Here is a 57,308-nt window from a genome sequence, read left to right as displayed (position 1 = left end):
GGTGGGACCTGCGGATGACGTTGGGGTCGGCGGCAATTGGCGGTGTGGCCCTAACCTTTGCAGTGCTGCCGCGACTGCTTCGCGACACCGATACGGCGCGGGCGACCGAGCGGGCCGGCGATGCGCGGATCCCTACGGAGGCCGTTGACGACTACGTTGCGCGCTCGGCCGAGCACGGCTCGGCCGCCATGAAGAATGCCGAGCCAGACCCGCCACTCGCGAAACACTCCGAGCCTGGCCCGCCCGTCGGGAAGGATGCCGAGTCACGCCCGTCCTTTGCGGAGGACTCGCCGCCAGACTCGTCGGTGGCGAAATCCACCGACCAGCGCGAGCACAACCGAAAAGTGCTGGCCCTGGCCGCGATCGCATTCTCAGTGCTGCTCGCCGAGGGTGTGGCCGGCGACTGGAGCACGCTGCAATTACGCGAACACCTCGGTGCCGACGCGGCCACCGCGGCCTTGGCCTTCGGCGCCTTCTCGGTCACCATGACCGCAGGCCGACTGGCCGCCGACCGGGTGAGCGGCATTTTCGGCCGGGTCGCCGTGGTCCGCTACGGCATGCTGCTCTGCGCACTCGGCCTCGCCCTGATCATGGCATCCCCGTGGATCCCGCTGACCCTGTCCGGCTGGGCACTGATGGGCCTCGGCCTCTCCGGCAGCGTCCCCCAGATCTTCACCGCGGCAGGCAATCTCGGCTCCGACAAGGCCGCGACCGACATGTCCCGCGTTTTCAGTATCGGCTACCTGGGCCTGCTCGCGGGCCCCGCGGTGATCGGCTGGCTCACCGCGGTGATCCCGCTGACCACCGCGATGGCCGTGCCGCTGATCGCAGTGCTGGTGTGCTGCCGCTATGCCGGCGTCGTCGCGCCGGAGCCGACCGACCGGCTACGTCGGTGACACCAGGCACAGCGTGAGCGGGTCCGGCTTCGGGTAGACGATGGCATTGTCGTCGGTGAACGTCGCGCCACACGCCGATTTGTCCGCGCTGCCGCGGACGATGCGACCGATCTTGAAGTCGGCGGTGCTCGTGCAGGCGACCTTGGTGCTGGCGGAGAGAACACCGGTCTCGATGCAGTCGCCTTCCTTCACATTGAGGCGAAGACAGAGCGTGTACCCATTCCGGCCGGTCTGGTAGTAGCTGGCGTATTCCTTGGTAGGGCAGTCTTTGTTGGCGCCGTCGATGCGCTGCGCCACCACATAATTCGCTTCGGCGTCCGAGCAATTCTTGGTGGCGAACTCGGCCTTGTACGTCGATCCCGATAGTTTCGCGCACTCGCCGACGTCGACCTTGTCGCCGTCGGCGGCGAGCACGGTACGAATTCCGAACACGACGAGTCCGGCCACCACGAACACCGTGATGAAGGAGATCACTTTGCTGAGGCCGCTGCGACCGCGCGGGCGCTGCGGCGGTGGGCCGGGCGGAAAACCGGGCTGACCGGACGGCGGAAAACCCGGCGGCGGAAAACCATTGCCGGGCGGTGGGAAACCCTGCGGCGGCGCAAACCCATTGTTGGGTGGGGGAAACCCCTGCGGCGGCGGATAGGCCGGACCGTAGCCCGGCTGCGGCGGCGGATAACCCGGTGCGCCGCCCGGCGCTCCCGGATAACCCGGCGGGCCGCCGTAACCCTGTCCTGGATTTTGATAGTTGGGTGGTGGCGTGGTCATGGATTTCCCCTCCCCAGGGTTCAAGCAATTTCACCGTGTGACGGCGAACGAACTCCCAGAATCTAGCGGATAACGCGAGATCCGGTGCGCCCGGTAACCAGCGCCCAACGCATCACAGATACAGACCGGAATTCATGGGATCTTCCCGGACCGATTGGATCCGGGTGTCACCGTCGCGCAACGCCACCAATTCCGCCAAGGTCGCGCCGTCCGGGCAGGCGGCATCGGCCGGGGTATCGGGATGCCGCTCCTTGGCCAGCCAGGCCGCCGATTCAGCGGGCGACAGCCGGCCGACCTCGAGTTGTGCCAGACACCGGCCCGGCCGGGTGACGGCGGGGTGCAGCCGGGACAGATCCTCGTTGGTGGTGATCGCGACCAGCACGTCCCTGCCCTGGCCGAGCATCCCGTCGGTCAGGTTGAGCAGTCGCGAAAGGCCCTGGCCCGCCGTCTCTTTCGCTTCACCCCGGATCAGCTCGTCGCAGTCCTCCAGCACCAGCATGCGCCAGCGCTTGGTCTCGTCGTCACCGTCGACGCCCGCCGCCACATCCATCAGGTAGCCCGGCTTGCCGAACATCACCTCGGGATCGAGCACGCAGTCGAACTGGCACCACGGTGCCCACGCTCGCGCGAGCGCCCGCAGCGCGGTGGTCTTTCCAGTCCCCGGCGGACCGTGCAGCAGCACCAGACGGCCGCGCACATCGGCTGCGGTCAATGCCATCAGGCGATCCAGCGCCCCCGCGACGTCCCCGGGGTAGTTGCCGCGGATCGCAGACCACTCCGGCGCCGAGATGCTGTGCCCTCGGCGTTGCGGCCCATGGCCGCTCATGTGCCAGAACCCCATCTCGATGGTCTCGCCCACCTCGGGCTGCGCGGCCGCGCCTTTGATCGACTCGGCCAGCACCGCGGCGGCCAGTTCGTCGGTCTCGGCGGTGACCTCGACCATCGCCGACCCACCCGACCAGCGGATCGCGCGCAACGACCACCCCGCCCCGACCACCAGGGCCGCGCTGCTGTCGTCGTCCTGCACCGAGCGCACCACCCGCCCGTGCGCGGGGCGCAGCAGCGCCTCGGGGTTGATCCGCTCGAACCGCGCGATGTGCGCGCAGGGCTGATCGCCGCGCAGGAACGGACTCACCGCGAGGGCATCGATCGCGTCGCGGGAGGAGTATGCGGAGTCGACGGTGACGGCCCACGGCAGCCGCTCGGCGAGATCGGCCGAGGGCTCACTCGGGTCGATCAACCGAAGAGGCTCATTACGTGCGGACACTCCGAGCATGATCGTGGTTACGGAGCCGCCGTGTCCAGCAAATTAAATCGCGGGCGATCATGTCACAGCTTCCGCATGCAGATCGTCATCCGCTCCGGCGTCGAATAGACCAGGGCCCACTCCGCGGTGGTGTCGGTTCCGCACGTCATCCGATCCGTCGTTCCCCGAACGATTTTGCCCACCCGGTGTTTGCCGAGACCGCAGGCCGTTTTCCGGCTGATCGACCCCGGCAGGTCTTCGAAGCACTCCCCTTCGGCGGCGTTGAGGGTCAAGCACAGCCGGTAGCCATCCAACCCGGCGCGCTTGTAGTACGCGTAATCGCCGCTCGGGCAGGCCTCGGAGCCGTTGTCGACCCGCACCGCCACCCGGTAATTGGCCTGCGGGTCAACGCAATCGGCCTTCTCCAGGTCGGCGTCGCTCGTGGTGCCCCATACCTTCGCGCAGTCGCCCGCGGCGATGGTGTCGTCGTCGGGCGCCGATTTCATGCTGACCCAGAAGCCGATGACCAGGCACACCGCGACGCCGACGACGAGCGCGGCGACGGCGCCGATCCGGACCGCGCGCCCCGGCTTCTTGCCCGGCGGCGCCGGAGGGACACCGAGAGCCGTTGCGCCGTAGCCGGGTTGGGTAGGCAGCACATGGCCCTGCGACATTGTGTGGGTTCTCCTCGAATCGTCTCGGCAGAATCTATCCCAGTACCGACGAACGGCCCTCCGCCGGGCTCGGCAGAGGGCCGTTCGGGTGAAACCTTGTGTGCGCGCGGTGGACCGCGGATGCCCGCGGTGAAACTGCCGGTATTACAGCGCTTTCAGTTCCTCGGTGACCGCACCGACGGACTTCTTCGCGTCGCCGAACAGCATGGAGGTGTGGTCGGCGTAGAAGAGCGGATTGTCGATGCCGGCGAAGCCGGAGTTCATCGAGCGCTTGAGCACGATGACGCTCTTGGCCTGGTCGACGTTCAGCACCGGCATGCCGTAGATGGGGCTGCTGGCGTCCTCGCGGGCGGCCGGGTTGGTGACGTCGTTGGCGCCGATGACCAGGGCGACGTCGGTGCGGGAGAACTCACCGTTGATGTCGTCCATCTCCTTGAGCGCGTCGTAGGAGACCTCGGCCTCGGCGAGCAGCACGTTCATGTGACCGGGCATGCGACCCGCGACCGGGTGGATGGCGTACTTGACCTCGACGCCCTTGGCTTCGAGCAGCGCCGCCATCTCCTTGACCGCGTGCTGGGCCTGCGCGACGGCCATGCCGTAGCCGGGCACCACGATGACCTGGTTGGCGTAGGCCATCTGGATCGCGGCGTCGGCGGCCGAGGTGGCCTTGGCCTGCTTGGCCTCGCCGTCGCCGCCCGCACCGGGAGCTGTTCCGCCGCCACCGAATCCGCCCGCCACGATGGCCGGGATGGACCGGTTCATCGCCTTGGCCATCAGGTTGGTGAGGATGGTGCCGGACGCGCCGACGATCATGCCCGCCACGATCATCGCGGTGTTGTTCAGCGCCAAACCCGCTGCGGCGGCCGACAATCCGGTGAGCGCGTTGAGCAACGAGATGACCACGGGCATGTCCGCTCCGCCGATCGGCAGCACGACCGCGAGGCCGAGCACACCGGCCAGCACGAGCACCGCGATCATCCACAGTTGGGAGACACCATCATTGGTGGCGCCGACCCCGATCACCACGGCGGCCGCGACGGCGCCGATCAGCAGCAGCAGGTTCAGCGGCTGCTGCAGCTTGCCGAGCCCGATCGGGCGACCCGGCAGGATCTCCTGCAGCTTGCCGAACGCGATCAGCGAGCCCCAGAACGAGATCGAGCCGATGATCGCGGCGAACAGCGAGCCGACCACGATGTGCACGGTGGGCTCTTCGTCGAAGTGCGAAAACCCTTGGCTGTTGATGAATTCCGACCACGCGATGAGCGCGACCGTGCCACCGCCGACGCCGTTGAACGCGGCGACCAGCTGCGGCATGGCGGTCATCTTGGTGAACTTGGCAGGCGGCACGCCGAGGGCGATACCGACCACCAGACCGGCGATGATCAGGATCCAATTGCTGGTGTGGCGCACCGAGATCAGGGTCGCGACGACGGCGATGAACATGCCGACCGCGGCGATCAGGTTGCCGCGCACCGCGGTCTTCGGCCCGGTCAGGCCCATCAGGCCGTAGATGAACATGCCGAAGGCGATGATGTAGAGCCCGTTGACCAGGTAGGTCACATTGTCGAAGGTATGCATCACTTCTCCGCCTTCACCGGGGCTGCTTTTTTGCCCTTGAACATCCCGAGCATGCGGTCGGTCACCACGAAACCACCGATGACGTTCAGGGTTCCGAAGACGACGGCGACGAACAGGATGATCTGGGTCAGGATCGACGGATCCTGCACGTTACCGAGGGTGACCAGCGCGCCGAGCACGACGATGCCGTGAATGGCGTTGGTACCCGACATGAGTGGGGTGTGCAGGGTGTTCGGAACCTTGGAGATAACGGCGAACCCGACGAACCCGGAAAGCACCAGGATCGCGATGTTCGCGAGAAGTTCGGTGTACATCAGGCTTCCACCTCACGTGTGACGCAGGAATCCGCCAGCACCTGATCACTGAAGTCGGGCGCGAGCTTCCCGTCGACCAGCATCAGTTCCAGCAGTGCCGAAATGTTCTTCGAGTACAGCTCGGAGGCGTGCTCGGGCATGGTGGCGGGCAGGTTCAACGGCGAGGCGATGGTGACCTCGTGCTTGACCACGACCTCGCCGGGTTCGGTGAGCTCGCAGTTGCCGCCGGTCTCCCCGGCCAGGTCGACGATCACGCTGCCGGGCTTCATGCCCTCGACCGCGGCGGCGGTGACCAGGCGCGGCGCGGGACGCCCAGGCACCAGCGCGGTGGTGATCACCACGTCGAAGCCCTTGATGGCGTCTTCCAACGCCTGCTGCTGCTTGGCCTTCTCCTCGTCGGTGAGCTCGCGGGCGTACCCGCCCTCACCGGCGGCGTCGATGCCGAGGTCGAGCCACTGCGCACCGACCGAACGCACCTGATCGGCGACCTCGGGGCGCACGTCGTAGCCGGTGGTGCGGCCGCCGAGACGCTTGGCGGTGGCCAGCGCCTGCAGGCCGGCCACACCGACGCCCAGCACCAGCACGGTCGCCGGCTTCACGGTGCCCGCCGCGGTGGTGAGCATCGGGAAGAAGCGGGTCGACTCCGACGCCGCGAGCAGCACGGCCTTGTAACCTGCGACGTTGGCTTGGGACGACAGCGCGTCCATCACCTGGGCACGCGAGATGCGCGGGATCGCCTCCACCGCGAAGGCTTGCACGCCAGCGGATTTCAGCTTGCCGATCTGGTTCTCCGCGTTGCGCGGGGCCAGGAAGCCGATCAGGGTCTGGCCGTCGGACAGCTTGGCCACCTCGGCGTCGCTGGGCGGGGCGACCTTGACGACCACCTCAGCCGACCACGGATCGCCGATCGTCGCGCCTGCCGCTTCGTAGGCGCTGTCGGGAATGAGCGCGCCGAGCCCGGCACCGGACTCGACCACCACCTGCACACCCTGCTTCAGCAGGGACGGAATGATCTTCGGCACCAATGCGACACGTCGTTCGCCCGCGTTGGACTCGCGAACGACTCCGACACGCGCGCCGCGTGGCGACTCGGCGCCTACGCTCTGCGTTGTCTCCACTATGTCAGTTCCTTCTCGTGCTGAGCTTCAGGCATCAGATGGACGGCCGGACGATGTTACTTCAGAGTAAGGTCGCCCAAATCCTCGCAACTGTACCCGGCGCTTTGTGCAACCCGCTGAGACGCCCGTCACAAGATCATGCCGGATTCCGCCGCTTTGCCGGATTCTCGAATGTGTTGCGGACAACGTGGTCACCTCCCGCGCGTTCGGCTGATCGGATGAGCGCCGGTTCTGATGGTTGTCGCTTCAGGTGATCGCGACAAGAGCGAACCCGCAGGTCCATTACTTACCCGGGGGTTCGACAGCAGGTCAGGACGTGGTCGCGGGCGCGCAGAGTGACGCGCGTCATGGGCGATTCGCCCGCTGGGGTGTTCCCCACCGCTCGTACGCCGTAAGGTCCAGCGTTGTGAACGACTGCGTCTTCTGCCGCATCGTGGCAGGCGAGGCTCCGGCAACGAAGGTGTACGAAGACGACACCCTCTGCGCCTTCCTCGATATCCGGCCCATTGCCCGCGGCCACATGCTGGTGGTGCCGAAGCAGCACGCCGCCGAGCTGGAGGATCTCGACGCCGAGCTTGGCGCCTACGTGTTCCGCGCCGGGCACCGGCTCGCGCTGGCCGTGCGGCGAAGCACCCTCGCCGCCGACGGCGCGAACCTGCTGCTCAACGACGGTACCGCCGCCTTTCAGACCGTCGCGCACGTGCACCTGCACGTGATCCCGCGCAAGCACGGCGACAAGTTCCGCTTCGCGGCCGGGGTGGTGCTACGGCGCCCGCACGACGCGGAGTCCACCGCGGCCGCCATCCAGGCGGGGATCGCGGCGCTCGAGCGCGACGAAAAGCCGGGCCGCAATGGGAAACTGGGGATGGAACGCCCGGAAGAAGGAGCGCAGGAATGAACGACCCGACCCTGGACCGGACCGAGCTGCCCGCCCGGTTGTCCGAGCAGTGGGACGCGATCGCCGCGCTGGTCACCGACCTCGACGAAACCCAGTGGCGCACACCGACATCGCTGCCCGGCTGGAGCGTGTTCGACGTGGTCGCCCATGTCGTCGGCACCGAGTCGTGGCTGCTCGGCGAGCGGCCGCCGCCGCACGACCCGACCACGGTGAAGACCGATGTGCGCACGCTGCCGCACATCCGCAACGAGACCGGCGTGCTCAACGAGATCTGGATCGACCGGCTGCGGCCGCTGTCCGGCCCTCGATTGCTGGCCCAGTTCCGCGAGGTCGTCGACCGCAGGCGCAAGGCTCTTGCCGCCATGGGCGAGCAGGAGTGGCAGGCGCAGACCCAGTCGCCGATCGGGCAGGTCAGCTACGGCCGGTTCATGCGGGTCCGGCTGTTCGACTGCTGGATGCACGAACTCGACATCGCCGACGCGCTCGGCGTGCGGGTCGACGAGGGCGGGCGGCGCGGCGAGCTGGCGTTCACCGAGTTCCTCGGCAGTGTGCCGCGCGTCGTGGTGAAAAAGGGTGGGGCGCCGGATGGTTCGCGGATCACGTTCACGCTGACCGGGCCGCTGGCCCGCACGCTACACATCCAGGTGGCGGGTCGTGCGGGTTATGTGGACGCGTTCGATGAGCCCGCCACGGTCGAGATCGCGCTGCCCTCCGAGGTTTTCGTCCGGCTCGGCGGCGGGCGAACGAGCGCGGACGAGCACCTCGACGCGATCACCATCACCGGTGACGAGGAGCTCGGGCAGCGGCTGGTGCACAACCTCGCCTTCACCATCTGAGATGCGACTCTTCCTGTCCAGCTACCGGTTCGGGGCGCACTACGATCGGCTCGCCGCGCTGGTCGGCGAGCCGGGGCGAGTCGCGTTGATTCCCAACGCCTGTGACGCCTGGCCCGACATGTGGGAGGCGGCGGTCACCAGTGATGTGGTGCCGCTACGCAAGCTGGGCTACCAGCCCGAGACCGTCGACCTACGTGACTTCATCGGCCGCCCCGCGGAGTTGGAGCGCACGCTGACCGCGTTCCCGATGATCTGGGTGCGCGGCGGCAACACCTTCGTGCTGCGTGCCCAATTCGCCCGCAGCGGTGCCGATCTCGTGCTGCCCCGGTTGCTCGCCGCAGACGCGCTGGTATACGCGGGCTACAGCGCGGGCGCCTGCGTGCTGACCCCTGATCTGCACGGGCTGGAGTCCGCGGACGATCCCGCCGAGGTGGTATCGACGTGCGGGATCGAACCACTCTGGGACGGACTGGGTTTGGTCGAACGCCGGATCGTGCCGCACATCGACTCCCCCACCGACCCGGCCGGCCAGGGCGACCTGCTCGCGGAGTTCTATCGCGCGGAAGGCATTCCGCACTGGGCGCTCACCGACGACGACGCGATCGTTGTAGACGGCGAGCGCACCGACGTGCTGATCAGTCGAGCGGCGTCATGAACGACCACAGCCGCTGCTCGAGGTCGCGCGCGCTGTAGTCGCGGTAGCCGTAGAACTGATCGGTGGGCTCGTAGAGGATTTCGGCGCCCGCCGCCTTGGCGTGCCGGAAATGCGCGTCCACGTCCTCGACCACGATCGACATGCCCTCGGTGCACGCGCCGACGGTGAGCGGCGACTGCAGATTGAACTGCTCGGAGACCGCGTGCAGCCAGATCACGCCGTCGCCCGCGGTGACCTCCGCGTGGTGCACGGTGCCGTCCTCGCCCCGGCTGAGCCGGCCGGGCTCCATGCCGAACACGGTGGTCAGGTACTCGTGCGCGGCGGCGATATCGCGGTAGACGAGCGTCGGGATGCGCCGCTGAATCTTGGTGTCGAGCATGGCCATGTCCTCCAATGTGTCCAGCAGCTCCCGTGTTTCGAGGCTGCGGTGGTCGGTGAGTGTGGCCACCATGGTGGTGAGGCGCCGGCGCAGCCGATGGCCGACGGCGAGCCTGCGGTCCAGCTCGGCGACGTGGCGCAGCATCACGCCCGCCAGATCCCAGGCGGGATCGTCGAGGGCGGCCGCCACCTCGTCCAACCGCAGGCCGAGAGTGCGCAGCAGGCCGATCCGGTACAGCCGCTGCACGTCGTCGTTCGAGTACAGCCGGTGCCCGGCACCGCTGCGCCCGGACGGCGCGAGCAGGCCGATCTCGTCGTAGTAGTGCAGGGTGCGCACGGTCAGTCCGGTGACCGTGGCCAGCTCGCCGACCTTGACGTATCCGTTGGTGTTCGCCACACCTACGACGCTAGGACCTCACGGGGCGTGAGGTGCAAGGTCGGATTTCGGGTCGCGGCGGAACACGACCCAGCGCATCGCGCTGTACATGTAGACGGCCTCGCACCCGCCGGCCAGCAGCCTGGCCAGGTGGTATTCCAGGCCCAGCGCGGTGAGTCCGCTGCCGACACCGAGGATGAAGGCGACGTAGTTGATCGCCACCACCACCCCGTAGACGGCGGCCTGCCTGCCGACCGGTGCGTGCGAATGGAAGTTGAAGGTGCGGTTGAGCACGAAGCTGAGCCCGAAGGCGCACACGTAGGCGATGGTGACCGACAGCCACACCGGCAGGCCCCACCAGCCGTGAAAGATGGTGAGCAGTACCAGGTCGACGGCGAAGGTGAAGCTGTTGATCAGCGCGAAGCCGAGGAAGGTCGCGGGGACAAGACTGTTCAAACCCCACGGCAAGCGCGCGACCACCGCTTCACACCATCGGGTGAACCGGTCCGCGAGGGTGTCGGTGGTTCTCGCCAGCTCGTGCACGCGGCCAGCCTGCCAGCGGCAGATGTCCGTCAGATGATCAAACGGCAAACCCGCCAGGTGCTCGGCTCTGCCTCCCGCGCCCGCTAGCGTGGTGCTGTGGACCTGCATGACCTGATCGACGCGCTTTCCGACGGTGCGGTAGTCACCGATCCCGACCTGCTCGGCAGTTACCGGCAGGACTGGGCTCGCGATCCCGACGCGGGCACGCCGCTCGCCGTGGTGCGCGCCACCAGCACCGACGATGTCGCCGCGACACTGCGCTGGGCGCATGCGCGCAAGGTGCCGGTGGTCCCGCGCGGCGCGGGCTCTGGCCTGTCCGGCGGTGCCACGGCAGTCGACGGCGGCCTCGTGCTGAGTACCGAGCGGATGCGCACGATCACCGTCGACCCGGTCACCCGGACCGTGGTGGTGCAGCCCGGACTGTTGAACGCCGAGGTGAAGCGCGCGGTCGCCGAGCACGGGCTCTGGTATCCACCCGACCCCTCGTCGTTCGAGATCTGCTCGATCGGCGGCAACGCCGCGACCAACGCGGGCGGGCTGTGCTGCGTGAAGTACGGGGTGACAACCGATTACGTGCTCGGCATGGAGGTGGTGCTCGCCGACGGCACCGTGGTGCGGCTCGGCGGACCGCGGCTGAAGGATTCGGCCGGGCTGTCGCTGACCAAGCTGTTCGTCGGCAGCGAGGGCACCCTCGGCGTCATCACCGAACTGACACTGCGGCTGCTGCCCGCGCAGCCACCGCAGACCACCGTGGTCGCGACCTTCGCGACCTTGACGGCCGCCATCGACGCGATCCTCGCGATCACCGCCGAATTACGGCCCGCCATGCTGGAATTCATGGATTCGGTCTCGATCAACGCGGTCGAGGACGAACTGCGGATGGGGTTGGATCGCAGCGCCGCGGGCCTGCTGGTCGCCCGCTCGGACGCGCCGGGCGAGTTCGCGAAGCGGGAGGCCGAGATCATGGTCGCCGCGTGCGAGAAAGCCGGTGCGGCCGAGGTTTTCCACACCGAAGATCCCGAGGAAGGCGAAGCCTTCACCGCGGCACGGCGTTTCGCCATCCCAGCGGTGGAGAAGCTGGGCACACTGCTACTCGAGGATGTCGGAGTGCCGCTCCCCCGGCTCGGCGATCTGGTGACCGGTGTCGCCGAGATCGCCGCGCGCAACGACGTGATGGTGTCGGTGATCGCGCATGCCGGGGACGGCAACACCCACCCGCTGATCGTGCACGATCCGGCCGACGCCGCCATGACCGAGCGCGCGCATCGCGCGTTCGGCGAGATCATGGACCTGGCCATCGCGCTCGGCGGCACCATTACCGGCGAGCACGGCGTCGGGCGGCTGAAAAAGGCGTGGCTGCCCGATCAGCTCGGCGCGGACGTGATGGCCCTGACCCACCGCATCAAGGACGCGCTCGACCCGCACGGCATTCTCAATCCAGGCGCAATTCTCTAGTCCATGGAACATTTCCGGCCGCGAAGGAGTTCGACAAGATCATGACCACCAGGCTCGAGCACAATGTCGCCGACACTCGTTTCGAGATCTATCTCGACGACACCCTGGCCGGCTACGCCGACTACGCGCAGCGTGACGACCCGAAGGTCCGCGATTTCCACCACACCATGACCTTCCCCGAATTCCGCGGCCGTGGCGTCGCCGCCCAGGTGGTCGAATACGCGCTGAAAGATTCGCGCGACAACGGTTATTCCGTGATTCCGACCTGCTGGTACGTCGAGAAGTACATCGAGGAGCACCGGGAGTACGCCGACCTGGTCGGCTAGCAGTAGATCGCCTTCCCCGCCGCTCTTTCGGCGGCGAAAAGGCGGTGCCGAGAACGTATCTCGGCACCGCCTTCCCTGTTGTCGAACCGCTCAGCGCAGCAGCGCGCGCGACATCACGAGACGCTGAATCTGGTTGGTGCCCTCGTAGATCTGGGTAATCTTCGCATCGCGCATCATGCGCTCCACCGGGAAATCGGTGGTGTAGCCGGCGCCGCCGAACAGCTGAACGGCGTTGGTGGTCACCTCCATTGCGACATCGGAGGCGAAACACTTGGCAGCCGCGGAGATGAACCCGAGGTTCTTCTCGCCGCGCTCGGCGCGCGCCGCCGAGGTGTAGACCATGAGGCGGGCGGCCTCGATCTTCATCGCCATGTCGGCGAGCATGAACTGGGTGTTCTGGAAGTCGGCGATCGCCTTGCCGAACTGCTTACGGTCCTTGGTGTAGGCGATGGCCGCGTCCAGCGCACCCTGCGCCAGGCCGACGGCCTGCGCGCCGATGGTCGGGCGGGTGTGGTCCAGGGTCTGCAGCGCGGTCTTGAAACCGGTGCCCGGCTCGCCGACGATGCGGTCACCCGGCACCCGGCAGTTCTCGAAATACAGTTCCGCCGTGGGCGATCCCTTGATGCCGAGCTTGTGCTCGAGCGGGCCGACCACGAAACCCTCGTCGTCCTTGTGTACGAGGAACGCCGAAATACCGTTGGCGCCCTTGTCCGCATCGGTCACCGCCATGACGGTGTACCAGGAAGACTTGCCGCCGTTGGTGATCCAGCACTTGGAGCCGTTGAGGATCCAGTCGTCGCCCTCTTGCTTTGCGCGGGTGCGCATGCCCGCCGCGTCGGAACCGGCCTCGCGCTCGGACAGCGCGTAGGAGGCCATCTCGCCGTTGACGATGTCCGGCAACACCTTTTGCTTGAGTTCTTCGGAGCCGTTGAGGATCAGGCCCATGGTGCCGAGCTTGTTCACGGCGGGGATGAGCGAGGAGGAGCCGCAGACGCGGGCGACCTCTTCGATCACGATGCAGGTGGCCACCGAGTCGGCGCCCTGGCCGCCGTAGGCCTCCGGCACGTGCACCGCGTTGAAGCCCGCCGCGTTGAGCGCGGTCAGTGCCTCCTCGGGGAAGCGGGAGTTACCGTCGACGTCCTTGGCGTGCGGAGCGATCTCCTTCTCCGCCAGCCCGCGGATGGCCGCACGCAGTTCGTCGTGGAAGTCCTCGAGCTTGAACAGATCGAAATCGGGGTTTCCCGCCATGGGGCTCACTCCTGGTCGTCGGTACACGTCGGCACTCAGTGCCACACCATTCTGGAGTATACGCCCAGGAACGGCCGCAACGTGCGGATACTTCCTGGCACTCAGTGTCAGATTGGTCGCACTGACCTAGATCAGAGACTACCGAGTTTGCGGGCGACGAGATCGGCGACCTGCCGGGGTGGGGTATCGCGGGGAAACACCGCGACCACCAGCTCATCGGCGGCGGGTCGCCGCGCGCCGCGGGGAATCGCGGCCAGTTCGACGCGCAGATCCGCCGCGCCCGCGTCCGACTCGCCGCGCACCATGCGCCGCAGCAGATAGTTGTGCGTGGCGGTCACCGCGGCGGTGTACTGCACCCGGGCCAGATCGGGCTCCTCGGGCAGCCGGTCGCGCAGGTAGTCGGTGAACAACCGTTCGTACCGGAACACGGTCACGATCTCGCGTTCGCGCAGCGCGGGCACCCGCCGCACCACCTGATACCGCCGCGCCGCGATCTCCCGCCACTGGGTGAACCGCTCGAAGACCTGCACCACCGCCTCGCACACGGTCTCCCACGGGTCGCCCCCGTTCGCGGCGAGAAACTGCGCCGCCTGCGCCAACTGCGACTCGTGATCGGCGAAGATCACGTCCTCTTTCGAGCGGAACTGCCGGAAGAACGTCCGCCGGGAAATCCCCGCCGCCTCCGCGATCTCCTCGACCGTCGTCGCCTCGTACCCCTGCTCCGCGAACAACCGCAACGCCTGATCAACCACGGTCAACCGGAACCGCGTGTTGTCGTCCCCGCTGCGCGGGCGGATGTCACCAGTAGTCACCCGCTCACCGTAGCGAGCCGCGCACGCGGGACGACGTACCCGAGGCGTTTCCGGGTCAGCCCAGGAGTTTGGTGCGCAGCGCCTGGTCTTTTTCGAGGACCATCTTTTCCAGCCCTGCTTGGAACTGCACCATGCGGGCGCGCAGGTCCGGGTCGTGGGCGGCGAGGATGCGGACCGCGAGCAGGCCTGCGTTGCGGGCACCGCCGATGGAGACGGTGGCCACCGGGACACCTGCGGGCATCTGGACGATGGAGAGCAGGGAGTCCATGCCGTCGAGGTACTTGAGGGGGACGGGGACGCCGATGACGGGCAGCGGGGTGGCGGAGGCGACCATGCCGGGCAGATGGGCGGCGCCACCCGCGCCCGCGATGATGACCTGCAGACCGCGGTCGGCGGCTTCGCGGGCGTAGTCGAGCATGCGCTGCGGCGTGCGGTGCGCCGAGACGACGCCGACCTCGAAGCGAATGCCGAACTCCGCCAACGCTTCCGCGGCGGCTTCCATGGTCGGCCAGTCCGAATCGCTGCCCATGATCAGGCCGACCTGCGGGTTACTCATGCGTGCGCCTCACTTCGCTTGTCTGCCGGATCGATTCGCGCGTCATGCTCACTCGTGCGGATCCCATCCGTCGGTCCATACCGCGTGCGACATCCAATGTGCCGCGCGCTCAGCCTTTTCCCGCACCGCGGCGACGTCGTCACCGAGGATGTTGACGTGCCCGATCTTGCGGTCGGGGCGTTCGCCCTTGCCGTACATGTGCACCTTGGCGTCGGGCAGCCGCGCGAACAGATGGTGCAGGCGCTCGTCCATCGACATGGCCGGCGCCTCGGCCGCGCCGAGGATATTGGCCATCACCGTGACGGGGGCCAGCGGGCTGGTGTCGCCGAGCGGGTAATCCAGAACCGCGCGCAGGTGCTGCTCGAACTGACCGGTGCGGGCGCCGTCCATGCCCCAGTGCCCGGAGTTGTGCGGCCGCATCGCCAGCTCGTTCACCAGCAGCTTGCCGTCGTGGGTCTCGAACAGCTCCACCGCCATCGCGCCGACGACGCCGAGCTCCCTGGCCAGGTTCAGCGCCAGCGTCTCCGCGGCGGCGGCCAGGTCGTCGTCGAGGTCGGGCGCAGGCGCGATCACCACGGCGCACTGACCGTTGCGCTGCACGGTCTGCACCACCGGCCAGGTCGCGGCCTGCCCGAACGGCGAGCGGGCCACCATCGCCGAGAGTTCGCGCTTGAGATCCACTTTCGCCTCGGCGAGCAGTTGCACACCGTGCGCGAGCTGCTCGGCCACGATCGCCGCGGCCTCGTCGGCCGACTCCGGCATCCACACGCCGCGACCGTCGTACCCGCCGCGGACCGCCTTGAGCACGATCCGCCAGCCCTGCTCCTCGCCGAACCGCACCGCCTCCTCGACGGTCGTCACCGGCGCGAACGCGGGCACCGGCAGACCGAGCTCGGACAGCTTGACCCGCATGGCCAGCTTGTCCTGCGCGAAGACCAGGGCCCGCGGCGGCGGCTGCACGTTCACGCCCTCGGCGACCAGTGCCTCGAGATGCTCGGTCGGCACGCCCTCGTGGTCGAAGGTCAGCGCGTGCGACCCGACTGCCGCCTTGCGCAGCGCGGCCAGATCGGTGTGACTGCCGAACACGATCTCGGGGCTGACCTGGGCGGCCGGGTCGTCCGGATGTTCGGCGAGCACCCGTAGCCGCTGGCCGAGCGCGATGGCCGCCTGATGCGTCATGCGCGCCAACTGGCCACCGCCGATCATTGTGACGGTGGGCATAGCAGAGGGATCAAAGGACCGGCCGGTACTCACGTCGGACAATATTGTCATAACCGGCGGAAATGCCCTCGCGCGGGAGCCGCGCAACGGTGTCCGGCGGTAGTCCCCAGCGGTTGGACGACCCGAAGCGGGACCACCGGCTAGCGGTACACTCGGCCCCGTGTCATTCGTCGACGACGTGGTGAGCGTCCTTCCCAGGCCTGTCGCAAGGATCGCGCTCCGGCATCGGGAACTGATCAAGTTCGCCATCGTCGGTGCGACAACCTTTGTGATCGATAGCGGCATCTTCTATGCCCTGAAATGGACCGTGCTTTCCGAGAAGCCGGTCACCGCGAAGATAATCTCCGGTGTCATCGCGGTTATCGCGTCCTATATCCTGAATCGCGAATGGTCGTTCCGGAACCGGGGCGGTCGCGAACGGCATCACGAGGCCTTGCTGTTCTTCGGAGTCAGCGGCGTCGGCGTGGTTCTCGCGTTCATTCCGCTGTGGATCTCGAGTTACGTCTTCGATCTGCGCCAGCCCGATGTCAGCTTCACCGTCGAGAACATCGCGGACTTCATCAGCGCGTTCATCATCGGCAACCTGCTGCAGATGGCATTCCGATTCTGGGCGATGCGCCGCTGGGTATTCCCCGACGAGATGAACGAGATCGCCGCCGAATTCGAAGACCTGGTCGAAGAGGAATTCGGCCGCAACTGAGCGGTCCGCTCAGCGCGGCTCGGTAACCACCGCGTTCTGCGTCCGATACGCCGACGAACCGAGGAACACCGCGAACAACGCGGGCCTGCGCCGCTGCAACTCGAGCCGCCCGCCGTCGGCCTCCACCAGCGCCCGCGCCAGTGCCAGCCCCACGCCGGTCGAACCACCCGCGGAGAAGCCCCGGTCGAAAATGTGCGGCGCCAGCTCGTCTCGCACCCCGTCTCCCTCGTCAGCGACCTCCACACACACCAGCGGCTCGCGATCGACGCCGGGCCGGACCGTGCGCACCGACACCGTGCAGGTCCCGCCGCCGTGCATCAACGCATTGTCCACCAGCACCGCGACCGCCTCGCGCAGTCGCGAACCGGTGATCGGCGCCAGCAACGACTCGTCCCCGGTGAGGGTCAACGCCCGGCCCTTCTCGGCGAACGGATGCGTCCACTCGGCGACGACGCCGCGCAGCTCCGCCATCACCGGCACCGGGTCCAGATCGGCGGCGTCCTCGTCGCGGGAGGCCCGGACCAGATCGTCGATCGCCTCGGTGAGCCGGTCGACCTGCGCCATCGCCTCCTCCGCCTCGTGCACCACCTCGGGATCGGCGTGGGTCGACAGCTCGTCCAGCCGCAACCGCACCGCGGTGAGCCGGCTGCGCAACTGATGCGAGACGTCGGCCACCAGGGCATGCTCGCGCTGCAACCGCCCGGCGATCTCGACGGTGGCCGAGTCGAGCACGTCGGAGACCCGGTCGAGTTCGGAGATGCCGTGCCTGCGCGGATCCGGCCGGAAATCGCCCATCGCCAGCCGGGCGGCCCTGGCCGCCACATCGCGCAGCGGATCGGCGACCCGGCGCGCGGTGATCACCGCGACCGAGACCGCGGCGCCGAGCGAGGCCAGCACCGCCAGCGCCACCACGCCGACGGCCTGGCGCTGCCGTGCGTGCATCGGCGCCGAGGGCACCTCCAGGCGCAGCGAGCCCTTGGTGCCCATGGACAGGGACTCGACCAGGGGGTCGGTCACCTGGTCCACGCCGATGTCCGCGCGCGAGGCATTGTCGGTCGGCGCCGGATAGATGATGGTGAGTTTGCCGTCCTGCGGTAGCAGCGGCTCTACCGCGCGGGTGTCGAGCTCGCCGAGCACCATGCCGTCGCCGTGTTCCTGGACGATGATCGCCGCGGCGATCCGCTCCAGTTTGCCCTGCAGGTCGTCGCGGGTGATGTCCTCCACCCACAGCCAGGCCGTGTAGATCAGCGGCACCCCGAGCACCACCGTGGTGAGCGTCAGCACGGTGAGCATGGACCGCAGGATTCTGCGCCGCACGTCAGTCGGTATTCAGCCGGAACCCGACACCGCGCACCGTGACGATGCGCCGCTCGGCCATCGGCCCCTCGTCGCCGATCTTGCGGCGCAGCCAGGACATGTGCATATCCAGCGTCTTGGAGCCGCGCAGCTCGGCGTCGCCCCAGACCTCGCGCAGGATCGTCTCGCGCGGCACCACCTGGCCCGCCCGGTCGATCAGCACCTTCAGCAACTCGTATTCCTTATTCGCCAGGCCGATCTCGATGCCGTTCACCAGCACCCGGCGCGCGGCGGGCTCCAACCGGATGCCGCCGACCTCCACCGTGTCGTCGCCGATGCCGCTGCGCCGCAACAACGCCCGCACCCGGGCCAGCAGCTCGGCGAGCCGGAACGGCTTGCCGACGTAATCGTCGGCGCCCGCGTCCAACCCGACCACGAAATCGACCTCATCGGTGCGCGCGGTGAGCATCAGCACCGCCAGGTCGGCGCCGCGGGCCCGCACCTGGCGGCAGACCTCGAGCCCGTCCATGCCGGGCAGGCCGAGGTCGAGGATGAGCAGATCGTGATGGCCCTCCAGGGCCCGCTCCAGCACGGCGGGACCGAAGCGCTCGACGGTGACCGAGTACCCCTCGCGCCCCAGTGCGCGCGACAACGGCGCGGCGATCGCCTCGTCGTCTTCTGCTAGCAGTACGGCCGTCATTTGACCAGGTTAACGGTAGTCGCCGCGCTCGTCCCAGCGCGCGCCGCGCCCGTTGTCGCTCTGTTCGACATCGAAGACCTGGTGGTACAGCAGCGCGTGCACCTTCTGCACCGCCGGGATGTCGTCGAACTCGAGCGGTTCGGAGGAGGACGACTCGATGATCAGCGTGCCGGTACCGAGCATCCGGTCGAACAGCCCGTGCCGGAACTGCACGCTCGAGATGCGGCTCATCGGAATGTCGATGCCGGTGTGCGTGAGCACGCCCTGGCGCACCAGCACCCGCCGTTCGGTGATGATGAAATGCGTCGTCTTCCAACTGAGAACCGGTACGACACAACGCCATACGACGATGATCAGCCAGATGACGAGCACCGCGATCAGCAGCGCCGTCCGTGCGGTCCCCTCGGCTTTACGCGAGGCGATTCCCCCTGCGAAACCGGCGAGCGCGGTGGCGACGATCAAGGTCACGATCGGCCAGAACAGCATCTTCCAGTGCGGATGACGATGCAGGATCAGCTGCTCTTCCGGCGCGAGTACGTCCTCCGGATACCCCATGGCCGGAACACTACCGCGTGAAGATGCCGAAATGCCTGACACCGAACCGCGTCGTGCTGCACAATCGTCTGCCTGCGTGTGTCGCACCCGCGCGGCCGCGAGCGTTCGCTCGCGTCAACGCTCTCAGTTGTGGAGTTCTCCGCTCGATCTGGCTCGTAGCTCTGTCCGTAACCAGCTCTGCTCGAACAACGTCGACGAACAACGACCTCGGAGGCATGTGTGACCAAGGACCTGACTCAGCTGGAGATCCTGACCGAACTCCAGCCGGTGGCCGAACAGAATCTCAATCGGCACCTTTCGCTGGCGCGGGAGTGGCACCCGCACGACTACATCCCGTGGGACGAGGGTCGTAACTTCGCCGCGCTGGGTGGGCAGGACTGGGCACCGGAGCAGTCGAAGCTGAGCGAGGTCGCCAAGGTCGCGATGATCACCAACCTGCTCACCGAGGACAACCTGCCCTCCTATCACCGCGAGATCGCCGAGAACTTCTCTCAGGACGGCGCGTGGGGCACCTGGGTGGGCCGCTGGACCGCGGAGGAGAACCGGCACGGCATCGCCATCCGCGACTACCTCGTCGTCACCCGCGGCGTCGATCCGGTGGCCCTGGAGCAGGCCAGGATGATCCACATGACCAATGGCGTTTCCGCGCCGGACAACTGGGGCGGATTCCTGGAAAGCGTTACCTACGTGACGTTCCAGGAGCTGGCCACCCGGGTCAGCCACCGCAACACCGGCAAGGTCTGTGACGACCCGATCGCCGACCGCATGCTGCAGCGCATCGCCGCCGACGAGAACCTGCACATGATCTTCTACCGCAACATGTGCGGAGCGGGCATCGACCTGGCACCCGATCAGGCGATGATGGCGATCACGAAGATCCTGACCCACTTCATCATGCCCGGCGCGGGGATGCCCAACTTCCGCCGCAACGGCGTGCTGATGGCCAAGCACGGCATCTACGACCTGCGCCAGCACCTCGAGGACGTGGTGGCGCCGGTGCTCAAGCACTGGAACATCTTCGAACGCAACGACTTCGGGCCGCGCGGCGAGCAGGCGCGCGAGGAACTCGGGGTGTTCATCGAGAAGCTGGAACAGGACGTGCTGAAGTTCGAGGAGCAGCGCGACCGCATGTTCGCCAGGGAAGCGGCGAAGGCCGCGTTGCAGCCTGCCTGAGAACTCGAACAGCCGCATAGCTTCCGGCTTTTCGCGCTGCGACGCGCAGACGGGAAGTCAGAACTTGTGCGGCTGTTCGGTTTTCGATACGTCAGTACCCGGCGCGCAAGTGGGTGACGTCGCCCGCGGAGACCGGCTTGTCGCCGATCAACAGCCGGCCCGCGTCGTCGATGTCGGTGGCGATGCCGGTCAATGTCTGGCCACCGGGAAGTTCGGCGCGCACCTCAGCACCCAGCGTCGCGCACCGCTCGCGGTAGGCGGCGGCGAGGTCGGCCGTCTGCCAACCGGCGTCGCGCCACGCGGTGAAGCGGCGGGCGAATTCGGTCAGCATCGACTGCACGATCAGCGTCCGGTCGGTCACCTCGGCTCCGGCCACGGTGAGCGAAATGGCATGCGGCACCGGCAGTTCGGCCTCGGTGAGGCTGACATTCAGCCCCACGCCGACGACCACCGCCGGTACCTCGTTGCCTGACGCGACCTCAGCCAGGATGCCCGCCACTTTGCGGCCATCGATCAGCACATCGTTGGGCCACTTGAGGTTCGCGGCGACACCGGCCGTCGCGCGCAGTGCGTCCACCACGGCAACGCCGGTGAGCAACGGCAGCCAGCCGAGCACTGCGGGCTCGATCCCGGGCAGCCGCACCAGCAGCGACATCGAGATCTGGGCCCGCGGCGGGCTGACCCACGTGCGTGCGTGCCTGCCACGCCCTTGCTCCTGCGCCTCTGCAAGGAGTACCGCGCGATCGGCGTCCGGTTCGCCTGCTCGCGCGATCAGGTCCGCGTTGGTGGACCCGGTCGACTCCACCACCTCGATGTGGCGGAAGAACGACAGCTCGGGCGATTCGATGAGACTGCGTCGCAACTGCTCTGCAGCCAAAGGGGACCTGGTCACACGGGCAGGCTACTTGGTGCGGGGTAGTCCGCCCGACGAGGTCGTATGCGACTAACCGACGAGCATGTAGTCGATACTCGGTGCGCGGGCCGCACCGTCGACGCCCTCTGCGTCACTTGCCGCCGTCTCGGTCCGGAAATCCGGGTCGACTATCGTCGGCTCGGTCTCGAACTCGTGCCAGCTCGTCCATGACGCCGCGGCCGCGTATTCCGCGACGGTCTTGCTCCATTCCCACATATCTGGGCTCCTCCCCCTGAGCACGAAAACTGGACTCCTCCAGGCTAACTGGACACCCATGGCGGTCGATACCGATTTTCTACCGGCGCAAACGCGCCAAAACACCTGGAATCGCGCTACCACATGGCGATCTAGCTGCGCTTTTTTACCCACCGGTAGCCCCTACTGGGTTAGTGGGAAGCACTGCTACTGGTTACACTCCGGAGCCATGACGAGTGTCCAGCAGCAGTCCGCGCAAGATCCGGCGGGCGCCCCCGACATCCACACCACCGCCGGGAAGCTGGCTGACCTGCGGAATCGGCTGGAAGAGGCGCAGCACCCGATGGGTGAGGCTGCGGTCGACAAGGTGCACGCCAAGGGCAAGATGACTGCCCGCGAGCGGATCCTGGCGCTGCTGGACGAGGGTTCGTTCGTCGAACTCGACGCACTCGCGCGGCACCGCAGCGTGAACTTCGGCTTGGACAAGAACCGGCCGCTCGGCGACGGCGTAGTCACCGGCTACGGCACCATCGACGGCCGCGACATCTGCATCTTCAGCCAGGACGTCACCGTGTTCGGCGGCAGCCTCGGCGAGGTCTACGGCGAGAAGATCGTCAAGGTGATGGATCTGGCGCTCAAGACCGGCCGTCCACTGGTCGGCATCAACGAGGGCGCGGGCGCGCGCATCCAGGAGGGTGTCGTCTCGCTCGGCCTCTACGGCGAGATCTTCCACCGCAACATCCAGGCCTCCGGCGTGATCCCGCAGATCTCGCTGATCATGGGTCCGGCCGCGGGCGGGCACGTGTACTCCCCCGCGCTCACCGACTTCGTGGTGATGGTCGACGGGACCAGCCAGATGTTCGTCACCGGCCCCGACGTCATCAAGACGGTCACCGGCGAGGACGTCACCATGGAGGACCTCGGCGGCGCGCACACGCACATGGTGAAATCCGGTGTCGCGCACTACGTCGCCTCCGGTGAACAGGACGCGCTCGACTACGTCAAGGACCTGCTGTCCTACCTGCCGAGCAACAATCGCGCCGAGGCGCCGCGCTTCCCGGCCACCGACCCGATCGAAGGCGCGATCGAGGACTCGCTCACCGACGAGGACCGCGAGCTGGACTCGATCATCCCGGACTCGCCGAACCAGCCCTACGACATGCACGAGGTGATCCGTCGCCTGCTCGACGACGACGAGTTCCTCGAGGTGCAGGCCGAGCGCGCGATGAACATCATCGTCGGCTTCGGCCGGATCGACGGCCGCAGCGTCGGCATCGTGGCCAACCAGCCCACCCAGTTCGCCGGCTGCCTCGACATCGACGCCTCGGAGAAGGCCGCGCGGTTCGTGCGCACCTGCGACGCGTTCAACATTCCGATCCTCACCCTGGTCGACGTGCCCGGCTTCCTGCCCGGCACCGGCCAGGAGTACAACGGCATCATCCGGCGCGGCGCGAAGCTGCTCTACGCCTACGGTGAGGCGACTGTGGGAAAGATCACGGTCATCACCCGCAAGGCCTACGGCGGCGCCTACGACGTGATGGGTTCCAAGCACATGGGTGCCGATGTGAACCTGGCCTGGCCGACCGCGCAGATCGCCGTGATGGGTGCCTCCGGGGCCGTCGGTTTCGTCTACCGCAAGCAGCTGCAAGAGGCCGCGGCGGGCGGCGAAGACGTCGATGCGCTGCGGCTGCAGCTGCAGAACGAGTACGAGGACACCTTGGTGAACCCCTACGTCGCCGCCGAGCGCGGTTACGTGGACGCGGTCATCCCGCCCTCGCACACCCGCGGCCAGATCGTCTCGGCGCTGCGCTTGCTCGAGCGCAAGATGGTAACTCTGCCCCCGAAGAAGCACGGCAACATTCCGCTGTGATTCAGACCGCAACACCCGGTTGGGGTACAGCGATACCCTCGGTATGCCGCGCACACTGGTTACAGAGACGCAATGAGTGGATCCGAGGGTGATCGCATCACCCGTCCGCTGGTTTCGCATCAGGGAACACGCCTGATCAGGCAAAGAGAGGATCTGGCACTGTGACGACCGTGGCAGAAGAAGATGTTTTGACCGCCGCCGAACTGGACCTGACCGTCGGCTCGCTCGACGATGAGGTCGCGGCGGCGCACAACGTCGACGGGGCAGCGGCGACCGAGTCCGCGGCCGAGGCGGCCAAGCCGTTCTTCACCGTCGTGAAGGGCAACCCGAGCGACGAGGAGATCGCGGCGCTGGTCTGCGTGCTGACCGCGGCCACGAACGGCAGCGGTACCGGTCCGTCCGGCCCGCCGGACATGTGGGGCCGCCCCACCTTCATGCACCGGGGCACGTCCCCGTTCTCCCCCTACGCCTTCCCGCAGCTGTCGCACCTGCGCGGGTGAAGTTCGTCCTCGCCTCCGCCTCCCCGGCCCGCCGGGAAGTATTGCGCTCGGCGGGCATCGACCCGATCGTCCGGGTGTCCGACGTGGACGAGGACGCGATCGCGGCCGCGCTGCCCGAGGGCACCGCACCCGACGTTGTCGTCGTCGAGCTGGCCAGAGCAAAAGCCGCGGCGGTCGCCGCAACGATCCCCGAACTCGCCGCCGATTGTGTTGTCGTCGGCTGTGATTCGATGCTGCTGGTGGACGGCGAGCTACAGGGCAAGCCGCACACCGCCGAGGTGGCCAGGGCCCGCTGGGGCGAAATGGCCGGGCGCAGCGCCGATCTGGTGACCGGGCACTGTGTCCTTCGCCTCCAGGACGGCCGCATCACCGCCGAAGCGATCGACTGTAGTTCCACCACAGTGCATTTCGCCAAGCCGGAGCCTGACGAGCTGGACGCCTACATCGCCACCGGCGAACCGCTGCAGGTGGCGGGCGCGTTCACCCTCGACGGGCTCGGCGGCTGGTTCGTCGACCGCATCGACGGCGATCCGTCGAGCGTGATCGGGATCGGGCTACCACTGCTGCGCCGACTGCTTGGCGACGTTGGGGTCGCCGTTACGCAACTGTGGGGCCACCCGGCCCGCTGACGGCGGCGCGATCAGTGGCTCCGACCCGCCGGTGTCCCCGACCGCGGGCACCGTGGCGACCTCGCGGTTGTCCGGCTCGCGCCGCAGTTCCGTTTCCCGGCGCAGTTCGGTGTCGCGACGCAGTTCCGTCTCCCGACGCGTGTCCTGCTCGCGCCGCGCCAGCATCTCCAGCCGGACCACACACAGTTCCGGCTCGACGAACGGGTGCAGCCGCACATTCACATCGCCGCGCGCGCCGTTGCGGTCCAATACCTCTTTGATCAGGCCGAGGTGCACACCGCACACCACCTCGGAGTGGGTGCGCGCGAGTTCACGCAGTGGGCAGGCGGTCAGCCGGATCAGCGCCTGCTCGGCGGTCTCATTCGGATCGCGTTCCGGCGCGAAGCCCAGCTCCGAAAGCAGCGTCATGGTGACGTCTTTGGCGTCCTCCAGCGACTCGACCCGATGGTCACCGGCGTCTAGTTTCGCGCCCCAGGCCCGGCCTGCCGCGATGGCTGCCTCGGACCGCCGGCGCGGATCGGGGCCGAGTTGGTCGGCGAGCACCTGCGCGAGTTCCTGGTAACCGACCGATCGCTGCACCGCGCTGTAACCGATGCGCGGACGTCCGCGACCGCGGGGCGGTTGCTGAAATTGCCGCACCAGGGATTCCCGGGTGAGCACGTCCAAATGAAACCGAACCGTGGTGACGTGTTGTCCGGTGATTCTGGCCAGTTCCTGGGCGTCGAGAGGCTCGCTGGCGCCACGTAGGATCGCGAGCAGTCGCCGCCGCGGCCAAGAATCGGACATAGCTCACCCCTCCTCCCGGGAGACTTTATCGGATGCAGGTGCGATTTATTCGCTCATTCAGCCGATTTGTGATCTGAAACGAGAGTCACTAACGCCTCACACATACCATCGCTGTGAGACCTGAACCGCAGAAACTACCGTCTACCACGCGTGAAGGACCCACATCGTGCCCGCTGCTCCGGACCCACATCCCTCATTCGGTTCTTACGCACATCCTCACCGACTAGTAACCACAGAGTGGCTGTCGGCAAACATCGGCACGTCGGGACTCAAGATCGTCGAGTCCAACGAGGACATATTGCTCTATGACATCGGGCATGTTCCCGGCGCGATCAAGATCGATTGGCGGGGCGATCTGAACGATCCGGTCACGCGTGACTACATCGACGGTGCCCGATTCACCGAGTTGATGCGCGCCAAGGGAATCGAGCGAGACGATACCGTGGTCATCTACGGGGATCAGGGCAACGCGCAGGCGGCGCACACATTGTGGGTTTTCACTTTGTTCGGACACCAGGATGTGCGGTTGCTGGACGGCGGTCGCGGCGCCTGGATTTCCGAGGAACGCGACACCACCTTCGACACTCCGCACCTCACCCCCAGCGACTATCCGGCGGTCACCCGCGACGACAGCACCGTGCGGGCGTTCCGCGAGGACGTCCTGGCCCATCTCGGTAAGCCGCTGATCGACGTGCGTTCGCCCGAGGAGTACTCCGGCGAGCTCGCCCACCCGTCGCCCGACCACCACCCCCCATCCAATCGCTACGCGACGCTGGCCCACCCGTCACCCGACCACCACCCCCCATCGAATCGCTACGCGATGCTGGCCCACGGGCCGATCAACCCCGAGGACGCGGCGTTGCGTGGCGGGCACATCCCCACCGCCGCGAACATTCCGTGGACCGAGGCGTTCAACAACGACGGTCGATTCCGCTCTCGCGCCGAGCTGGACGCGATCTACGGCGCGCTGGGCGCCGCGGACGACCTGATCGTCTACAGCCGAGTCGGCGAACGTTCCAGCCACACCTGGTTCGTGCTGACCTATCTGCTCGGGTTCGACACCGTCCGTAATTACGACGGCTCGTGGGCCGAGTGGGGCAACTCGGTGCGCATGCCGATCGCCAAGGGGACTGAACCCGGTGCGGCACCGGCCGGTACCGCACGCCGTGGCCGCGGCAGGTAGCGCACGCACGCCTTTCCGCATAACAGGCCGAGTGTGATCCACGACCTACTGATCAGTAGGACTGGCCGAGTGCGCCGTCTGTTGGCAGACTGCCTACACTCGCCCGAGACGTAGTTTCGTCGACCACGGGGCGACCAAAGATTGCACACAGGAGGCTCAGTGCCCAGCCATGCCAGCGCACGGATCACGAAGGTACTCGTAGCTAACCGAGGCGAGATCGCCGTGCGCGTTATCCGGGCTGCCAAGGACGCGGGCCTCGGCAGCGTCGCGGTTTACGCGGAGCCGGATGCCGATGCCCCCTTCGTGAAGCTCGCCGACGAGGCGTTCGCCCTCGGCGGCCAGACCTCGGCCGAGTCGTACCTTGTCTTCGACAAGATCCTCGATGCCGCGTCGCGCTCCGGCGCCGACGCCATCCACCCCGGCTATGGATTCCTCTCCGAGAACGCCGACTTCGCCCAGGCCGTCATCGACGCCGGGCTGATCTGGATCGGCCCGTCGCCGCAGTCCATCCGCGACCTCGGCGACAAGGTCACCGCCCGGCACATCGCCGAGCGCGCCAAGGCCCCGATGGCCGCGGGCACCAAGGATCCGGTGAAGAACGCCGACGAGGTCGTCGCCTTCGCCAAGGAATACGGCGTGCCGGTCGCGATCAAGGCCGCCTTCGGCGGCGGTGGCCGCGGCATGAAGGTCGCGCACACCATCGAAGAGATCCCCGAGCTGTTCGACTCGGCCACCCGCGAGGCGGTCGCCGCATTCGGTCGCGGCGAGTGCTTCGTCGAGCAGTACCTGGACAAGGCCCGCCACGTCGAGGCACAGGTCATCGCCGACAAGCACGGCAACGTGGTGGTCGCCGGTACCCGCGACTGCTCGCTGCAGCGCCGTTTCCAGAAGCTCGTCGAGGAGGCGCCCGCGCCGTTCCTGTCCGACGAGGTGCGCGCGAAGATCCACGCCTCCGCGAAGGCGATCTGCCGGGAAGCCGGTTACTACGGCGCGGGCACGGTCGAATACCTGGTGCAGGGCGAGACGGTGTCGTTCCTCGAGGTGAACACCCGGCTGCAGGTCGAGCACCCGGTCACCGAGGAGACCGCGGGTATCGACCTGGTGCGCCAGCAGTTCCGCATCGCCAACGGCGAGGAACTGACCATCACCGAAGACCCGACCCCGCGCGGTCACTCGTTCGAATTCCGGATCAACGGTGAGGACGCCGGTCGCGGCTTCCTGCCCGCGCCCGGTCCGGTCTCGGTGTACCGCGAGCCCAGCGGCCCCGGTGTGCGCGTGGACTCCGGCGTGGTGGAAGGCAGCGTGATCGGCGGACAGTTCGACTCGATGCTGGCCAAGTTGATCGTCACCGGCGAGAACCGCACCCAGGCGCTCGAGCGGGCCCGGCGCGCGCTGGCCGAGTTCGAGGTCGACGGGCTGGCCACGGTCATCCCGTTCCACCGGGCGATCGTCGAGGACCCCGCGTTCATCGGTGACGGCAACAAGTTCGACGTCTACACCAAGTGGATCGAGAACGAGTGGACCAACACCGTCGAGCCGTTCACCGGCGGTGCACCGGCCGATGAGGACGACGAGGATCTGCCCCGGCAGAAGGTGGTCGTCGAGGTCGGCGGCCGTCGCGTCGAGGTCTCGCTGCCCGGCCAGTTCAGCCTCGGCGGTGGCGCCGTCGCCGCCGCGGGCAACGGCGCCGGTGTGATCCGCAAGAAGCCCAAGCCGCGCAAGCGGGGCGGCGCGGGCGGCGGTGCCGCCTCCGGTGACGCCGTCACCGCGCCCATGCAGGGCACCGTCGTGAAGGTGGCCGTCGAAGAGGGCCAGTCCGTCGAGGCGGGCGACCTGATCGTGGTGCTCGAGGCCATGAAGATGGAGAACCCGGTCAACGCGCACAAGGCGGGTGTCGTCACCGGCCTGTCCGTCGAGGCGGGCGCCGCGATCACCCAGGGCACGGTGCTCGCCGAAATCAAGTGAGGTCGAGTCGGTTCGGCCCGCGTCGGACCGATACGACCAGGTAGTGCTCGCGTAAACGCAGGGCGAATACCGCTTCGGGCGGGCGCTGGACCATGACGTCCGCGCCCGCTCTGTCGTATCGTGGTCCGGTGACCAGTACGCCGAGCGTCTCCGCCGTCGCGGAGATTATCCGCGCCCGCCGTGCGGCGGGAAGTCGCGCCGACGGACACCGACTGGTACTCGTCGTCGAAGGCGGCGGCAGCCGCGGGGTCTACTCGAGCGGAATGGTGTCGGCCATCGAGGAATTGGGGCTCGGCACGGTTTTCGACGCCGTCTACGGCACCTCGGCGGGGGCGATCAACGGCGCCTGGCTGCTGGGTGGACGCGCCGTCGCGGGCATGCGCTCCTGGACCGATCCGGCGATCATGCGCCGCGCCATCGACCCGGCCCGGCTACTGCGCGGACGGCCCGCCTTCGACCTGCGCTACCTGGTGCATCAGGTGTACGACGGGATCGAGCCGATGGATTTCCCGGCGATCCTGGCCAACCCCACCACCTTTCACCCCATCGCCACCGACATCCGCACCGGCCGCGCGGTGGACCTGCACCCGTTCATCGTGGACAAGCGCACCCTCATGCGCGCGCTGCGCGCGTCCGCGGGGCTGCCCATCCTGGCCGGACCGCCGGTCCCGCTCGGCGGCTCGCATTACTTCGACGGCGGCCTCACCGAAACCGTCCCCATCCGCACCGCCGTTCGGAGCGGTGCCACGCATGCACTCGTCCTGCGCACCCGTCGCATCGACGAACAACGCCCGCCCGCCTCGTTGCTGCACCGTGTCGTCGGCGGCGGGTATCTGCGCGCCACCGCGCCCGGCGCCTACCGCGCCTGGATACAACGCCCGCACCAGCAGGCGATCGAGGACCGCGCCCTCGCCGAACTCGGTGATGCCGTCTTGCAGATCCATCCGCCCCTCGGCTCACCGGACATCGACAGCGCCGCCCGCGACACCACCTTGCTCGCCGAGGCGCTCACCATCGGCCGCAACGCCGTCCACACCGCGCTGTCCGACAACGCCCGCGTTGCCTGACCTTAAGGCGTCGCCTGACCGCCCCGGCGTCGCCTGACCGGGCCCGCGCCGCCCGGCCGTTCAACCGTCACCAGAGCTTCCACGTTGCCGATCCCGCCCTCGCCTGACCGAATCACACACCTTGCCGCATGGCCAATCCTTGGCCACACCTTTTCGCAGAGGCGATCAAAGGGCTGTGCGGTTGGCGGAGCCCTGCCCAGGGTGGCGGAGCTAGTCCAGCCGGACGGCGACCCCATTGGAGAGGACGAAGTCGTGTAGTTCGAGATGGGTCGGGGTCGTTTCGGCGGGTACGTCGAAAACCAGTTGGGTGGTTGCCGATTGGCCCGGTGTCAGCTCGAACGAGTAGCCGTAGCCGTGCTGAGCGGATTGCCACATGGTGGCGGTGGCATTGTGGTCGAACGGGGTGCCCTGGGTGTCGAACAGGCGCTGCCCGAGGGGAAGGAACCGTTTCGGCTCGGCGGAGATGTTGCGGATCTCGAGCGTGACGATCACGAACGAACCCGACGCCGTCTGTAGTCCCACCCGACGGACATCGGTATCGACATCGCGCACCACGAACTCGAACTTGCCGTCCCGCACCGGAGTACCCGCGGCCGCCAGCCCCACCGACTCGGGCTGTTCGGGCGGTGGCGCCAGGTTCTCCTCCGCCATCGCCGTCGGCGGCGGCGCACCCGACCCGCCCGAGTCCCCGACCCGGCCAGCCGACGCCAGCAACGCGACACACCCCGCCGCCAGCATGAACGGCGTCAGAAATACGACGACCAGCGCGCCGATCACCTTCGACAACACGCCGCCACGCTTACGCCGCGGCCGACGCACCGGAGCGGCCGACGGCCGTCGGCGAGCGCCCGAATACCGCTGCGACTTGGGTGGTTTCGCCGGTGCGGGGAAGACTCGCCGCCCGTAACCGACGGGGTATCGCTGCTGCGGGACCATCGGACGGGACTGCGCGCCGGGACGAGCAGGGTCCACTGGACCTGCGGCGCGCTGTTCGGACGAACGCGGCATCACCAAGGCGCGCAGACCCCGCGCCGCCGCACCGAGCTGCCGCACCGCCGAAACCGGCTGCTGCGCCCGGGGATCCGACGCTCGACCGACCGGTGCCGGGCCCCGCTGCGGCACTGCGGAATACGCATTCTGGTCGGCGGACACCGGGCCCCGAAGCACAGGGCGCGCCGAATACTGCTGTGGTGGTGCATAGCTCGGCGGCAACGTCTCGAGCCGAGTCGCTACCCGAGTCGGCGCTGGGCCTGGAGCCGGCAGCACTTTGGTCAGCGCAGGCGATTTCGGCGTACGGGCAGGTGCGGGGCGCTGGGCGTCGATGGCAGCACGCTCAGCGGCGGCCGATCGAGTGGGCGCGGGGTCGGGCACCGGCAGCACCTTGGTCGACGCAGGTGACTTCGGCGGACGAGGAGCGGGCAGCGGGGTGCCGACCGCGGCATGCGCGGCGGCGGCGAAATCGCCTGCGCTGGCGTAGCGATCGGCGGGGTTCTTGGCCATGCCGCGGCTGATGACGGCGTCCAGGGTGGCGGGGACGGCGGCGTTACGGGATGCGGCGCGGGGTGGGTCGGTCATCAGGTGGGCGTGCATCTGCTGGGCCGGATCGGTGTCGCCGTAGGGGCGGCAGCCGGTGAGGCATTCGTAGAGGACGCAGGCGAGCGAGTACACATCGGAACGCGCGTCCGCCTTTCCGGTGAACCGCTCCGGCGCCATGTAGGCCAGGGTGCCGATCGCCAATCCGGTGGTGGTGACCGCGGTCTGGCCGATGCCGTGCGCGATGCCGAAGTCGATGAGATAGGCGAAGCCGCTGACGTGCACGACGATGTTGGACGGCTTGACATCACGATGTACCAGCCCGGCCCGGTGCGCCACGTCGAGCGCGGCCGCCACCTGTCCGACGATGCCGACGGCTGCGGCGGGCGCCATGGCCCCTGCGGCAATCGTGCTCGCCAGATCGCGGCCCTCGACGAATTCCATGTCGATGAACAGCCGACCGTCGATCTCGCCGAACCGATGGATTCGCGGAATACGCGGATCCCGCAGCTCGGCCACCACCTCGGCCTCGCGCTCGAATCGCCTGCGATACCCCGCATCCGCGGCAAGCTCGGCCGGCAAGAGTTTCAACGCCACCCAGCGCGCATTCGCGTCGTCGTAGGCCAGCCAGACCTGCCCCATCCCGCCTTTGCCGAGCAAACGCTCCAGCCGATAGCCCCCGAATCGCACCTCCCCCATCGCGAACCTCCAGTCACCGTCGACTTGTCCAGGCCCGGCCCGCCGGCCTCCGATCAATCCGAGGCTTCGCTGAAAACCACCAGCTCACACCGCGAACACCGCAGAACCCAACCTCCTTCGGAGCCTAACCCCACCCCGCCGACCCGGCCAGTGTGTCCTCAACAACACCCCGTCGTGCGTGGTGAAACCCAGCAACTCACCAACCGGACATGGCGACCGACCCAGCGAGAAGGCGTTCGCTGCCGTCATTTCGGCGACCGCCCTACCGGCCGTTGCCAGGCTTGCCGCGCCCGTTGCCGTTGCCGTTGCCATTGCCGGAGTTTCCGCTGGACTCGTCGCCATGCCCCGGCTTAGCGGTGTCCTGCTTCGGCTTCGGTGTGTCCTGCTTCGGCTGCTCGGCCGCCGGCATCGCGGGCATCCAGTTCGCGGCGCGGTCGGCGGTGCCGACGCAATGCAGCAGCGTGCCGTCCTTGGCGAGGCCGCGCACATCGACGGTGGGATCGCACGGCTGCCAAGCGACCGGAATGAGCACGGACGGGGCGGGAGAATTCGAGGCGACCGGTGGCCGGGCCTGCGCGGAGGCGACGTGCGGCGCAGCCGTGGACGACGGCCCGACGGTTGCCGTCGGCACCGATGTCGGTGCGGCCGAATCTTTTCCGTGTCCCCCCGGCCGACCGAGCCACAGCGCCAGCCCCACCGCCACGAGAAGCACCACCAAGGCACCCGCCGCGACACGCGATCGCATCGTCTGCCGCGAAACCCCCTCGCCCGAGCCAACGTCCGCCCGCGCACCACCGTCACCTGCTGTACCACCGGACCGCACCGGCCACGTAACCCCCTGCGCCGCGGCTCCCGCTCGAGCTGAGTCACGCTGACCCGAATCACGTCTCAGCGGCAGTGTCGCAGGCACATCCGCTGCTCGAAATGACTGCGGCAGAGCAGATGCCGTAAAGGCGGCGGCGGACGTCACAACCGTCGGCACGTCGAGCCCGGTGATCGCGGCGTAGGCGGCCGACGCCAATTCCCCTGCGCTGGCGCAGCGTTGCTCCGGTACCTTGGCCATGCCGCGAGCGATAACGGCATCCAAACCGGCGGGCACCGCGTGATTGAAGTCGGCGGCGAGCGGCGGGTCCGTCATCAGGTGCGCCATCAATGACTGTGCGGCATCGGCATTGCCGAAAGGCCGCCGCGCGGTCAGGCATTCATACAGCACGCAGGCCAGCGAGTACTGGTCGGCGCGGGCGTCGCCCGCGCCGGAGAAACGTTCCGGCGCCATATAGGCCAGCGTGCCGACCACATTGCTGCTCGTGGTGATCGCGGGCTGGTCGACCCGATACGCCGTACCGAAGTCGATCAGATGCGCGATGCCGGCGGGATCGAGCATGATGTTGGACGGTTTGACGTCACGATGCACCAGCCCGGCCCGGTGCGCGGCGTCGAGGGCCTCCGCGACCTGCACCACGATCCGTACCGCCCGCGCGGGCGCCATCGGCCCTTCGCACCGGAGCACGGTGGCGAGGTCGGTGCCCTCGATGTACTCCATGTCGAGATAGAGCTGACCGTCGAGCTCGCCGAAGGAGTGAATCGCCGCGAGATGCGGCCCGCGCACCTGGGCCGCCAGCCGCGCCTCCCTGGTGAACCGCTGCCGGTACTTCGGGTCGGCCGCCACCGAGGCGGACAACACCTTCAATGCGACCACACGATCGGCGATGCTGTCGTGCGCGAGCCACACCTGTCCGGTGCCACCGCTGCCGAGCAATCGATCGAGGCGATAGTGGCCGAACCACGTCTCACCCATGGTGTTGAACCTCCCGCTAGCCTTCTCCTCATGGAGGAGCTACCCGAAATCCGTATCGGCACCGCGGAGCGTGAAGACGCTATGCGGCGATTGTCCGATCATTTCGCAGCCGGGCGGCTCAGCGTCGCGGAATTCGACGAGCGCAGCGCGGTGATCGCGGCCGCCGTCACCCGCGGTGACATCACACCGGTTTTCGCGGATCTGCCGGATCCGCTCGTCAAAGCCGCTGCGGTGCCCGCCGAGTCGAAGTCCGGCTTCCTCGCCGACTGGCCGGAACGGGCGATGGCGGTCGTCCCGATCCTGGCGGTCATCCTGTTCTTCACCACCGGCAGTTGGCTGTGGTTCCTGGCGATTCCGCTGATGGGCGCCCTGCTGTTCGGCAGCGGGCACGGCGGCCACGGCTGGCACGGTGGGCACGGCCGAGGTCGCGGTCGCCGGCGGGAGTCCTGATGGAGCCGATCGAAATCAACGCGGGGACTTGGTATCTGCGCGCCCTGCGCGCCGACGACCGGATCGACGATCGCCCGGCCCTGGCCGAGGGTGGCATCACCGACCCCAGCTATGTCGCGCTGCGCACCGCCGGATGGGCGGAGGAGTCCCACTTCTCGTGGGCGGTCTGCGAACCGACTACCGCGGAGATGGTCGCCGAGGTCGACGCCAGGCCCACCGCCGACGGCACCGCCGAAGTCACCGGCTGGGCGCGCAAAGGATACGAACCGGCCCTCGAAGCCGGACTGACCACCGTCCGCCGATTCGTCGAGGGCGCCCTGGGCCTGCGCCCCACCACCGACTGAACTACCGGTACCGACAGCAATGCGCGGGCGGCCGGAAAGATCCCAGCTGCCCGCGCACAGTCGCAGTAAGCGGTGTCGCCTTACTCGAAGCCGGCGATCACCCGATCGAGCGCGTCGACCGCGGCATCCAGCTCGGCAACGCTGACGGTCAGCGGCGGCCGGAAGCGGATTCCCCGCTCACCCGTGCCGAGGATCAGCACATGCTCGCGCTCCCGCAGCGCGGTGACCACCTCGTCGCGCAACTGCGCCGACGCCACCGTCACCGCGCACATCAGCCCACGGCCCCGCGGTTCGGTAATGCTCGGGTGCTGCGCGGCCAGGATCTGCAGCCGATCGAGCAGATGCGCGCCGAGGGCCCGCGACCGTTCGATGAGCGAGTCTTGCTCGAGCACCTCGAGGATGCGCCGGACGCGCACCATGTCGGTGAGGTTGCCGCCCCAGGTCGAGTTGATCCGGGAGTTGACCACGAACACGTTGTCGGGCACCTCGTCGACGCGCCCGCCCGCCATCACGCCGCACACCTGGGTCTTCTTGCCGAACGCGATGACATCGGGCTGCACGCCGAGTTGCTGGTAGGCCCAGGTGGTTCCGGTCATGCCGACGCCGGTCTGCACCTCGTCCAGCACGAACAGCGCGTCGTTCTCGTGACACAGCTGCTGCATCGCCTGCAGGAACTCCGGCCGCAGGTGCCGGTCACCGCCCTCGCCCTGGATCGGCTCGGCGATGAAACACGCGATGTCGTGCGGGTTTTCGGCGAACGCGCGGCGGGCCTGGTCCAGCGCACGGGCCTCGGCCGCGTCGATGTCGTGGTCCTCGCACAGGAACGGCGCGTCGATGCGCGGCCAATCGAACTTGGGGAATCTGGCGGTCTTCACCGGGTCGGTGTTGGTGAGCGACATGGTGTAGCCGGTGCGGCCGTGGAAGGCGCCGGTCAGGTGCAGCACCCTGGTGCCGAGTTCCGGTGCGCGGCCGTTGCTTTCGTTGTGCCTGCTCTTCCAGTCGAACGCGATCTTCAGCGCGTTCTCCACGGCGAGCCCGCCACCGTCGATGAAGAACAGGTGCGGTAGCCGCGGATCACCGAGCACCCGCACGAACGTCTCCACGAAGCGGGCCATCTCGACGGTGTAGATGTCGGAGTTGCTCGGCTTGTTGAGCGCGGCGGTCACCAGCTGTTCGCGGAACTCGTCGTCCTCGGCCAGCGCGGGGTGGTTCATCCCCAGTGCGTTGGACGCGAAGAAGCCGAACATGTCCAGATAGGAGCTGCCGTCACGTTCGTCGACGAGCTTGCAGCCGCGGGACTGCTGTAGATCCAGCACCAGGTCGAAGCCGTCGGCGAGGATGCTGGCCGACAAGATCTCGTGCACCCGGGCGGCGGGGGTGACCGCCGGGCGGGTGCGTTCCAGTTCGATGGTCACGCCACCGAGGATACGAAAATTTACGGTTTCTGTACAGGAAAGCGGATTAATTACACGTAACAGCTACCTGTCATAGAATGTCTGCAAGATGATGGTGCTTCGGGTCCTGACGTTGGCGGTCGCTCTGATCTCCTGCAGCAGCTGCTCGAGGTGCCGTGGTGAGGCCACCCGAACCAGCAGGACATAGCTCTCGTCACCGGCCACCGAATGGCACGCCTCGATCCCGGGGATGTGCTGCAATACGGCCGGGGCGTCATCGGGCTGCGACGGGTCGAGAGGAGTGATCGCGACGAATGCCGACAACAGCTGGCCGAGTGCCTCCGGGTCGACGTGCGCCGTGTAGCCGCGGATCACCCCGCGCGCTTCCAGCCTGCGCACCCGCGATTGCACGGCGGACACCGACAGGCTCGCCTTCTCGGCCAGATTCGACAGCGTGGCGCGTCCATCGGCCATCAGTTCCCGAATCAGCAGGCGATCGATGTCGTCGAGTGCAGGTCGTGCAGGTGTATCCGCCATCAGCGGAGACTAACCCAGGCGACCCCGCTCGTGGCAGGAACCTCACCCCGATCCTCCCAAGACATGGGACAGATATGCCGCAATGCGGCCGAAAGGTACGGCGGAGCAACAGATGACAGATGTACTCGGCGATCAGACCACTCGGGAACTCGCGGAGCGCGCGGCAGCGGTGCTGCGCGGACTCGGCGTAACGCCCCCGGAATCCGGCGATCTGTCCGCCCGCAGCCCGATCACCGGCGGACAGCTGATGACCCTGCAATCGAGCTCGATGGACGAGGTGGATGCCGCGATCGCGCGGGCGGCCACGGCATTCGGCGCCTGGCGGACCGTGCCGGCACCGGTCCGCGCCGCGGTGGTGCGCAGGCTGGCCGAGCTGCTGACCGCGCACAAGAGCGAACTCGCCGAACTGGTCACGCTGGAGGCGGGCAAGATCGGCGCCGAGGCCGCGGGCGAGGTGCAGGAGATGATCGACGTCTGCGAATTCGCGATCGGTCTCTCGCGCCAGCTCTACGGGCAGACGATGCCCTCGGAGCGGCCCGGCCACCGGTTGATGGAGACGTGGCATCCGCTGGGCGTCGTCGGGGTCATCTCCGCGTTCAACTTCCCGGTGGCCGTATGGGCGTGGAACACCGCGATCGCGCTGGTCTGCGGTGACACCGTGGTGTGGAAGCCGTCGGAGACGACGCCGCTGACCGCGCTCGCCTGCCACACCTTGCTGCGTCGCGCCGCGACCGACGTCGGGGCGGATCCCGAAGTGCACCAACTGGTTCAGGGCGCGGCCGACGTCGGCGCCCGGCTGGTGGACGACGAACGAGTGGCGCTGGTCAGCGCGACCGGCTCGGTCCGGATGGGCCGGATCGTGGCGCCGCGGGTGGCCGAGCGGTTCGGCCGCTGCCTGCTGGAACTGGGCGGCAACAACGGTGCGATCGTCACGCCCTCAGCGGATTTGGAGCTGGCGGCGCGTGGCATCGTGTTCGCCGCGGCGGGCACGGCGGGCCAGCGGTGTACCACCCTGCGCCGGCTGATCGCACACGCCGACGTGGTCGGGCCGCTGGTCGAGCGGATCGAGAGCGCGTATCAACAACTGCGCGTCGGCAATCCGCTGGAAGACGGAGTGCTGGTCGGTCCGCTGATCGATGGCCGGGCCTACGCGGGCATGCGGGCCGCGCTGGACAAGGCGCTCGCCGACGGCGGCGAATTGATCTGCGGCGGTGAACGAGTCGACGGCTTCGGTGACGACGCGTACTACGTGCGGCCTGCCATCGTGCGGATGCCCGCCCAGACCGCGGTGGTGCGCGAGGAGACCTTCGCGCCCATCCTGTACGTGCTGACCTACCACGATTTCGACAGTGCGATCGCCATGCACAACGAAGTGCCGCAGGGACTCTCGTCGGCCGTCTTCACCAGCGACCAGCGCGAGGCCGAGCGCTTCCTGGCCGCCGACGGCTCCGACTGCGGCATCGCCAACGTGAATATCGGGACCTCCGGCGCCGAGATCGGCGGCGCGTTCGGCGGCGAGAAGCAGACCGGCGGCGGCCGCGAATCCGGTTCGGATTCGTGGAAGGCGTACATGCGCCGCGCCACCAACACCATCAACTACTCCGCCGAACTGCCACTGGCGCAAGGCATCAAGTTCGGCTGATCCGTAACCGACGCACGAGGCCCGGCTCAGCAGAGCCGGGCCTTCGTCGTTGCTCAGTCGATGACGGTCGGCAGCGTTTGCAGGCCGCGCAGGAAGGTGCTCGGCCGCCACTGCACCGCGTCGGCCATCTTCATGTTCGGATAGCGGGCCAGGATCTTCTCGAACGCCACCTTCGCCTCCAACCGCGCGAGCGGGGCGCCGACGCAGTAGTGGATGCCGTGGCCGAAGGCCAGGTGGCCGCCCTTGTTCAGGCCGGTTTTACCGATCTCTATGGTGTGCGGGTCCGCGAACTGGCCCGGGTCGTGATCGGCCGCGGCGAGCGACACCGACACCAGCTCCTCGGCCGGAATGTCGATGCCCGCCAACGTGACCGGCTCGGCGGTGTACCGCAGGGTAGCCAGGTGGACGGGCCCCTCGTGGCGGAGGAACTCCTCGATGGCGGCGGGAATCCGCTCCGGCGCGTGCGTGAGTTCCTCGTACAGCACCCGGTCGCGCAGCATCGCGTAGAGGCCGTTGCCGATCAGGTTGACCGTCGTTTCGTGACCGGCCACCAGGATCAGAAACAGCATGGCGATCAGTTCCCGGTCGCTGAGCTTGTCGCCCTCGTGGTTGGCCATGATCAGCTGGGACAGCAGGTCCTCGCCGAGGTCCTTCGATCGCTCGGCGACCAGCCCGATCAGGTAGGTGGCCAGCTCGATACTCGCGGCCCCGCGCTCGGCCGCCGTGGCGTAGAACGGTGAATTCGCCACGGCTGCTTGGTCTTCGGCGTTCTCGGCCGAGGACGCCGTCATCGTGGTTGACAACTCCCGGAACCGCGCCCGATCCGCCTCCGGCACGCCGAACAGTTCGCAGATCACCGTCATCGGAATCGGCAGCGCGTAGCCGTCGATCAAGTCGACTTCGGACTTGCCCGCCATCTCGTCGAGCAGCTGATCGGCGAGCGCATCGATGCGCGGGTGCAACTGCTCCACGGTGCGCGGGGTGAACCCCTTGGTCACCAGCCTGCGCAGGCGAGTGTGGTCCGGCGGGTCGGAGCTGAGCATGTGTTCCCACAGGTCCGTGCTGATCGTGGTGTACGTATCGCCAGGTCGCAGCCGCGTCGTGATCGGGGCCAGTGCGGCCGCGCCTTTCTTGATCCGGTCGTCGGCGAGTACCGCACGGGCGAGCTGATAGTCGACCACCAGCCACGAGGTCAGCCCGTTCGGCAGCAGCACGTGGTGGATCGGCCCTTGTTTGCGCAGTTCGTCGTAGACCGGATGCGGGTTGTAGACGAACTCGGTGCCCAGTTTGATCAACGGCTTGGTCATGAGAACTCCCTGGCTGTCTTGCTGGTACTGCCGCCACCACTGCTGACGTGCAGCGGATCCAACCCCCAGGACTCGGCGACCAGCCGCGCCAAGAAGCCCAATTCCTCGTCGGTGTGCGCCATTTCGGGTTTGATGCTCTCCAGCACCCACTGGATCTTCCCGTCGAACTCCGAGAGCCAGGTGGCCAGCGCGATCGGCTGCCGACCGGCCTGCTCGGTGTCGATGCCCTGGAAGACGCCGCGCATCACGAACATCGTCGGCGCCGCGCCATGGCGCACCACCGTCGGCACGAACGGGTCCAATACGCCCATGTTCGAGCACATACCGACGGTGATCGGCGGGGTGTCGACGAGCCGCTCGACCACCCCCTCCGGGAGCACGTCGACCAGTTCGGGCGGCATGTTCCGCGGGCGCGAGATCCCGCCGGCCCCGACCCCGTGCACCGACCCGAAGCCGGCCTTGCTGGCCGCGCGCAACGGTGCCAGGTCGAACTGATCCAGCCACTCCCGCTGCACCACGATGGGCACGCGGGCAAAGGAATTCGAGTCGATCTGGTCCTGCTCGCGCAGAATCCGCACGGCGGTCAGCAACACCAGTGGACCTGTCTCGCCGATCAGCCCGCAGTGCCGCAGGAGATCGGCGACCAGCGCCAGATACAGCGTGTTGGAGGTGCCGCCGCGCTGGGCCGCGAGGTCCTTCCACCGCGCCGCGTCGAAGGTGGCGACCACCGAGCCTTCCCGCCAGCCGAGTGGCGCGGACTTTCGCGTCGGGCCGCGACCGGACAGGGCGTTGCGGATTGCCTTGCGATGAGATGGATCTCGGCGCGCTCGTCGCGCTTCCGAAACCACCTCGCGCGCAACGGCTATCCCGCGGCGCGTGCCGTCCTTCAGGTCATCGCGGAAGGTGACGGCGTCGGTGAGGCCCTCCGTGGTGGCGAGCTCGGGCTGGACCAAGCCGATCGCCGCCATCAGTCCCGCGTGACCGTCGGCGATGGCGTGCGAGGCGATACAGGACAGGACCATGCCACCGGACCGCGTCGGCACCGCCGAGAGCCGCCACCCGTAGCCCCGTTCCGGGTCGAGCGGGTACTGCGCTTCGTCGCTCGCCCAGGCCAGCGCGTCGGCGTCGTCGATCGCGGCATGCTCCAGGTGCAACGGCAAGGCGGTGTCCGCCAATACCCAGCGCCAGCGGGCGAAGGGCACTCTCGGGCGCCGCACCCGCCGCATGAACGGGCCGGAGCGCAGCTGGGCGTACATCTGGCTCAGCTCCTCCTCGGTGAGCCGGTTGGCCAGCACCGTCACCGTCTGGCTGATGACCGGTGCCCCGTAGCCGTGGTGCAGTCGCAGGAACGCCTTGTCGGTGAGACCGACATACACGGGGGCCATCAGGAGGCCGCCCGGTCGACGAGGCTGTGGCCGAAACCGGGGTCGGCCAGCCGCAGCATCCGCTCCTGGGCGACCATGGCCACCAATTCGCCGCTGCGGCTGAAGATCCGGCCCTGGGTGAACGCGCGCCCCGCGCCTGCCGACGGCGATATCTCGTCGTACAGCAGCCAGTCGTCGACGCGGCACGGCCGCATGAACCAGATCGAATAGTCCAGCGCGGCAGTCTGAATGGCGATGCCCGGGTGCAGCGCGACGGCGGCGCCAAGCAGCGTCATGTCACTGGCGTAGGTCAGCGCGCAACTGTGCGTCACCGGGCAGTCCGGCAGCTTGCCGGTGTAGCGCAACCAAACCTGTTGGCGCGCAGCACCGATCGTGGAGTCGGGCACCGGTCGAATGTCCCAGCCCTCCCATTCGTTACCCGCGTCGCCCACGCCGATCGGGGCCAGCTGTTCCGGGCCCGGCGCCTCGGGGCACGCATCGGCGTGCCGCACGCCACGGTCGCCGACATGGAACGAGGCGACCATCAAGAAGGTCTCCCGGCCGTGCTGCACCGCCCGGATGCGGCGAACCGCGAACGACCGGCCGTGCTTGACGGTGTCGACCAGATAGTCGATCGGAATCTCCGACGCGGTCGACCGCACGAAGTATCCGTGTATCGAATGAACCTTGAATCCGGCGGGCATGCCCGCCGATCCCGCCGCCAGCGCTCGTGCCGCCACTTCGCCGCCGAATGTCCGAACCAGCGCGGTGCGGTGCTGCAGCTTGCCACGAAAGAAGTTCGTGTCGATCTGCTCCACCGCCATCGCGTCGAGTAACTCAACCATGGGCAAAACCTTCGCTTCAGAGATCCCAAACAGTGCTGGCGATGCACCCGTGCAGATGGAGCTCGGATAAATCATCGTGTGACACCTCGTACCAGACACAGTGAACCTCTGGTTAATCTAATTCAAGAGGGGTGTAGTCCATTTCACAGGCAGTGGATTCGTCTTTACGGAATACCTTCGATAGACATTCACGCAAAACACCCATACCGGCGACTCGACAACCCTTGACCAGGCATTATCCGGGGATCGTGACCGGATCTCCGGCCCCGAACACGACTTGTCGTACCTGCGTCGAATTGCGCGATTCAAGTATGGGACGCGATTTACCATTCGTTTACGAATGGTCGATCAGCACACCACTTTCTGAGAATTGCCATCATTTAATGGACAGTTAACAATCGCGCATGGATTGTCCGATTCCTGCCCGTTTTCCTACTTCGGAGAGCTGACGTCGGCTCCGGATGACTCGATCCCGCCGGATTCCCGCAGCGGGATCTCCTTCCAGAACAGCACCATTACCAAGGCGACGAGCGCGAGCACGGCGGCCGCCAGGTATACCGTCGACATGGCTTCGGCGAAGCCGGTCTGCAATGGACCCGCGAGCGTCGGGTTCAGCTGCTGAATGACCGAACTGTCGTCGAGCACCTTCTGCACCGCCGCCGGGTCGTGATGGACCAGTCCCTGCGCGAACGCCACGTCGACAGGATTGCTGCTGTGCAAGCCGGCCAGCACGGCCTGCTGGTACACCGGACTCGTCGACGCCGCTTCGATCGCGGCGCTCACCTTGGTCGGTAGCAGGCCGAACAGCGTCGACAGCAATGCCGCGACGCCGAGCGTGCCGCCGACCTGACGGAAGAAGGTGGCGGCCGCACTCGATACGCCCATGTCCTTGGGCGCGGCGGCGTTCTGGATGGCCAAGGTGATGGGCTGCAACAGATTTCCCAGTCCGAACCCGGTGATCGCCATGAAGATCATCGTTCGCCACAGCGGCGTTTCCGGCGTCAGATAGTGGAACAGGAACAAGCCGACCGCGACCGTCGCCGTACCGATGATCGGGAACGCCCGGTACCGGCCGGTCCGCGTGATGAGCCGGTTGGAAACGATCGAACCCACCATCAGGCCACCGACCATCGGCAACAACTGCAGACCCGCGGCTATCGGACTGGCCCCGCGCACGACCTGCAGATACTGCGGGACCAGGATGATGCCACCGAACAGCGACGCACCGACCACCAGCGCGATCGCGACGCCCAGCGCGAAGGTCCGATTCCGGAAGAGCCGCAACGGAATCAAGGCCGCCTCCCCCATCTTCGCTTCGATACCGATGAACGCGATCAGCCCGACCGCGCCGATCAGATAACAGGCCACCGCGCCCACACTGGTCCATCCCCAACTGCGGCCTTGCTCCGCGACGATCAGCAATGGCGTGATGCCGGTGGCGAAGGCCGCGGTGCCGAGCCAATCGACACGACCGTTGGCTGGACCGCTCCTCGGTATCCGGACCACGCGATACACCACCACCAGCGCGACCAGCCCGACCGGAACGTTGATCAAGAACACCCAGCGCCAGCCGGTGATCCCGAGAATGGCGTGCTGACTGGCGAAGAGACCGCCGAGTACCGGGCCGATCACACTCGCCGTCGCCCAGGTGGCCAGGAAATGCCCTTGATACTTGGCTCTTTCGCGGGGACTGACGATGTCACCGAGGATGGCCGAGGCAAGCGACATCAGCCCGCCCGCACCCACGCCCTGCACAGCCCGGAACACCGCGAGCTGATACATCGACTGCGCCACCGTGCACAGCAGCGATCCGCCGACGAATATCACGATGGCGGCGAGCAGAAATGGCCTGCGGCCGTACATATCCGACAATTTGCCGTACAACGGCGTCGTCAACGTCGCGGTGATCAGGTACGCGGTCGTGACCCACGCCTGCAACGAATAGCCGGACAGGTCATCGGCGATGGTCCGCACGGCGGTCGCGGTGATCGTCTGATCCAGCGCCGCCATGAACATGCCGAGGACCAGGCCACTCAGGATGACCAGCACCTGCCGATGGGTAAATCCTGCCGGACTGTCCGATACCGCCGCCGCGTCTACTAGCTCGGTCCGATGTCCGCGATGGGTCAGCGCCATCAGCAACTCCTGAAATCAGAAAATCACGCATCAGTTGTCGAAACTGCGGTCATTCCCATCCCCGGACCGCGGCGACCTTGCGCCCACGAAACTCAGCATCACGAACCAGCAACGATAAACCTCGGTCACGATTCGGGAAACGGGGAGTGATGTCTATCTCTCCTGGTGATAGCAGTGATCCACGCCATAGCTCTCACAGAACCGCTGCGGCCCGTCCTCCCCTGCACGCCACCCCAGACGACTCGCCCCACCAGGCGTTTTCGCATCCGGACCCGCAGTGTGTAAGGTTGGAGACACCCAACGCGGGGTGGAGCAGCTCGGTAGCTCGCTGGGCTCATAACCCAGAGGTCGCAGGTTCAAATCCTGTCCCCGCTACAAACGATACGGCCCGAAACCACAAGGTTCCGGGCCGTTTTCGTTATCGGAGCCGAGTGCGCACCGCACCGCAGGCAACGATGCGGCCCACGCCATTGGCCCCGGGACGAGCCGGCCTACTTTCCGTCCATTCGCGCGAGCGCTTCATCGACGATCCCGTGTAGGTCTACCCCGGTCTCCGCACGGACCCAAGCGATTTCATCGTTCTTGTAGTTGAAACCCCACTTGGGCCCGCTTCCCGGCGGGTGACGTACCACGAGCAGCGCGACGACATCGTCGGTTGCCCGCCGCGGAAATTCGACGTAGGTGGCCATTCGGATCGGGCGTTCGCGTACGGGCAGCGGGGCCCGCAGTAGTTCCACACCCAGACCGCTCAGTGCGGCAACGATCGCCGCGCGAGTTTCTTCGGAGGTGTCGGGCAACAACCAGCGCGTGCGATCCCATAGAACAGCGAGCAGGAAGTGCACTGTGTCCGGCTCGGTAGCCCCCAACGCGTAAGCGATACCTTCGGCGCGTCCATGGACTGTGCGCCAGCGAGGATTAGGGCTCCGCCTGTCCACGGTTGCGCCGGAATCGATTGTCCTCAGCCGTGTTTCCACAGCCACAGCGTCGATGCCTGCCTGCTCGAGGGCCTGCCGCGCCACATCGTTGCCGTCGCCGCGCAGCACACCCAGCAGTGTGTGCTCCGGGCCGATCCAGCCATGCTTCAGGCGCGCCGCCTCATCGGCCCCGATCCTGAGCAGATCCATCCATTTATGGTGCACGGATCGGCCGTGCCCCGCACGCTATCCCGCGAACTTGCACAACTGCAGCGTTCTGCTGCGCACGGCGCCGAGACTTATCTTGTCGCCACCGGAACCGTCGGCGCGCAGTGGTTCGATACTGGGCACTCCTGCTTGTTCGGCATTTTCGTTCAGCGCGTAGGCCTTGCCGTCCGGGGCGACGAACACGGCCTGGTCGCCTGCGCGGCATTCGATGGTGCCGCGCTCAACGGTGAACGGCCATAAGTAGCCCAGGTTTTCGCTCGCTACGGGCTGACTGCTGGACGTCGGTTCCGGCAGGGGCACCGGGGTCGGCTGTGCGGGTGACTTCGGCCCGGCACCGCCGCCGCACGCGCTGATCAGCAGTGCGATGCTGCACGCGCCACCGGCGAGGAGCAATCCTCTAACCATCGAACTCATACCTTCCTCCGGTAACCTCGATCTTCGTCTTCCGATTACGTTGCGCATCATAGGATTTCGGCTCGTCCGACGGTCGATTGTGCTCGAGGTCGTCGGTGCGCCCCCATCGTCGGAATGAGAATCCTTTCCCTGCCAGTAGGACATCGCGAAACAGTGTCCAAGGGTGGCCGGACCGTCCCTCAGGTGAGGTCAACCATCGGATCCGGCGGAATGGTGATGGCGGCAGGCCTCGTTCAGCTGCGCAGCACGGTCATCGGTGGGCGGGCGGCGTCGCGGCGCTCCGCCAGTTCGGCGCGGTTGCGCACGCCCAACGTGTTGTACAGCGCGCGGATACGCCGGTACATCGACCGCTCCGAAAGGTAGTTGTGCCTGGCGATCTCGGCGACGGTCATCGAGGTGCGCAGCATTCCCAGCAGCCGGGCATCGAATTCGTCCAGCTCGGCTCGGCGGTCCGGCATGCCCGACCGTGGTACCCGCCCGACGGCCTGGGTGACCGCACGCGCACGGGTGGGCTCCGGCCGCGGGCTGTTCGCAACCCGGTTCGGCACCGTGCCGAACACCGACGGGCTCGGCTTCTCAGTTCGGTCGAACAGATGCGCGCGGAGTATCTCGACCTGTCGTTCCACGGCTATCGCGATGTTGATCACGAAGTTGGCGCCGGCCCGGATCGCGAAATACGTTGCGTGACCGGTGACATCGTTGGTGACCGCGACGATCAGGCCCATGGCATGGGCCGCCCGGATCGACCGCAGGCTTTCGGCCTGATACTCGGTGTTGACCGGCAGCACGATCGGAGCGCCATCGACGTCCCGGCGCGCGGCGAGTTGGTCGTAGTCGGCGAACTCGAGCTGGAACGACGCGGCGAGCAACGTCCCGCACGGCCCGTTCGTCGGGTCCATGTATTCGCGCAGACTCGGATGGACGAACGCGTTGGACCTGGCCACTTCTTCGGTGTCCCGGCGCAGTTGCACAGCGTTCATTGAAACCCCCACTACTTCGATGGGTGCACCGCGCGGCGCACCTGATCCTGCATTCCGCACCCGGTGCGGTGCGGTCTCGTCGAGCCATGCCGGTCTGCCGATAAGGCCGCGGATCCCCTCCGAATCCCCGCCATGGTCTGCTACGGCCGCCGTTCCCGGGACCGCCGATCACTCCTGTCTTTGCTCGTTACCTTCCTTGGACGCGGCGAACGCCCGATCGGTTCCATTCCGGGCCAATACTTTTGCAACCCCGCACCACCTGCCCAAAAAAGAAGCGGCCCGCAACCAGAGGTTGCGGGCCGCTTCCCATGTGCCCGGGAGCGTGGCCTATACGCTCGACCAGGCGCGCGGTCTACTGCCCAGACCACGCCGTTGGGCTACACCTGCGGCGGCTCGATGCCGAGCTCGCGCAGGCTGTTTCGGTAGAGCTCCACGTTCGCGAGCTTGATGTCCTCGTAGCCACGGACGGTGTCGGCAAGGGCCGCGGCCTGGACCGCGCGGTCGTAGCCCGCCTCGTCGAGCGTGTCCGCGAGGGTCGTCACCATCTCGGTGTAGTGGGCGAGCAGGGTGCGCTCGACCCGGCGGACGTGGGCGTAGCCGAAGGGATCGAACTTGGTGCCGCGCAGCCGCTTTCCCTTGGCCAGCACCTTCAGCGTGAAGTGCCCGCGCGGCCCGATTCCGATCTTCTTCTTGCGGCCCATCGCCCGCAGCACCGGCGGGTGCAGCTTGTAGGTGAGGTTCGCGCCTTCGGGCAGCTGACCCGCGACCTCGTCCAGGAAGGCGGGGTCGGTGAGGCGGCGGGCCACCTCGTACTCGTCCTTGTAGGCGGTGAACTTGTACAGCCCCTTGGCCACCTCTTCGCTGAACTCGGTACGCCCGGTGACCCGCAGCTGCGCGTCCCAAATGTGTTGCACGGTACGCACATAGTCGCGGGCGACGCGGACGCCCTGGAAGCCGATCAGCTCCGCGGCACGCAGTTCGACGAGCCGCTTGGTCTCGCCCGTCGCGGTGAGGCCGTCGAAAAGATCTGCCGGGATCTGGATTTCGGCCTTCTTCGGCTGGGTACGGCCGACAGCCGCGGCAAAGTCGTCCGGGCGAGCGACCGCGACCCGGCCCCAGCGGAACGCCGCGATGTTGGCGTTCACCGCGACACCGTTGATCTCGATGGCCTCCTCGATCGCCGCCGCGGGCAGCCGCAGGCCGCCGAGCTGGTAGGCGGCGCCGACCATCAGGAAGTTGGCGGCGGCGGTATTGCCGAACAGCACCTCGGCGGCACCGAGCGCGTCGAAGGAGCGCACCTCACGCGAGGCCTGCTCGAGCCGGGTCAGCAGCGCGGGGGTCTCCGGGTACTGAACGGACTTGTCGTACACCATGTCCCCGGTCGGGGTCTTGCTGGTGGATGCGACCGACAGAGTGTGCGCCTTCGAGCCGTAGGCCAGATTCTTGTTGTCGGTGGCGGTGAGCAGGTCGAAGGCGACGATGCAGTCCGCCGAACCCGGGGTGAGCCGGTTCGCGGGCTCCAGTGCGCCGGTGGCGAACCGCAGGTGCGAGACGACCGGTCCGGCCTTCTGGCTCAGGCCGATCTGGTCCAGGCTCGCCACCTCGTAGCCCGCCCGCAGCGCGGCGGTGGCCAGCACCTGGTTCACCGTGACGATGCCGGTGCCGCCGATGCCCGCCAGGAAAACGTTCTGCGTAGTCGTCGGCGCGGACACCGGCAGATCGGGCAGTACCGGCGGCGCGGGGCGCTGCATCACCTTGCGCTTCTTGGCCTTTGCCGGATCCGGCAGTTCGACCGTGACGAAGGAAGGGCAGTCACCGTCCAGGCAGCTGTAGTCGGTGTTGCAGGAGGTCTGATCGATCCGGGTCTTGCGACCGAACTCGGTGTCCACCGGCTGGACCGACAGGCAGTTGCTCTTGACGCCGCAGTCACCGCAGCCCTCGCACACCGCCTCGTTGATGACGACCCGGGTCGTACGGACCGGCAGGGTGCCGCGCTTGCGCTGGCGGCGCGCGTCGGCGGCGCAATGCTGGTCGTAGATGAGCACGGTGACGCCCGGTACCTCACGCAGGGTGCGCTGGGCCTCGTCGAGCCGATCCCGGTGCCACAGCTTGGTGCCGGGGGCGAGATCGCGCTTGCGGTACTTCTTCGGCTCGTCGGCGCAGATGATGATCTGCGCGACGCCCTCGGTGGTGAGCTTGTGCGTCAGCTTCGGCACCGCGAGCGCGCCTTCGGCGTCCTGCGCACCGGTCATCGCGACGACGTCGTTGTAGAGCAACTTGTAGGTGATGTTCACCCCGGCCGCGACGCACGCCTGCACGGCGAGCTGCCCGGAGTGGAAATACGTTCCGTCACCGATGTTCTGGAACAGATGGGGCACATCGGTGAACGGCGCCTGGCCGATCCACTGCGCGCCCTCGCCACCCATCTGGGTGAGGCCGGTGACCTGACTGTCCTCCCGGCCCGACATGGTCACCATGGTGTGGCAGCCGATGCCGCCACCGGCCAGTGAACCCTCCGGCACCGCGGTGGAACGGTTGTGCGGGCACCCGCTGCAGAAGTAAGCGGCGCGCTTCGCGGGCAGCACCGCCAGCGACAGTGGCTGGGGCAGCGGCCGTTTCATCTCCAGGAACCCGTTGAGGGCCCGGCTGAGCGGTTTGGTGATCCGGCCGGTGGTGAGTTCACCGTCCTGGCTGAACAGCGGGCGACCGGCGGCGTCGCGCTTGCCGATGATCTCCGGCGCATCGGCCGTGCCGTAGAGGATCTCCCGGATCTGGGTCTCGATGAATGCGGTCTTGTCCTCGACGACCACCAGGCGAGTGAGACCCTTCGCGAACTGCCGAACACGTTCGGGCGCAATGGGAAACGGCATGCCGATCCGCAGCAGCCGGACACCCGCCCGCATCAGCGCGTCGTCGTCCACGCCGAGGTCGATCAGGGCCTGCCGGACGGCGTCGAAAGTCGTTCCGGTGGCCGCGATTCCGATGGTGGCGTGCGGCGGGTTCAGCTCGATGACGTCGAGGTCGTTGAGCGTGCTGTAGGCCTTGACCACTTCCCAGCGCGGGCCGTACAGGTCCGCCTCGGCGATCACGCTGTCCGTCGGCGCGGCCATCGGGCGCTGGAGGTAGCGGAAGGGCCTGCCCTCCCAGGTGATCTCGGGCACGATGATGTCGATGTCGCCCGCGTCGCCGTCGACCGACCAGGCGCCGTCGGCGACATCGGCCACGATCTTCAGCGCGACAAGGCAACCCGAGGCCCGCGACAGCGCGACGCCGTGCAGGCCCATTGTGATGATCTCGCGGGCGTTGCGCGGGAACAGGACCGGGATGTTCATGGCGGCCAGCGAGCGCTCGCTGACGGCGGGCACGGTCGAGGACTTCGAGGCCGGGTCGTCGCCGACCAGCAGCAACACTCCGCCGTTGGCGTTGGCCCCGTACATGTTCGCGTGCCGCAGCGCGTCCGTCGCGCGGTCCAGGCCGGGGCCCTTGCCGTACCAGACACCGACGACGCCGTCGTGCGTGGCGGCGCCCTTGGGCAGATCCGCCTGGCTCCCCCACACCGAGGTAGCGGCGAGTTCCTCGTTCAGGCCTGGGACAAACGAAATATCGTGCTCGGAAAGCACGTCGGGCATCCCGGCCAGCATCTTGTCCACGCCGCCGAGCGGACTGCCCTGATAGCCCGACACGAACGTGCCGACCCGGCGCCCGGCGCGCAGGTCGCGCACGTGCTGCTCCACCAATTGACGCGCGATCGCTTGGACCCCGGTGAGGACAACGGTGCCTGCGCCGACCCGGTAGCGGTCGGCAAGGTCATAAGGCGCCGGAATCAGATCGTGATCGGCGAGCTCGGTCATACATCCACCCGTCCGGTCGGCGCCGATCGGGCGCCTCCCTAGTTGAGCACTTGATGTCGATAGCCTGCCTTCGAAGCGCGAAATGAACAATAGGCGTCGATAAAGTTGAGCATACTGCGCAATTTCACGGCTTGTGAATGGGCACACACTATGCACGATGTGAGGTTTGCTGTGACCTCCACCACCGGTCGCCGAATCGGCGGGTTCCCGCGAACGGGACATGGCGGCGGCAAACATCGAGTGGCGGCCCCGTCATGTCCCGCTCGACGGACCATGCGGTACGCGCCAGGGACACCTAACGAGAGCGACCTGCTATTACAGGCGGTTCGACGCTTGCGCCAGGCAGTGATCTTGGTCAAATGCACAGGTAGCGCGTTGTGAATTGTCCAATATGCCGGACCCGGTTGCGCGCGACGGCACGCTTAGCGCTACGTTCGCTGCGGATGGTGCCGCCGACCGCGGCCGCCTGTAGTCGTTGAGCCGAAAGGTGGTGTGCCGGTCCGACCTTCGGTTCGGCTGTGGGTTATTGCTATCCGTCGGCCTGGCGAACGACGACGTTCGCCGCGCTTTCCCATGCAGTGGTGGTCCGTCCGAGTTGCCGAGGCGTTGTCGGGGTCGGCGAGTCGGTCACGGCCGAGTATTCGAAGGAAAACCGTGCACAGAGTCCCGTTCAGGATCGCGATCCTGTTGTTGAGCGTCGTCTCGGTCGGCCTGCTCGGCCTACCCGCCAACACCCAACCGCTCTATCCCACACCGGATCCGGATGTGTTCTACGCACCGCCGGCCGAGCTGGCGGCGCTGCGACCGGGCGACGTCGTCCGCGTCCGCAAGATCGACACCGGCCCCTACGTGGGCACCACGGGATGGCAGGTCGCGTTCCGGTCCACCAACTCGATGAACAAGCCGGTCATGGGAGTCACCACCGTCCTGCTGCCGAACGGCGTCAAGAACCCGCCGCTCGTGTCCTACCAGGCGCTGATCAATTCCCTTGGCACCCAGTGCAACCCGTCGCGGTCACTGTTCAACGGCGAACTCCAGGACGCCGTCGGCGCCATGCTGCCGATCGGTCGCGGCTGGGCGGTGTCGCTGCCCGACTACCTCGGCCCCACCTCCGCCTACGGCGCGGCCAGGCTCAGCGGCATGATGACGCTGGACAGCGTGCGGGCCGTGCAGAAGGTGGCCGAGCTCGGTCTCGGCGATTCGCCGGTCGCGCTGGCAGGCTACTCCGGTGGCGGCATGGCCACCGCCTGGGCCGCCGCACTACAGCCGACCTATGCCCCCGATCTGAAGCTCGCGGCCGCTGTCGCAGGCGGCATCCCCGCCGACCTCGAGGAGATGGCGCTGTCGCTCGGCTTCGCCCCGCACCCCGGCTTCGGCTTGGCCTTCGCCGCCGCCATGGGCCTCGAGCGGGAATACCCGGAGAAGCTGCCGATCTCGGACCAACTCAACGAAAACGGTCTCTGGTTCCGCGAATTCACCCACGACGCGTGCCGCAGGTTCCTGCTCTTCCACGGCGCCTTCCGCAACGCCGAGCAGATGGCCGCGTCGAAGAGCCTGATGGACAGCCCGGTAGCCCGAGAAGTCTTGCGCGAGAACAGCTTGCGCTACTTCGACGGCATCCCCACCGTGCCCACCTTCCTGTGGCAGGGCCGCTTCGACGAACTCACCTTCTACCCACCCGTCGCCGAGGTCGCCGACCGCTACTGCAAAGCAGGCGCCCCCGTCGATTTTCACACCTACGAGATCGCCGAACACATGACCACCGCCGTAGCCGGCTTCGCCGACGCCTGGAACTACGTGGAAGCCCGCTTCCGCGGTGACCCGGCCCCCACCAGCTGCTGACGTATTCCTAGCGACAGTGGGCCCCACCTCCCCTGAGGTGGGGCCCACTGTCGTTGTGTGGACTCGTTTTTCGCCACTACCTGCGTGTTCCGCCGAGTTCCGACTCGGGGGTTGACATCACAACAGATTTACGTGACGCTTTACTCAGCGCCATAGTTGCGCCTTCTCCCCGGGCTCTCCGGGAACCCCTTCACCCCAATTAATTTCGAACTGCGGTTCACCAGGTAGCTCCTGTAGCGCACCTTCACAGCCTCGACCCCGTTCCGGGTCGGGGCTTTTCGCGTTTCGGAGAGCGCTGACCGCAGCCGATGCCGGCCCCGAACCTGCCGACTTCGATGGGGTCGCTCAATCGACCAGTACATGAGGTGTTTGGCATGGCGATGTTCGCGTCACATTGCAGGACGGGCGGTGCGTGATGGATCTGTCCTGGGTTCGTGAACACGCTAGCTGGCTCACCGCGCTGATACCTGGACTCGATAGTGGATCGAAAGCCCCGGACGAGTCCGGCCGGGTCGTCGACTTCCACAGCATGACACCCGACAGCGCCGCGCGTGCCGTCGCGCGAATCTTCGACGTGCAGAGCATGATGAACGCCGTCCAGCAGCAGGTCTCCCCGAATTACGGTGTGCAGCAGGCAAAACCGATCGTCGATCCGCAGGCCTTCACGGATCTGGATGAACACGGCAACCGTATCCCCAAGCCGGGCACGGTAGCCAACCCGGAGGGGCCGCCACCGCCGACGCCAACCATTCCGGAAGTGGCGAGCCTACCTCCTGCGATCACGTCCGTCGATCCATCATTGACGCCGACAGATCCGCCGTATTACCAAGAGGGACCCCGGATTCTGCCGACCGTGCCCGAGCCGCGGCAGTACAGCTATGTCGATCCGGAGACCGGCGATGTCAAGCCGATGAACCTGCCGGTTCCCGAGAAAGACCCCCGCGTGCTGCAAACGCCCGGTGGAACCACAGCCGTCGACACCGGCGACGGCACCTCGATCGAGTCCCAGCCGGTCAATCCGAATTCGCCGAACGCCAACCTGTCTCGCCATCTCATCATCAACGGTCCCGACGGCAAACAGAACACTTACACGGCCATCTATGACAAGAACGGGAATCTTACCAGCATTCTCGACCCGGCCTCAGGTGCATACGTCAACTTTCGCTATCACAAAGGCGAGTTGGTCGTGACCGACACCGGAACGCTCGATCCGGGCCGCGCTATTGCAACCACCGACGAGGTGGAGAATTTCTTCGCTCTGGTCCTCCCTCCACTCAAGGGAGTTCGCCCGGTGATCCAGGGCGGCCGAGGTCTGTACAACCTCCTCAAGGACGAGCCCTCGGTCCTGGTGGTGCCACCGTCGGCGCCCCGCAATCCCAACACCAATCCCCCACTCACCATCAGACCGCCCTATCCCGATGTCCCCGAGATCCCCAGCCTCCCGGATAACCCTGATCTCCCCGTCATCCCAGGCGGTTCCGAGATCCCCGGCCTGCCGGACCAGCCCGAATTTCCTGAGATGCCAGGTGGTTCCGAGATCCCCAACCCGGGTGGTGACACCGGAGCACCGAGTACCGGCGCTCCCGTAATCGTCCCGATACCTTCCCCGTTGCCCGACACCAAACCACCAGGAGAGGTCCCCGGTCCGGGCGAATTCTTCCCGGTCGAGCCCGGAAACACCGACGGGCAAGGGGAATTCCCCGGACCCTCGACACCGGAGATCCAGGGCAATGAGAATGAACAGGCGGGCCCGAGCCTGCCGCGGGCTGACGGTACGCCTGAAGACGACTGGGCAGCATACGAAGAGGAACAGCGGCGGCACGAAGAGGAACAGCGCCGCCTGATCGAGCAGGAGCAGGGCGAGGCGTGGGGTGCACGGCCCGAGACCGAGACCGCACCCACGTGGCAATCACCTCCTCGTCGCACTCCGAACAGATGGGATGACATCCCCCGAACGAAGGAGAACGGCGATACCAATCCGGATTGGGACCGTGTTCCGCAAAGCGTCGACAGGCTCACCCAGAGCGATCTGGTGCATATCCTACGAGGCGATCCCAACAGGCCCGGCCAGGGCGGGCACGGCTTCGACAGCAAGATCGCAGGCAAAACTGTCTTTCCGAAGAGCTGGGGCGATCCAGAGGGCACGAACGATCTCAGTTTCCAAATCCCCGAGGCCGTTGAAGATATTGCACGAAATCCAGATTCCGAACCGACCTGGCAAGAGGACACGGAGACCTGGCTCGTAGAGGGTGTACGTCACGGTGTCCGAATCCACGTAATTGTCAACGAGACGGGACACATAATCACTGCTATACCCATAGATGGCCAAGGTGTCATGCGTAACGACGAAAATGGTGTACCCCAACCACTTCGATAGAATTTGACAGAGATGAATATCATCTGCTGTAGGTCAGCAAAGACGGAGGACTCCACGGTGGCCCGAAAAGGGATGGAATTGCATGATCGACTCGCTGACCTGTTGGACCGGCTGTCCGATCGAAGGCCCGCCCACCACCAAAAGTGGGATCGTGAGCTTCTCATGGGAGGCGAATGGGGCCTGCTCACCGAGGGGCTCGTCGCCGGACTTGTGAAGGGCCGCATACCGATCACTCCGGAAGAGTACGCCGCAATCTGCGAGGTCCTGTCGATTTTCAACCTTCCGGTTCGGCACGGCAAGTACGTCAACAATCGTGACGAAGCGATTGCAGGACTCGTCGTTCGGGAAGCTCTCCCTGTCGGTTCTCCCTTTGCGATTATCGCGGGTGGGCTTCCCGGTTTCGAGGCTTTCAGCACGGTCAGCGACGAGACCCTGCGCGAACTGGAATCGATCGAATATGAGCGCCCCAGCTTCCCGGCACGATCGTTCGATTGGCTGCTGCTGCCGTGGGCGAACGGCGTCCTGGACATGGAGATCAACGCCACCCGCTCGCCAGACGCATGGAACGCCAGGAAGATCGGCGACCTCACCTACCTGCTGGGAATCCGTGACGCAATCGAAAGCCTGCTGCCGGAGTTGAGCGACGGCATTCGTCCAGCAGTGGATAGTTGGCTCGCCGAATACGATCGCCTCTACACCTCGTTCACCGTGGACAACACCGACCGCTGGGTCGCCTGGAAAGGACGGCGCGTCAAAGACGGACTGAACTGGTGGTGGTACCGCATCCCGCCCAGCGGGCCGGTGGCTGAGGAACACCGCGCCTACATCGCGGGATTCGAAGAATGGCAACGGAAGCGGGCCGCTGAGACGGCGACGAAAGAAGGCGACTGAGTCAAGGATGATGGTGGCCCCGGAGTTGTACTCCGGGGCCACTTTTCGTGCGTGGTCGAACTCAGCTGATGGAGCGGACCTGCTCTTCGTATGCGGCGCGGGTCTTTTCGTCGGCGGGGTGTAGGGCGCGGTCGCCGTCGAAGAGGCGGCGGACGAGGCGGACGGCGCGTTCGGGGGCGGCGGCCAGGGCCAGGTCGATGGGGGCGAGGTAGTTGGGGACGGCTACCTCGGCTTTGCGGGTGGTGACGGTGCGCGCGATGGCGGCGGCGACGTCTTCGGGGTCGACGGTGGGCATGCCGTGACCGAGGGTGAGGCCGGCGGAGAGGCGGGTGCGCACGGCCGACGGCATGACGCAGCTGACGCTGACGCCCTGCGGGGCGAACTCCAAACGTGTTGCGGCGGAGAGGCCTACGGCGGCGAACTTGCTCGCGTTGTAGACGGCGAGGCCCGCGACGGGGATCTTGCCCGCCAGTGAGGCCACGTTGACGATGTGGCCGTGGCCGCGCTCGATCATGCCGGGGGCGACGGCGCGCATGCCGTGGATGAGACCCCAGACATTGATGTCGATGGTGGCCTGGCCGACCACGTCCGGCTCGTCGAGGAACGGGCCGGCCGGCATGACTCCGGCATTGTTGACCAGGATGTCGACGCGACCGAGGTCGGCGATCACCTTGTCCCACTGGCCGCGTGAGCGCACGTCGAGCTCGTACGCCTGCGCGCCGATCGCGGCCGCGGCGGTTTCGGCGGCGACGGTGTCGACGTCGGCGATCATCACCTCGGATCCCTTGGCAGCGAACAGTTCCGCGGTGGACTGACCGATGCCGCGGCCGGCGCCGGTGACAAGGACGCGGGCGCCCTTCAGGTCGAAGTCGGGGTAACCGTGACCGAGAATTCTCATACGAAGGCTCCTTGTTCGAGCGCACGGCGGGTGCGGCGCAGGGTGTGCTGGAAGGTGTCGATACGGCGGCGGCCGTCCATGAAGTTGGGGCCCATCACCGCGAGATCGTCGGCGGTGGCGTCGAGGCGCAGCACCTTGGTTCCGCTCGCTTGCAGCTGGGCGATCTCGGCATCGAGCTTCGCGCTCATCCGGTTTCGTAGCTGCCGTTCGAAGAAGTGCCCGGCACTGGTCGCGGGAAGTTTCCCGCTCGAGGCCATCGGGGCGAGCACGACGACCTCGTCCAGCTGCTGCGGAATCAGCAGGTCCACCGAGGCCGTCGAACCCGCACCACCGTCGATGAAGCGACGGCCGGCGATGGGTACCGGCGGCAACCAGCCGGGCACCGCCCACGACGCGCGCAACGCCGCACCGAGCGGCGCGATCGGTGCGACGGGTGCACCGAACGGAACCCGTTCTCCCGTCGCGTAATCCATGCTCACCAACCAGGTCGCCGGATGCGGGACCCAGGAACGGCCGGGATTCAGCCGCTCGGCGAGCTGCTGCAACCAGCTCGCGTCACCCCCACCGACCGGCAGCAGGCCGCTACCCGCGGTGAGCAGTGCCTGACCGGAGCCGTTGCGGCGCAGCGGAAGTCGCGCCGAGCCCAATCGCAGGCGGGGCATCGGCGGAAACCGCCCTGGACCTGACCGCATGTGCGCCAACAGAATCGGATTCGTGGAGGTGCCCTCCTGCATGGCGACCAGCTCATCCACCGAGACGCCGCTGCCGAGCATGGTCACGTACTCCGCACCCGCGGAGGTCCCGATCAGCACATCGGCCGCACGGGGATCCCAGTCGAGCGCGTCCCGGACCGCGGCCAGCGCCGCGACGATCCAGGCCGCGCCGAGCGTGCCACCACAGCCGATGGCCAGGCCGCGGCGTTGCGACCCGTTGTTGTTACCCATGGTTCTAGACACTAGCAGAACTCAAATACCAGCGGTATCCGAAATCCAACGGTACGTAGAATCACGGCATGGCACGTCTGACCCGGTCCGAGAGCCAGGCCCGCACCCGCGCTGACCTGATCGCCACGGCACGCGACCTCTTCCTGGCCGACGGCTACGCCAGCACCAGTTTGGAGCGGGTGGCCGAGGAGGCCGGCTACTCCAAGGGCGCGGTCTACTCGAACTTCCGCACCAAGAAGGAGCTCGGCCTCGAGGTGATCGAGCTCATCCACGCGACCAAGTTCGCCGAGGTGACCGAGCTGCTCGCAGCGGGTGACAGCTTCGAGAAACAGCTCGAGCGGTTTCAGGAGTGGGCCGAGCGGACCGTCGGCGATGTCGGCTGGACCATGCTCGAATTCGAGTTCGCGACTGTCTCTCGCGACGACCCCGCATTGCAGGCGGCGCTGGTGTCGAGCCTCGGTGTGGTGCGCGGCGCGGTGGCGGCACAGGT

Annotated in this window: 52 protein-coding genes, 1 tRNA gene and 1 pseudogene (2 of these 54 only partly in view); 22 read left to right on the top strand and 32 right to left on the bottom strand. The window is 67.2% G+C overall.

What is annotated here, in order from left to right; genetic code table 11:
- Positions 1-896, top strand: partial view of an MFS transporter gene (locus DMB37_RS26730; RefSeq protein WP_240771664.1) — the 3' portion only. 484 nt of this gene lie to the left of the window's left edge; the window shows 896 of its 1,380 coding nt (coding positions 485-1,380); its start codon lies beyond the left edge, outside the window; it ends in the stop codon at positions 894-896.
- Here the strand turns inward: DMB37_RS26730 and DMB37_RS26725 are convergent.
- From DMB37_RS26725 to DMB37_RS26700, 6 genes are all read right to left on the bottom strand, one after another.
- Entirely contained in the window at positions 885-1,664 is a 780-nt protein-coding gene (locus tag DMB37_RS26725) for a hypothetical protein (RefSeq protein WP_135235020.1), read from the bottom strand. The two genes, DMB37_RS26730 and DMB37_RS26725, sit on opposite strands and share 12 nt — an antisense overlap.
- Before the next feature lie 112 nt (positions 1,665-1,776).
- The gene (locus tag DMB37_RS26720; RefSeq protein WP_135235019.1) at positions 1,777-2,904 is read right to left on the bottom strand and encodes a DUF5925 domain-containing protein; all 1,128 of its coding nucleotides are present in this window, start codon (positions 2,902-2,904) and stop codon (positions 1,777-1,779) included.
- Positions 2,905-2,993: 89 nt separating this feature from the next.
- A complete protein-coding gene (locus DMB37_RS26715; protein WP_135235018.1) occupies positions 2,994-3,584 on the bottom strand; it encodes a hypothetical protein in 591 nt (196 codons plus the stop codon).
- A gap of 144 nt (positions 3,585-3,728) precedes the next feature.
- Positions 3,729-5,144, bottom strand: a complete 1,416-nt coding sequence (locus DMB37_RS26710; protein WP_135237837.1) for an NAD(P)(+) transhydrogenase (Re/Si-specific) subunit beta — start codon at positions 5,142-5,144, stop codon at positions 3,729-3,731.
- Between the two features lie 17 nt (positions 5,145-5,161).
- Positions 5,162-5,476: an NAD(P) transhydrogenase subunit alpha gene (locus DMB37_RS26705; protein ID WP_107654393.1), complete on the bottom strand. Its 315-nt coding sequence runs from the start codon at positions 5,474-5,476 to the stop codon at positions 5,162-5,164.
- On the bottom strand, positions 5,476-6,594 hold the full coding sequence (locus tag DMB37_RS26700) for a Re/Si-specific NAD(P)(+) transhydrogenase subunit alpha (RefSeq protein WP_135235017.1): 1,119 nt from the start codon (positions 6,592-6,594) through the stop codon (positions 5,476-5,478). The genes DMB37_RS26705 and DMB37_RS26700 overlap by 1 nt, the downstream gene beginning before the upstream one ends.
- 406 nt (positions 6,595-7,000) lie before the next feature.
- Between DMB37_RS26700 and DMB37_RS26695 the strand changes: the two genes are divergently transcribed.
- From DMB37_RS26695 to DMB37_RS26685, 3 genes are read left to right on the top strand one after another with little or no spacing between them, the layout of a single operon-like run.
- Positions 7,001-7,492 (top strand): HIT family protein, encoded by a 492-nt coding sequence (locus DMB37_RS26695; RefSeq protein WP_107654391.1) that lies wholly within the window; start codon positions 7,001-7,003, stop codon positions 7,490-7,492.
- Complete coding sequence (locus DMB37_RS26690) at positions 7,489-8,328, top strand: maleylpyruvate isomerase family mycothiol-dependent enzyme (RefSeq protein WP_135235016.1); 840 nt, start codon at positions 7,489-7,491, stop codon at positions 8,326-8,328. The genes DMB37_RS26695 and DMB37_RS26690 overlap by 4 nt, the downstream gene beginning before the upstream one ends.
- Before the next feature lies 1 nt (position 8,329).
- Positions 8,330-8,983 carry a Type 1 glutamine amidotransferase-like domain-containing protein gene (locus DMB37_RS26685; RefSeq protein WP_135235015.1) on the top strand — a complete coding sequence of 218 codons (654 nt, stop codon included), beginning with the start codon at positions 8,330-8,332 and terminating at the stop codon, positions 8,981-8,983.
- Here DMB37_RS26685 and DMB37_RS26680 read toward each other — a convergent pair.
- Positions 8,964-9,758 carry a MerR family transcriptional regulator gene (locus DMB37_RS26680; protein WP_135235014.1) on the bottom strand — a complete coding sequence of 265 codons (795 nt, stop codon included), beginning with the start codon at positions 9,756-9,758 and terminating at the stop codon, positions 8,964-8,966. The two genes, DMB37_RS26685 and DMB37_RS26680, sit on opposite strands and share 20 nt — an antisense overlap.
- An 18-nt stretch (positions 9,759-9,776) precedes the next feature.
- A complete protein-coding gene (locus tag DMB37_RS26675) occupies positions 9,777-10,280 on the bottom strand; it encodes a GtrA family protein (protein WP_240771663.1) in 504 nt (167 codons plus the stop codon).
- A 96-nt stretch (positions 10,281-10,376) separates the two neighbouring features.
- On the opposite strand from DMB37_RS26675, the gene DMB37_RS26670 reads away from it, so the two are divergent.
- Together DMB37_RS26670 and DMB37_RS26665 are read left to right on the top strand one after the other, a co-directional pair.
- Positions 10,377-11,735 (top strand): FAD-binding oxidoreductase, encoded by a 1,359-nt coding sequence (locus tag DMB37_RS26670; protein ID WP_135235012.1) that lies wholly within the window; start codon positions 10,377-10,379, stop codon positions 11,733-11,735.
- A 41-nt stretch (positions 11,736-11,776) separates the two neighbouring features.
- Positions 11,777-12,061 (top strand): GNAT family N-acetyltransferase, encoded by a 285-nt coding sequence (locus DMB37_RS26665; RefSeq protein ID WP_107654386.1) that lies wholly within the window; start codon positions 11,777-11,779, stop codon positions 12,059-12,061.
- 90 nt (positions 12,062-12,151) lie between these two features.
- Here the strand turns inward: DMB37_RS26665 and DMB37_RS26660 are convergent, their stop codons facing one another.
- The 4 genes from DMB37_RS26660 to DMB37_RS26645 form a co-directional block, all read right to left on the bottom strand.
- Complete coding sequence (locus tag DMB37_RS26660; protein WP_135235011.1) at positions 12,152-13,309, bottom strand: acyl-CoA dehydrogenase; 1,158 nt, start codon at positions 13,307-13,309, stop codon at positions 12,152-12,154.
- A gap of 131 nt (positions 13,310-13,440) precedes the next feature.
- Positions 13,441-14,121, bottom strand: a complete 681-nt coding sequence (locus tag DMB37_RS26655; RefSeq protein ID WP_135235010.1) for a TetR family transcriptional regulator — start codon at positions 14,119-14,121, stop codon at positions 13,441-13,443.
- Between the two features lie 55 nt (positions 14,122-14,176).
- A complete protein-coding gene (gene purE, locus DMB37_RS26650) occupies positions 14,177-14,677 on the bottom strand; it encodes a 5-(carboxyamino)imidazole ribonucleotide mutase (RefSeq protein WP_135235009.1) in 501 nt (166 codons plus the stop codon).
- Between the two features lie 48 nt (positions 14,678-14,725).
- On the bottom strand, positions 14,726-15,949 hold the full coding sequence (locus DMB37_RS26645) for a 5-(carboxyamino)imidazole ribonucleotide synthase (RefSeq protein WP_135235008.1): 1,224 nt from the start codon (positions 15,947-15,949) through the stop codon (positions 14,726-14,728).
- A 109-nt stretch (positions 15,950-16,058) separates the two neighbouring features.
- Here DMB37_RS26645 and DMB37_RS26640 point away from each other — a divergent pair.
- Positions 16,059-16,583 (top strand): annotated as a pseudogene (locus tag DMB37_RS26640) (GtrA family protein); the annotation flags it as partial.
- A 24-nt stretch (positions 16,584-16,607) separates the two neighbouring features.
- On the opposite strand, the gene DMB37_RS26635 reads toward DMB37_RS26640, so the two are convergent.
- The 3 genes from DMB37_RS26635 to DMB37_RS26625 are packed head-to-tail and all read right to left on the bottom strand — an operon-like array spanning position 16,608 to position 19,149.
- Positions 16,608-17,915 (bottom strand): HAMP domain-containing sensor histidine kinase, encoded by a 1,308-nt coding sequence (locus DMB37_RS26635; RefSeq protein WP_135235007.1) that lies wholly within the window; start codon positions 17,913-17,915, stop codon positions 16,608-16,610.
- A gap of 1 nt (position 17,916) precedes the next feature.
- Positions 17,917-18,594: a response regulator transcription factor gene (locus tag DMB37_RS26630; RefSeq protein WP_135235006.1), complete on the bottom strand. Its 678-nt coding sequence runs from the start codon at positions 18,592-18,594 to the stop codon at positions 17,917-17,919.
- A gap of 9 nt (positions 18,595-18,603) precedes the next feature.
- Positions 18,604-19,149, bottom strand: coding sequence for a PH domain-containing protein (locus DMB37_RS26625; RefSeq protein WP_135235005.1), 546 nt, complete (start codon positions 19,147-19,149; stop codon positions 18,604-18,606).
- 219 nt (positions 19,150-19,368) lie between these two features.
- Between DMB37_RS26625 and DMB37_RS26620 the strand changes: the two genes are divergently transcribed.
- On the top strand, positions 19,369-20,322 hold the full coding sequence (locus DMB37_RS26620; RefSeq protein ID WP_135235004.1) for an acyl-ACP desaturase: 954 nt from the start codon (positions 19,369-19,371) through the stop codon (positions 20,320-20,322).
- 91 nt (positions 20,323-20,413) lie between these two features.
- On the opposite strand, the gene DMB37_RS26615 is transcribed toward DMB37_RS26620, so the two are convergent.
- The gene (locus tag DMB37_RS26615; protein WP_135235003.1) at positions 20,414-21,214 is read right to left on the bottom strand and encodes a biotin--[acetyl-CoA-carboxylase] ligase; all 801 of its coding nucleotides are present in this window, start codon (positions 21,212-21,214) and stop codon (positions 20,414-20,416) included.
- A gap of 51 nt (positions 21,215-21,265) precedes the next feature.
- Positions 21,266-21,451 carry a hypothetical protein gene (locus DMB37_RS26610; protein ID WP_135235002.1) on the bottom strand — a complete coding sequence of 62 codons (186 nt, stop codon included), beginning with the start codon at positions 21,449-21,451 and terminating at the stop codon, positions 21,266-21,268.
- 208 nt (positions 21,452-21,659) lie between these two features.
- Between DMB37_RS26610 and DMB37_RS26605 the strand changes: the two genes are divergently transcribed.
- From DMB37_RS26605 to DMB37_RS26595, 3 genes are all read left to right on the top strand, one after another.
- Positions 21,660-23,300, top strand: a complete 1,641-nt coding sequence (locus tag DMB37_RS26605; RefSeq protein WP_135235001.1) for an acyl-CoA carboxylase subunit beta — start codon at positions 21,660-21,662, stop codon at positions 23,298-23,300.
- Between the two features lie 161 nt (positions 23,301-23,461).
- Complete coding sequence (locus tag DMB37_RS26600; RefSeq protein ID WP_135235000.1) at positions 23,462-23,800, top strand: acyl-CoA carboxylase subunit epsilon; 339 nt, start codon at positions 23,462-23,464, stop codon at positions 23,798-23,800.
- Positions 23,797-24,429, top strand: a complete 633-nt coding sequence (locus tag DMB37_RS26595; RefSeq protein WP_135234999.1) for a nucleoside triphosphate pyrophosphatase — start codon at positions 23,797-23,799, stop codon at positions 24,427-24,429. Before DMB37_RS26600 ends, DMB37_RS26595 begins: the two co-directional genes overlap by 4 nt.
- Here DMB37_RS26595 and DMB37_RS26590 read toward each other — a convergent pair.
- A complete protein-coding gene (locus tag DMB37_RS26590; protein ID WP_107654372.1) occupies positions 24,355-25,215 on the bottom strand; it encodes a metalloregulator ArsR/SmtB family transcription factor in 861 nt (286 codons plus the stop codon). The genes DMB37_RS26595 and DMB37_RS26590 overlap by 75 nt on opposite strands.
- A 166-nt stretch (positions 25,216-25,381) precedes the next feature.
- On the opposite strand from DMB37_RS26590, the gene DMB37_RS26585 reads away from it, so the two are divergent.
- The 3 genes from DMB37_RS26585 to DMB37_RS26575 all read left to right on the top strand — a co-directional run bounded on the left by DMB37_RS26585 (position 25,382) and on the right by DMB37_RS26575 (position 29,430).
- A complete protein-coding gene (locus DMB37_RS26585; protein WP_135234998.1) occupies positions 25,382-26,398 on the top strand; it encodes a sulfurtransferase in 1,017 nt (338 codons plus the stop codon).
- A 159-nt stretch (positions 26,399-26,557) separates the two neighbouring features.
- The gene (locus DMB37_RS26580; protein ID WP_135234997.1) at positions 26,558-28,363 is read left to right on the top strand and encodes an acetyl/propionyl/methylcrotonyl-CoA carboxylase subunit alpha; all 1,806 of its coding nucleotides are present in this window, start codon (positions 26,558-26,560) and stop codon (positions 28,361-28,363) included.
- A 128-nt stretch (positions 28,364-28,491) separates the two neighbouring features.
- On the top strand, positions 28,492-29,430 hold the full coding sequence (locus tag DMB37_RS26575) for a patatin family protein (protein ID WP_240771662.1): 939 nt from the start codon (positions 28,492-28,494) through the stop codon (positions 29,428-29,430).
- Positions 29,431-29,640: 210 nt separating this feature from the next.
- On the opposite strand, the gene DMB37_RS26570 is transcribed toward DMB37_RS26575, so the two are convergent.
- Positions 29,641-31,662, bottom strand: a complete 2,022-nt coding sequence (locus DMB37_RS26570) for a protein kinase (RefSeq protein ID WP_135234995.1) — start codon at positions 31,660-31,662, stop codon at positions 29,641-29,643.
- A 262-nt stretch (positions 31,663-31,924) separates the two neighbouring features.
- Complete coding sequence (locus tag DMB37_RS26565; RefSeq protein ID WP_135234994.1) at positions 31,925-33,460, bottom strand: serine/threonine-protein kinase; 1,536 nt, start codon at positions 33,458-33,460, stop codon at positions 31,925-31,927.
- 30 nt (positions 33,461-33,490) lie between these two features.
- Here DMB37_RS26565 and DMB37_RS26560 point away from each other — a divergent pair, with 30 nt between their 5' ends.
- Both DMB37_RS26560 and DMB37_RS26555 read left to right on the top strand, forming a co-directional pair.
- Complete coding sequence (locus tag DMB37_RS26560; protein WP_135234993.1) at positions 33,491-33,910, top strand: DUF1707 domain-containing protein; 420 nt, start codon at positions 33,491-33,493, stop codon at positions 33,908-33,910.
- A complete protein-coding gene (locus DMB37_RS26555) occupies positions 33,910-34,254 on the top strand; it encodes a hypothetical protein (RefSeq protein ID WP_135234992.1) in 345 nt (114 codons plus the stop codon). The genes DMB37_RS26560 and DMB37_RS26555 overlap by 1 nt, the downstream gene beginning before the upstream one ends.
- Positions 34,255-34,334: 80 nt before the next feature.
- Here the strand turns inward: DMB37_RS26555 and lat are convergent, their stop codons facing one another.
- Together lat and DMB37_RS26545 are read right to left on the bottom strand one after the other, a co-directional pair.
- Positions 34,335-35,669, bottom strand: a complete 1,335-nt coding sequence (lat, locus tag DMB37_RS26550) for an L-lysine 6-transaminase (protein ID WP_135234991.1) — start codon at positions 35,667-35,669, stop codon at positions 34,335-34,337.
- Between the two features lie 63 nt (positions 35,670-35,732).
- The gene (locus DMB37_RS26545; RefSeq protein WP_040732134.1) at positions 35,733-36,185 is read right to left on the bottom strand and encodes an Lrp/AsnC family transcriptional regulator; all 453 of its coding nucleotides are present in this window, start codon (positions 36,183-36,185) and stop codon (positions 35,733-35,735) included.
- Between the two features lie 112 nt (positions 36,186-36,297).
- Between DMB37_RS26545 and DMB37_RS26540 the strand changes: the two genes are divergently transcribed.
- The gene (locus DMB37_RS26540) at positions 36,298-37,827 is read left to right on the top strand and encodes an aldehyde dehydrogenase family protein (RefSeq protein ID WP_135234990.1); all 1,530 of its coding nucleotides are present in this window, start codon (positions 36,298-36,300) and stop codon (positions 37,825-37,827) included.
- Positions 37,828-37,880: 53 nt separating this feature from the next.
- On the opposite strand, the gene DMB37_RS26535 is transcribed toward DMB37_RS26540, so the two are convergent.
- The 4 genes from DMB37_RS26535 to DMB37_RS26520 form a co-directional block, all read right to left on the bottom strand.
- A complete protein-coding gene (locus tag DMB37_RS26535; protein WP_135234989.1) occupies positions 37,881-39,134 on the bottom strand; it encodes a cytochrome P450 in 1,254 nt (417 codons plus the stop codon).
- Positions 39,131-40,519, bottom strand: coding sequence for a hypothetical protein (locus DMB37_RS26530; RefSeq protein WP_135234988.1), 1,389 nt, complete (start codon positions 40,517-40,519; stop codon positions 39,131-39,133). The genes DMB37_RS26535 and DMB37_RS26530 overlap by 4 nt, the downstream gene beginning before the upstream one ends.
- A complete protein-coding gene (locus DMB37_RS26525) occupies positions 40,519-41,343 on the bottom strand; it encodes an acyl-CoA thioesterase II (RefSeq protein ID WP_135234987.1) in 825 nt (274 codons plus the stop codon). The genes DMB37_RS26530 and DMB37_RS26525 overlap by 1 nt, the downstream gene beginning before the upstream one ends.
- A gap of 432 nt (positions 41,344-41,775) precedes the next feature.
- On the bottom strand, positions 41,776-43,479 hold the full coding sequence (locus tag DMB37_RS26520) for an MDR family MFS transporter (protein WP_135234986.1): 1,704 nt from the start codon (positions 43,477-43,479) through the stop codon (positions 41,776-41,778).
- A gap of 301 nt (positions 43,480-43,780) precedes the next feature.
- On the opposite strand from DMB37_RS26520, the gene DMB37_RS26515 reads away from it, so the two are divergent.
- Positions 43,781-43,854: transfer RNA gene (locus tag DMB37_RS26515), tRNA-Met, on the top strand.
- A gap of 116 nt (positions 43,855-43,970) precedes the next feature.
- Here the strand turns inward: DMB37_RS26515 and DMB37_RS26510 are convergent.
- The 4 genes from DMB37_RS26510 to DMB37_RS26495 all read right to left on the bottom strand — a co-directional run bounded on the left by DMB37_RS26510 (position 43,971) and on the right by DMB37_RS26495 (position 49,866).
- The gene (locus DMB37_RS26510) at positions 43,971-44,603 is read right to left on the bottom strand and encodes a Clp protease N-terminal domain-containing protein (RefSeq protein ID WP_135234985.1); all 633 of its coding nucleotides are present in this window, start codon (positions 44,601-44,603) and stop codon (positions 43,971-43,973) included.
- Between the two features lie 36 nt (positions 44,604-44,639).
- Positions 44,640-45,026: a DUF2511 domain-containing protein gene (locus DMB37_RS26505; protein ID WP_206055016.1), complete on the bottom strand. Its 387-nt coding sequence runs from the start codon at positions 45,024-45,026 to the stop codon at positions 44,640-44,642.
- Positions 45,027-45,268: 242 nt separating this feature from the next.
- Positions 45,269-46,015, bottom strand: a complete 747-nt coding sequence (locus tag DMB37_RS26500) for a hypothetical protein (protein ID WP_135234983.1) — start codon at positions 46,013-46,015, stop codon at positions 45,269-45,271.
- A gap of 377 nt (positions 46,016-46,392) precedes the next feature.
- On the bottom strand, positions 46,393-49,866 hold the full coding sequence (locus DMB37_RS26495; protein ID WP_135234982.1) for an indolepyruvate ferredoxin oxidoreductase family protein: 3,474 nt from the start codon (positions 49,864-49,866) through the stop codon (positions 46,393-46,395).
- A gap of 687 nt (positions 49,867-50,553) precedes the next feature.
- On the opposite strand from DMB37_RS26495, the gene DMB37_RS26490 reads away from it, so the two are divergent.
- The 3 genes from DMB37_RS26490 (at position 50,554) to DMB37_RS26480 (ending at position 54,976) form a co-directional block, all read left to right on the top strand.
- The gene (locus tag DMB37_RS26490; protein WP_370465423.1) at positions 50,554-51,708 is read left to right on the top strand and encodes a lipase family protein; all 1,155 of its coding nucleotides are present in this window, start codon (positions 50,554-50,556) and stop codon (positions 51,706-51,708) included.
- Positions 51,709-52,120: 412 nt separating this feature from the next.
- Positions 52,121-54,085 (top strand): hypothetical protein, encoded by a 1,965-nt coding sequence (locus tag DMB37_RS26485; RefSeq protein WP_135234980.1) that lies wholly within the window; start codon positions 52,121-52,123, stop codon positions 54,083-54,085.
- A 57-nt stretch (positions 54,086-54,142) separates the two neighbouring features.
- Complete coding sequence (locus DMB37_RS26480) at positions 54,143-54,976, top strand: hypothetical protein (protein ID WP_135234979.1); 834 nt, start codon at positions 54,143-54,145, stop codon at positions 54,974-54,976.
- A 61-nt stretch (positions 54,977-55,037) separates the two neighbouring features.
- Here the strand turns inward: DMB37_RS26480 and DMB37_RS26475 are convergent, their stop codons facing one another.
- A complete protein-coding gene (locus tag DMB37_RS26475) occupies positions 55,038-55,874 on the bottom strand; it encodes an SDR family oxidoreductase (RefSeq protein ID WP_135234978.1) in 837 nt (278 codons plus the stop codon).
- Positions 55,871-56,818 carry a patatin-like phospholipase family protein gene (locus tag DMB37_RS26470; RefSeq protein WP_135234977.1) on the bottom strand — a complete coding sequence of 316 codons (948 nt, stop codon included), beginning with the start codon at positions 56,816-56,818 and terminating at the stop codon, positions 55,871-55,873. The genes DMB37_RS26475 and DMB37_RS26470 overlap by 4 nt, the downstream gene beginning before the upstream one ends.
- Positions 56,819-56,886: 68 nt before the next feature.
- On the opposite strand from DMB37_RS26470, the gene DMB37_RS26465 reads away from it, so the two are divergent.
- Positions 56,887-57,308, top strand: partial view of a TetR/AcrR family transcriptional regulator gene (locus tag DMB37_RS26465; RefSeq protein ID WP_135234976.1) — the 5' portion only. Its footprint extends 205 nt past the window's final position; only the first 422 of its 627 coding nucleotides appear in the window; it begins with the start codon at positions 56,887-56,889; its stop codon lies beyond the right edge, outside the window.

It is taken from the genome of Nocardia sp. CS682 (assembly GCF_004634405.1).
GTDB lineage: Bacteria > Actinomycetota > Actinomycetes > Mycobacteriales > Mycobacteriaceae > Nocardia > Nocardia ninae.
This window is presented reverse-complemented; position numbering and strand designations above follow the sequence as displayed.

Excerpts from the sequence above, each read along its gene's own strand:
- DMB37_RS26715 (WP_135235018.1), bottom strand. The coding sequence starts at position 3,584 with ATGTCGCAGGGCCATGTGCTGCCTACCCAACCCGGCTACGGCGCAACG.
- DMB37_RS26605 (WP_135235001.1), top strand. The coding sequence starts at position 21,660 with ATGACGAGTGTCCAGCAGCAGTCCGCGCAAGATCCGGCGGGCGCCCCC.
- DMB37_RS26475 (WP_135234978.1), bottom strand. The coding sequence starts at position 55,874 with ATGAGAATTCTCGGTCACGGTTACCCCGACTTCGACCTGAAGGGCGCC.
- purE (WP_135235009.1), bottom strand. The coding sequence starts at position 14,677 with ATGAGTAACCCGCAGGTCGGCCTGATCATGGGCAGCGATTCGGACTGG.
- DMB37_RS26540 (WP_135234990.1), top strand. The coding sequence starts at position 36,298 with ATGACAGATGTACTCGGCGATCAGACCACTCGGGAACTCGCGGAGCGC.
- DMB37_RS26495 (WP_135234982.1), bottom strand. The coding sequence starts at position 49,866 with ATGACCGAGCTCGCCGATCACGATCTGATTCCGGCGCCTTATGACCTT.
- DMB37_RS26530 (WP_135234988.1), bottom strand. The coding sequence starts at position 40,519 with ATGGCCCCCGTGTATGTCGGTCTCACCGACAAGGCGTTCCTGCGACTG.
- DMB37_RS26555 (WP_135234992.1), top strand. The coding sequence starts at position 33,910 with ATGGAGCCGATCGAAATCAACGCGGGGACTTGGTATCTGCGCGCCCTG.
- DMB37_RS26500 (WP_135234983.1), bottom strand. The coding sequence starts at position 46,015 with ATGAACGCTGTGCAACTGCGCCGGGACACCGAAGAAGTGGCCAGGTCC.
- DMB37_RS26505 (WP_206055016.1), bottom strand. The coding sequence starts at position 45,026 with ATGGTTAGAGGATTGCTCCTCGCCGGTGGCGCGTGCAGCATCGCACTG.
- DMB37_RS26685 (WP_135235015.1), top strand. The coding sequence starts at position 8,330 with ATGCGACTCTTCCTGTCCAGCTACCGGTTCGGGGCGCACTACGATCGG.
- DMB37_RS26645 (WP_135235008.1), bottom strand. The coding sequence starts at position 15,949 with ATGACAATATTGTCCGACGTGAGTACCGGCCGGTCCTTTGATCCCTCT.
- DMB37_RS26525 (WP_135234987.1), bottom strand. The coding sequence starts at position 41,343 with ATGGTTGAGTTACTCGACGCGATGGCGGTGGAGCAGATCGACACGAAC.
- DMB37_RS26545 (WP_040732134.1), bottom strand. The coding sequence starts at position 36,185 with ATGGCGGATACACCTGCACGACCTGCACTCGACGACATCGATCGCCTG.
- DMB37_RS26520 (WP_135234986.1), bottom strand. The coding sequence starts at position 43,479 with ATGGCGCTGACCCATCGCGGACATCGGACCGAGCTAGTAGACGCGGCG.
- DMB37_RS26470 (WP_135234977.1), bottom strand. The coding sequence starts at position 56,818 with ATGGGTAACAACAACGGGTCGCAACGCCGCGGCCTGGCCATCGGCTGT.
- DMB37_RS26535 (WP_135234989.1), bottom strand. The coding sequence starts at position 39,134 with ATGACCAAGCCGTTGATCAAACTGGGCACCGAGTTCGTCTACAACCCG.
- DMB37_RS26630 (WP_135235006.1), bottom strand. The coding sequence starts at position 18,594 with ATGACGGCCGTACTGCTAGCAGAAGACGACGAGGCGATCGCCGCGCCG.
- DMB37_RS26690 (WP_135235016.1), top strand. The coding sequence starts at position 7,489 with ATGAACGACCCGACCCTGGACCGGACCGAGCTGCCCGCCCGGTTGTCC.
- DMB37_RS26590 (WP_107654372.1), bottom strand. The coding sequence starts at position 25,215 with ATGTCCGATTCTTGGCCGCGGCGGCGACTGCTCGCGATCCTACGTGGC.
- DMB37_RS26725 (WP_135235020.1), bottom strand. The coding sequence starts at position 1,664 with ATGACCACGCCACCACCCAACTATCAAAATCCAGGACAGGGTTACGGC.
- DMB37_RS26610 (WP_135235002.1), bottom strand. The coding sequence starts at position 21,451 with ATGTGGGAATGGAGCAAGACCGTCGCGGAATACGCGGCCGCGGCGTCA.
- DMB37_RS26665 (WP_107654386.1), top strand. The coding sequence starts at position 11,777 with ATGACCACCAGGCTCGAGCACAATGTCGCCGACACTCGTTTCGAGATC.
- DMB37_RS26560 (WP_135234993.1), top strand. The coding sequence starts at position 33,491 with ATGGAGGAGCTACCCGAAATCCGTATCGGCACCGCGGAGCGTGAAGAC.
- DMB37_RS26565 (WP_135234994.1), bottom strand. The coding sequence starts at position 33,460 with ATGGGTGAGACGTGGTTCGGCCACTATCGCCTCGATCGATTGCTCGGC.
- DMB37_RS26660 (WP_135235011.1), bottom strand. The coding sequence starts at position 13,309 with ATGGCGGGAAACCCCGATTTCGATCTGTTCAAGCTCGAGGACTTCCAC.
- DMB37_RS26570 (WP_135234995.1), bottom strand. The coding sequence starts at position 31,662 with ATGGGGGAGGTGCGATTCGGGGGCTATCGGCTGGAGCGTTTGCTCGGC.
- DMB37_RS26625 (WP_135235005.1), bottom strand. The coding sequence starts at position 19,149 with ATGGGGTATCCGGAGGACGTACTCGCGCCGGAAGAGCAGCTGATCCTG.
- DMB37_RS26510 (WP_135234985.1), bottom strand. The coding sequence starts at position 44,603 with ATGGATCTGCTCAGGATCGGGGCCGATGAGGCGGCGCGCCTGAAGCAT.
- DMB37_RS26705 (WP_107654393.1), bottom strand. The coding sequence starts at position 5,476 with ATGTACACCGAACTTCTCGCGAACATCGCGATCCTGGTGCTTTCCGGG.